41 protein-coding genes (1 of these 41 cut by a window edge) are annotated in these 57671 nt (G+C 71.8%); 18 read left to right on the top strand and 23 right to left on the bottom strand.

Going from position 1 to position 57671, the window contains the following annotated elements:
• Positions 1-156 precede the first annotated feature (156 nt).
• Positions 157-2670 carry a valine--tRNA ligase gene (valS, locus tag ACFVYA_RS10915; RefSeq protein WP_387044480.1) on the top strand — a complete coding sequence of 838 codons (2514 nt, stop codon included), beginning with the start codon at positions 157-159 and terminating at the stop codon, positions 2668-2670.
• A 16-nt stretch (positions 2671-2686) separates the two neighbouring features.
• Here the strand turns inward: valS and dapF are convergent, their stop codons facing one another.
• Both dapF and miaA read right to left on the bottom strand, forming a co-directional pair.
• Positions 2687-3514 (bottom strand): diaminopimelate epimerase, encoded by an 828-nt coding sequence (dapF, locus tag ACFVYA_RS10920; protein ID WP_387044482.1) that lies wholly within the window; start codon positions 3512-3514, stop codon positions 2687-2689.
• Between the two features lie 10 nt (positions 3515-3524).
• Entirely contained in the window at positions 3525-4436 is a 912-nt protein-coding gene (miaA, locus tag ACFVYA_RS10925; protein ID WP_387044484.1) for a tRNA (adenosine(37)-N6)-dimethylallyltransferase MiaA, read from the bottom strand.
• A gap of 218 nt (positions 4437-4654) precedes the next feature.
• On the opposite strand from miaA, the gene ACFVYA_RS10930 reads away from it, so the two are divergent.
• Positions 4655-5968 carry a DUF349 domain-containing protein gene (locus tag ACFVYA_RS10930; RefSeq protein ID WP_285989659.1) on the top strand — a complete coding sequence of 438 codons (1314 nt, stop codon included), beginning with the start codon at positions 4655-4657 and terminating at the stop codon, positions 5966-5968.
• 998 nt (positions 5969-6966) lie between these two features.
• On the top strand, positions 6967-7413 hold the full coding sequence (locus ACFVYA_RS10935) for a hypothetical protein (RefSeq protein WP_285989658.1): 447 nt from the start codon (positions 6967-6969) through the stop codon (positions 7411-7413).
• 19 nt (positions 7414-7432) lie between these two features.
• Here the strand turns inward: ACFVYA_RS10935 and ACFVYA_RS10940 are convergent, their stop codons facing one another.
• Positions 7433-7906, bottom strand: coding sequence for a hypothetical protein (locus ACFVYA_RS10940; RefSeq protein WP_387044487.1), 474 nt, complete (start codon positions 7904-7906; stop codon positions 7433-7435).
• Positions 7903-9396: a tRNA (N6-isopentenyl adenosine(37)-C2)-methylthiotransferase MiaB gene (miaB, locus tag ACFVYA_RS10945; protein WP_387044489.1), complete on the bottom strand. Its 1494-nt coding sequence runs from the start codon at positions 9394-9396 to the stop codon at positions 7903-7905. The genes ACFVYA_RS10940 and miaB overlap by 4 nt, the downstream gene beginning before the upstream one ends.
• Positions 9397-9551: 155 nt before the next feature.
• On the opposite strand from miaB, the gene ACFVYA_RS10950 reads away from it, so the two are divergent.
• From ACFVYA_RS10950 to fxsT, 3 genes are read left to right on the top strand one after another with little or no spacing between them, the layout of a single operon-like run.
• Positions 9552-11033, top strand: coding sequence for a hypothetical protein (locus ACFVYA_RS10950; protein WP_387044491.1), 1482 nt, complete (start codon positions 9552-9554; stop codon positions 11031-11033).
• Positions 11030-12046, top strand: coding sequence for an AAA family ATPase (locus ACFVYA_RS10955; protein ID WP_387044493.1), 1017 nt, complete (start codon positions 11030-11032; stop codon positions 12044-12046). Before ACFVYA_RS10950 ends, ACFVYA_RS10955 begins: the two co-directional genes overlap by 4 nt.
• 4 nt (positions 12047-12050) lie before the next feature.
• Positions 12051-16241 carry an FxSxx-COOH system tetratricopeptide repeat protein gene (fxsT, locus tag ACFVYA_RS10960; protein WP_387044495.1) on the top strand — a complete coding sequence of 1397 codons (4191 nt, stop codon included), beginning with the start codon at positions 12051-12053 and terminating at the stop codon, positions 16239-16241.
• Here fxsT and ACFVYA_RS10965 read toward each other — a convergent pair.
• From ACFVYA_RS10965 to ACFVYA_RS10975, 3 genes are all read right to left on the bottom strand, one after another.
• Positions 16238-18025, bottom strand: a complete 1788-nt coding sequence (locus ACFVYA_RS10965; RefSeq protein ID WP_387044497.1) for an aKG-HExxH-type peptide beta-hydroxylase — start codon at positions 18023-18025, stop codon at positions 16238-16240. The two genes, fxsT and ACFVYA_RS10965, sit on opposite strands and share 4 nt — an antisense overlap.
• Positions 18026-18051: 26 nt before the next feature.
• Positions 18052-18228 carry a hypothetical protein gene (locus ACFVYA_RS10970; protein ID WP_285989651.1) on the bottom strand — a complete coding sequence of 59 codons (177 nt, stop codon included), beginning with the start codon at positions 18226-18228 and terminating at the stop codon, positions 18052-18054.
• Positions 18229-18751: 523 nt separating this feature from the next.
• A complete protein-coding gene (locus ACFVYA_RS10975) occupies positions 18752-19861 on the bottom strand; it encodes an FAD-dependent oxidoreductase (protein ID WP_387044499.1) in 1110 nt (369 codons plus the stop codon).
• Between the two features lie 68 nt (positions 19862-19929).
• Between ACFVYA_RS10975 and ACFVYA_RS10980 the strand changes: the two genes are divergently transcribed.
• Entirely contained in the window at positions 19930-20607 is a 678-nt protein-coding gene (locus ACFVYA_RS10980) for a TetR/AcrR family transcriptional regulator (RefSeq protein ID WP_387044501.1), read from the top strand.
• Here the strand turns inward: ACFVYA_RS10980 and ACFVYA_RS10985 are convergent, their stop codons facing one another.
• Positions 20608-21717: an FAD-dependent oxidoreductase gene (locus ACFVYA_RS10985; RefSeq protein ID WP_387044503.1), complete on the bottom strand. Its 1110-nt coding sequence runs from the start codon at positions 21715-21717 to the stop codon at positions 20608-20610.
• Between the two features lie 83 nt (positions 21718-21800).
• On the opposite strand from ACFVYA_RS10985, the gene ACFVYA_RS10990 reads away from it, so the two are divergent.
• Complete coding sequence (locus ACFVYA_RS10990) at positions 21801-22466, top strand: TetR/AcrR family transcriptional regulator (protein ID WP_387044505.1); 666 nt, start codon at positions 21801-21803, stop codon at positions 22464-22466.
• On the opposite strand, the gene ACFVYA_RS10995 is transcribed toward ACFVYA_RS10990, so the two are convergent.
• From ACFVYA_RS10995 to ACFVYA_RS11005, 3 genes are all read right to left on the bottom strand, one after another.
• A complete protein-coding gene (locus ACFVYA_RS10995; protein WP_387044507.1) occupies positions 22463-24214 on the bottom strand; it encodes a cellulase family glycosylhydrolase in 1752 nt (583 codons plus the stop codon). The genes ACFVYA_RS10990 and ACFVYA_RS10995 overlap by 4 nt on opposite strands.
• A gap of 78 nt (positions 24215-24292) precedes the next feature.
• Positions 24293-25729, bottom strand: a complete 1437-nt coding sequence (locus ACFVYA_RS11000) for an RICIN domain-containing protein (protein ID WP_387044509.1) — start codon at positions 25727-25729, stop codon at positions 24293-24295.
• A 21-nt stretch (positions 25730-25750) separates the two neighbouring features.
• Entirely contained in the window at positions 25751-27130 is a 1380-nt protein-coding gene (locus ACFVYA_RS11005; protein WP_387044511.1) for a glycoside hydrolase family 43 protein, read from the bottom strand.
• Between the two features lie 269 nt (positions 27131-27399).
• On the opposite strand from ACFVYA_RS11005, the gene ACFVYA_RS11010 reads away from it, so the two are divergent.
• Positions 27400-31449 carry a family 43 glycosylhydrolase gene (locus tag ACFVYA_RS11010; protein ID WP_387044513.1) on the top strand — a complete coding sequence of 1350 codons (4050 nt, stop codon included), beginning with the start codon at positions 27400-27402 and terminating at the stop codon, positions 31447-31449.
• 177 nt (positions 31450-31626) lie between these two features.
• A complete protein-coding gene (locus ACFVYA_RS11015; RefSeq protein ID WP_387044515.1) occupies positions 31627-32346 on the top strand; it encodes a serine/threonine protein kinase in 720 nt (239 codons plus the stop codon).
• Here the strand turns inward: ACFVYA_RS11015 and ACFVYA_RS11020 are convergent.
• The 7 genes from ACFVYA_RS11020 to ACFVYA_RS11050 form a co-directional block, all read right to left on the bottom strand.
• On the bottom strand, positions 32331-33656 hold the full coding sequence (locus ACFVYA_RS11020; protein WP_387044517.1) for a jacalin-like lectin: 1326 nt from the start codon (positions 33654-33656) through the stop codon (positions 32331-32333). The genes ACFVYA_RS11015 and ACFVYA_RS11020 overlap by 16 nt on opposite strands.
• Positions 33653-35500 (bottom strand): phosphatase PAP2 family protein, encoded by a 1848-nt coding sequence (locus ACFVYA_RS11025; RefSeq protein ID WP_387044518.1) that lies wholly within the window; start codon positions 35498-35500, stop codon positions 33653-33655. The genes ACFVYA_RS11020 and ACFVYA_RS11025 overlap by 4 nt, the downstream gene beginning before the upstream one ends.
• Positions 35501-35656: 156 nt before the next feature.
• Complete coding sequence (locus tag ACFVYA_RS11030; RefSeq protein ID WP_387044520.1) at positions 35657-39826, bottom strand: glycoside hydrolase family 38 C-terminal domain-containing protein; 4170 nt, start codon at positions 39824-39826, stop codon at positions 35657-35659.
• A gap of 7 nt (positions 39827-39833) precedes the next feature.
• Positions 39834-41144, bottom strand: coding sequence for an ABC transporter substrate-binding protein (locus ACFVYA_RS11035; RefSeq protein WP_387044522.1), 1311 nt, complete (start codon positions 41142-41144; stop codon positions 39834-39836).
• Positions 41145-41175: 31 nt separating this feature from the next.
• The gene (locus ACFVYA_RS11040; protein WP_387044524.1) at positions 41176-42024 is read right to left on the bottom strand and encodes a carbohydrate ABC transporter permease; all 849 of its coding nucleotides are present in this window, start codon (positions 42022-42024) and stop codon (positions 41176-41178) included.
• Positions 42025-42051: 27 nt separating this feature from the next.
• Positions 42052-43008: a carbohydrate ABC transporter permease gene (locus ACFVYA_RS11045; protein WP_387044525.1), complete on the bottom strand. Its 957-nt coding sequence runs from the start codon at positions 43006-43008 to the stop codon at positions 42052-42054.
• A gap of 166 nt (positions 43009-43174) precedes the next feature.
• A complete protein-coding gene (locus tag ACFVYA_RS11050) occupies positions 43175-44275 on the bottom strand; it encodes an ROK family protein (RefSeq protein WP_387044526.1) in 1101 nt (366 codons plus the stop codon).
• Between the two features lie 218 nt (positions 44276-44493).
• On the opposite strand from ACFVYA_RS11050, the gene ACFVYA_RS11055 reads away from it, so the two are divergent.
• Positions 44494-46458 (top strand): hypothetical protein, encoded by a 1965-nt coding sequence (locus ACFVYA_RS11055; protein WP_387044527.1) that lies wholly within the window; start codon positions 44494-44496, stop codon positions 46456-46458.
• Here the strand turns inward: ACFVYA_RS11055 and ACFVYA_RS11060 are convergent.
• A complete protein-coding gene (locus tag ACFVYA_RS11060) occupies positions 46437-46985 on the bottom strand; it encodes a CGNR zinc finger domain-containing protein (RefSeq protein ID WP_387044528.1) in 549 nt (182 codons plus the stop codon). The two genes, ACFVYA_RS11055 and ACFVYA_RS11060, sit on opposite strands and share 22 nt — an antisense overlap.
• A gap of 47 nt (positions 46986-47032) precedes the next feature.
• On the opposite strand from ACFVYA_RS11060, the gene ACFVYA_RS11065 reads away from it, so the two are divergent.
• Positions 47033-47941: a 2-dehydropantoate 2-reductase gene (locus ACFVYA_RS11065; RefSeq protein WP_387044529.1), complete on the top strand. Its 909-nt coding sequence runs from the start codon at positions 47033-47035 to the stop codon at positions 47939-47941.
• A 38-nt stretch (positions 47942-47979) separates the two neighbouring features.
• On the top strand, positions 47980-48906 hold the full coding sequence (locus ACFVYA_RS11070; protein ID WP_387044530.1) for a TAXI family TRAP transporter solute-binding subunit: 927 nt from the start codon (positions 47980-47982) through the stop codon (positions 48904-48906).
• On the opposite strand, the gene ACFVYA_RS11075 is transcribed toward ACFVYA_RS11070, so the two are convergent.
• Together ACFVYA_RS11075 and ACFVYA_RS11080 are read right to left on the bottom strand one after the other, a co-directional pair.
• Entirely contained in the window at positions 48903-50300 is a 1398-nt protein-coding gene (locus tag ACFVYA_RS11075; protein ID WP_387044531.1) for a sensor histidine kinase, read from the bottom strand. The two genes, ACFVYA_RS11070 and ACFVYA_RS11075, sit on opposite strands and share 4 nt — an antisense overlap.
• Positions 50301-50304: 4 nt before the next feature.
• Positions 50305-50976, bottom strand: coding sequence for a response regulator transcription factor (locus tag ACFVYA_RS11080; RefSeq protein ID WP_285993735.1), 672 nt, complete (start codon positions 50974-50976; stop codon positions 50305-50307).
• A 279-nt stretch (positions 50977-51255) separates the two neighbouring features.
• Here ACFVYA_RS11080 and ACFVYA_RS11085 point away from each other — a divergent pair, with 279 nt between their 5' ends.
• The 5 genes from ACFVYA_RS11085 (at position 51256) to ACFVYA_RS11105 (ending at position 55371) form a co-directional block, all read left to right on the top strand.
• The gene (locus ACFVYA_RS11085; RefSeq protein WP_285993734.1) at positions 51256-51984 is read left to right on the top strand and encodes an amino acid ABC transporter ATP-binding protein; all 729 of its coding nucleotides are present in this window, start codon (positions 51256-51258) and stop codon (positions 51982-51984) included.
• A 55-nt stretch (positions 51985-52039) separates the two neighbouring features.
• On the top strand, positions 52040-52966 hold the full coding sequence (locus ACFVYA_RS11090) for a glutamate ABC transporter substrate-binding protein (RefSeq protein WP_285989628.1): 927 nt from the start codon (positions 52040-52042) through the stop codon (positions 52964-52966).
• A gap of 86 nt (positions 52967-53052) precedes the next feature.
• Positions 53053-53700, top strand: coding sequence for an amino acid ABC transporter permease (locus tag ACFVYA_RS11095; protein WP_387044532.1), 648 nt, complete (start codon positions 53053-53055; stop codon positions 53698-53700).
• A complete protein-coding gene (locus tag ACFVYA_RS11100) occupies positions 53697-54557 on the top strand; it encodes an amino acid ABC transporter permease (RefSeq protein WP_387044533.1) in 861 nt (286 codons plus the stop codon). The genes ACFVYA_RS11095 and ACFVYA_RS11100 overlap by 4 nt, the downstream gene beginning before the upstream one ends.
• Before the next feature lie 76 nt (positions 54558-54633).
• Complete coding sequence (locus ACFVYA_RS11105) at positions 54634-55371, top strand: SDR family NAD(P)-dependent oxidoreductase (RefSeq protein WP_387044534.1); 738 nt, start codon at positions 54634-54636, stop codon at positions 55369-55371.
• Here ACFVYA_RS11105 and ACFVYA_RS11110 read toward each other — a convergent pair.
• Both ACFVYA_RS11110 and ACFVYA_RS11115 read right to left on the bottom strand, forming a co-directional pair.
• Positions 55368-55985, bottom strand: a complete 618-nt coding sequence (locus tag ACFVYA_RS11110; RefSeq protein ID WP_387044535.1) for a hypothetical protein — start codon at positions 55983-55985, stop codon at positions 55368-55370. The genes ACFVYA_RS11105 and ACFVYA_RS11110 overlap by 4 nt on opposite strands.
• 6 nt (positions 55986-55991) lie before the next feature.
• On the bottom strand, positions 55992-57671 hold the end of the coding sequence (locus ACFVYA_RS11115) for an ALF repeat-containing protein (protein WP_387044536.1). Its footprint extends 1989 nt past the window's final position; the window shows 1680 of its 3669 coding nt (coding positions 1990-3669); its start codon lies off the right edge, out of view — the gene reads right to left on this strand; its stop codon occupies positions 55992-55994.

Here is a 57671-nt window from a genome sequence, read left to right on the forward strand (position 1 = left end):
GTGTGGGGCTTTGGTGGGGGGGTGCGGGGGGTATTGTGGGGCGCGGCGGGGGGGGCGGGGCCCGCCGCGCTGTGGGTGGTCTGCTCACCGCTGCGGCACATGCGCGACCTGCCGACCGAAGCGAAAACCGGTTCCGGGGCCGCCTAGAGTTGCTTCATGAGTACTCCATACGAACGCCCTAGAGTCCCGGACAAGGTCGGTGTCGACGGTCTGGAGGCCAAGTGGGTACCCGTATGGGAGTCCACCGGCGCCTACCGCTTCGACCGCACGAAGAACCGGGACGAGATCTACTCGATCGACACTCCCCCGCCGACGGTCAGCGGGGCGCTGCACATCGGGCACGTCTTCTCCTTCACCCAGACCGACGTGCTGGCGCGGTTCAAGCGGATGCGCGGGTTCGAGGTGTTCTACCCGATGGGCTGGGACGACAACGGCTTGCCGACCGAACGCCGGGTGCAGAACCACTTCGGCGTCCGCTGCGAGCCGTCGCTGCCCTACGACCCGGATTTCCGCCCGCCGGCGAAGCCGGGCAAGGACGTCGTCGCGGTGTCGCGCCGGAACTTCGTCGAGCTGTGCGAAGAGCTGACCGAGACCGACGAGAAGGTCTTCGAGCAGCTGTGGCGGCAGCTGGGGCTCTCGGTCGACTGGACGATGACCTACCAGACGATCGGGCACGAGTCCCGGCTGATCTCGCAGCGCGCGTTCCTGCGCAACCTCGAGCGCGGCGAGGCCTACCAGGCCGAAGCGCCGACCCTGTGGGACGTGTCGTTCCGGACCGCCGTCGCCCAGGCCGAGCTGGAGGACCGCGAACGCCGGGGCGCCTTCCACGACCTCGCGTTCACCGGGCCGGACGGCGCGGACGTCGTGATCGCGACGACCCGGCCGGAGCTGCTGCCCGCCTGCGTCGCACTGGTGGCGCACCCCGATGACGAACGGTTCAAGCCGCTCTTCGGGAAAACCGTGCGGACGCCGGTGTTCGGCGTCGAGGTGCCGGTCGTGGCGCACCACCTCGCGGACCCGGAGAAGGGCCGCGGCATCGCGATGGTGTGCACCTTCGGCGACACGACCGACGTCACGTGGTGGCGCGAGCTGCGGCTGGCGACGCGGGTGGTGCTGGGCCGCGACGGCCGCTTCCTGCCCGATGCGCCTTCCGGGGTGCCGGCGGCGGCGTACGCGCCGCTCGTCGGCAAGACCGTCCACACGGGACGCGAGATCATGGTGCGCCTGCTGCGCGAAACCGGTGCCCTGCACGGGGAACCGCGGCCGATCACGCACGCGGTGAAGTTCTACGAAAAGGGCGACAAGCCCCTGGAAATCGTCGCCAGCCGGCAGTGGTACCTGCGCAACGGCGGGACCGACGCCGCCTTCCGGGAGAAGATGCTCGCCCGCGGCGAAGAGCTGAACTGGGTGCCGAAGCACATGCGCGTCCGGTACTCGTCGTGGGTGGAGAACCTGGCCGGCGACTGGCTGATCAGCCGCCAGCGGTTCTTCGGCGTGCCGATCCCGCTGTGGTACCGGCTCGACGCCCATGGCGAACCCGACTACGCCGGGCGCCTGCTGCCGGACACCCTGCCGGTCGACCCGAGCAGCGACGTCCCGCCGGGGTTCACCGAGGAGCAGCGCGGGGTGCCGGGCGGATTCGCCGCCGACCCCGACGTGATGGACACCTGGGCGACGTCGTCGCTGACGCCCCAGATCGTCGGCCGGTGGAGCCTCGACGACGACCTGTTCGCGCGGGTGTTCCCGATGGACCTGCGGCCGCAGGCGCACGAGATCATCCGCACCTGGTTGTTCTCGACCGCGGTGCGCGCGGAGCTGGAGCACGGCGTGCTGCCGTGGCGGGCGGCGTCGATCGCGGGCTGGGTGCTCGACCCCGACCGCAAGAAGATGTCGAAGTCCATCGGCAACGTGATCACCCCGGTGGACCTGCTGGAGCGCTTCGGCTCGGACGCGGTCCGCTACTGGGCGGCGAGCGCGCGCCCGGGCGTCGACACGGCGGTGGACGAAGGCCAGATGAAGGTCGGGCGGCGGCTGGCGACGAAGCTGCTCAACGCGAGCCGGTTCGTGCTGGGCCTCGGCGTGCCGATGCCCGGCGCGGTCGCCACCGAACCGCTCGACCGGGCGCTGCTGGCGTCGCTGGCCGTCGTCACCGAGCAGGCAACGGCGGCGTTGGAAGCACTGGACTACGCCCGGGCGCTGCAGGTGACCGAGACGTTCTTCTGGACGTTCTGCGACGACTACGTCGAGCTGGTGAAGGGCCGCGCGTACGGGGACCGCGGTCCCGACGCGGCCCAGTCCGCGCAGGCCGCGCTCGTGACGGCACTCTCGGCCCTGCTTCGGCTGTTCGCGCCGTTCCTGCCGTTCGCGACCGAGGAGGTCTGGTCGTGGTGGCGGGCGGGGTCGGTGCACCGGGCCGGGTGGCCTTCGGTGGCGGAGTCCGACGGTGACCCGGAGCTGCTTTCGCTGGCCGGCGCGGTGATCGCGGCGGTCCGCCGCGCGAAGACCGACGCGAAGGTGTCGATGCGGTCCGCCGTCGGGACGCTCACCGTGACCGGACCGGCCGAGGTGCTGGCGCGGTTCGCGGCCATCGAGCCGGACATCCGCACCGCCGGCGCGATCGCGTCATCGGAGACGCGCGAAGGCGGCTTCGCGGTCGAAGCGAAGATCTGACACCGGTGGGTCGCCGTCAGGAACCGGCGGCGGCCCACCAGGCTTCGTCGAGTTCGCCGCGCGCCACGATTTCGGCGGGCCCGGTCAGCGTCGACGCGCCGCGGGACACCGTCACCTCGACGCGGCCACCCGGCACGTCCACAGTGGACGCGCCGGTGTCCGTGCCCGCCAGGTGGAACGCGGCCGCCACCGCGGCGACCGTGCCCGTGCCGCACGCCCGCGTCTCGCCGACGCCGCGCTCGTGCACGCGCATCCGCAGCGCGCCGTCGCCGAGGCAGTTGATGAACTCGAGGTTCACGCCGTCCGGGAACACGTCGTGGTCGAAGTCGGGCTGGTCGCGCAGGTCGAGAGCCGCCACGTCGTCGTCGAGCAGCGACACCAGGTGCGGGTTGCCGACGTTCACCGCGACGCCGGAGAACGGGCGGCCCGCCACCACCGTGACCGACGTCCCGGTGATCGTCGCCGGTCCCATGTGGACGGTCACCGAGCGGTCCGGGTGGACCACCACCGGGCGGTCGCCCGCGCGGGTGCCGACGACGAACTCGCCCTCGGCGGCCAGGCCCGACTCGACCAGGTAGCGGGCGAACACGCGCACGCCGTTGCCGCACATCTCCGCGATCGACCCGTCGGCGTTGCGGTAGTCCATGAACCACTCGCCCGCGGACGGCTCGCCGAGCTCGGCGGCGCGGACGACGCGCAGCACACCGTCGGCGCCGAGACCGCGGTGGCGGTCGCACAGCGCGGCGACCCGAGCTTCGGTCAGCTCGAGGCGGCCCGCCGGGTCGGGGAGCAGCACGAAGTCGTTCTGCGTGCCGTGCCCCTTGAGGAACTCGATTCCGCCCATGGGGTCAAGATTACCGGCCCAGGGTATCCAGGACGCGCGCGGCCAGCCCGGGATCGGCGCCGTCGAACCAGTGGATCCGCTGGTCGCGCCGGAACCAGGACCGTTGCTTGCGGACGAAGCGCCGGGTCGCCTGCGCCGTCGCCGCGGCGGCCGCCTCGAAGTCGCCTCCGCCGTCCAGTTCGGCGAGCACCTGTTGGTAGCCGAGCGCCCGCGACGCCGTCTTCCCCTCGCGCAGGCCCCGCTTCTCGAGCTCGCGCACTTCGTCGACCAGCCCGGCCTCGAACATCCACCCGACACGCTCGTTCACCCGCTCGTCGAGCTCCTCGGGCGCCCGGTCGACACCGACGACGACCGTGCCGTAGCGGGCGGGCCCCGGCTTCGGCAGGTTCGCCGAGAACGGTTCGCCGGTGATCTCGATGACCTCGAGGGCGCGCACGATCCGGCGCGTGTTGGTCGGCAGGATCTTGGCGGCGGCCACCGGATCGCGCTCACCCAGCCGGGTGTACAACGCGGGGGTGCCGAGCTGCTCGGCTTCCGCGTCGAGCCGGGCCCGGACGGCCGGGTCGGTGCCCGGGAAACGCAGGTCGTCGAGCACGGCCTGGACGTAGAGGCCGGACCCGCCGGCCAGCACCGGGACCCGGCCGCCGGCCAGCAGCCGTTCGATCTCGGCCCGCGCGTGCCGCTGGTAGGCCGCGACGGACGCCGTCTCGGTCACGTCCAGGACGTCGAGCAGGTGGTGGGGGACGCCGCGGCGCTCGGCCTCGGTGGCCTTGGCGGTGCCGATGTCCATGCCCCGGTAGAGCTGCATCGCGTCGGCGTTGACGACCTCGCCGCCGAGGGCGCGGGCCAGGTCCACGGCCAGCGCGGTCTTGCCGGTGGCCGTCGGCCCGACCACCGCGACCGGTACGGCGGGGCTGTTCACGGCGGCTGACGATACCTGCGGGCCGACACGGAGCGTCCACCGGAAGTAGGATCACGAGCTTCGAGTGGCCCATCCAGTACCACGGTGCGCGCTGAGCTGCTTGAATGCCGCGTGGGGCCGTAGCATCCGAGCACGGCCCGTGACGACCGCATTACCCGGCCCCGCCCGAACGGCGGGGCGCCCGCGCGAGCGGGCGTACAGGCGATAAGGAGCCTGCGATGGCCCAGGAGAACACTTCCACCGGTACCCCGGCCCCGCACCCGGTGCCGCACGCGCTGCACGCCGGGCACGCCGCCCCGCCCGTGCCGCCCGCCGAACCCACCCCGTCGACCTGGGGCCGGATCGACGACGAGGGCACCGTCTACGTCGTCACCGCCGAGGGCGAGCGCGCCGTCGGCGTCTGGCAGGCAGGCAGCCCCGACGAGGGCCTGGTGCACTACGCGCGCCGCTTCGACGACGTGCGCACCGAGGTCGAGCTGCTGGAGACCCGGCTGATCTCCGGGGCAGGCGACCCGAAGCACGCGCTGTCGAGCGCCACCCAGATCCGGGACGGGCTGCCCGAGGCCGCCCTCGTCGGCGACCTGGCCGCGCTCGCCGCCCGGCTGGAGTACGTCATCGGGCACGCCGAGAAGGCGCTGGCCAGCGCGAAGGCGGAGCGCGAGGAAGCCCGCGCCGCGGCGATCGCCCGCAAGCAGGAACTGGCCGAGGAGGCCGAGAAGATCGCGGCCGAATCCACCCAGTGGAAGGCGGCGGGCGACCGGCTGCGCACGATCCTGGACGAGTGGAAGACGGTCAAGGGCGTCGACCGCAAGACCGACGACGAGCTGTGGAAGCGGTTCTCGAAGGCCCGCGAGGCGTTCAACCGCCGCCGCGGTTCGCACTTCGCCGAGCTGGACAAGCAGCGCGCGTCGGCCAAGCAGCGCAAGGAAGAGCTGATCGCGGAAGCCGAGGCCATCAGCGAGTCCGAGGACTGGGGCGAGACGGCGGGTCGCTACAAGGACCTGATGACCGAGTGGAAGGCGGCCGGCCGGGCGCCGAAGGACAGCGACGAGGCGCTGTGGCAGCGCTTCCGCGCGGCGCAGGACAAGTTCTTCGCCCGCCGCTCGGCGGTGTTCACCGAGCGCGACGCGGAGTTCACCCAGAACGCGGCGCGCAAGGAAGAGCTCCTGATCGAGGCCGAGAAGATCGACGCGGCGGCCAACCTGGAGGCGGCCAAGAGCGCGTTGCGGCGCATCCAGGAACAGTGGGACGAGATCGGCAAGGTCCCCCGCGAGCGCATCCGCGAGCTGGACGGCCGGTTGAAGGCGGTCCAGGATGCGGTCAAATCGGCGGAGGACTCCCGCTGGCGGAAGACGGACCCGGAGGCCCAGGCCCGAGCGGCCCAGTTCCGCGAGCGAGTGGAGCAGTACGAGACCCAGGCGGCGAAGGCCCGGGCGGCCGGCGACGAGCGGCGCGCCAAGAAGGCGGACGAGCAGGCAGCCCAGTGGCGCGAGTGGCTGCAGGCCGCGGAGGCGGCTGTCGCGGACCGGTGAGGTTGGTGGGCGGCTGAGGCTGGTTTCGCTGAGGTTCGCGGAGGTTCTCGGACCGGCGAAGTTAGCCAGCCGTTGGGTCCGCGGGCCGCTGAGGTCCGTGGACCAGCGAGGTTCGCCCGCCGCGGAGGCGGCGGTCGTGAGGCGCTGAGGTTCGCGGTCAGCTGAGGTCGGTTTTCGCGGAGGCCCTTCTTGCCAGCTGTTGTGGCTGGTGAGGAGGGCCTTTGTGGTTTGCTCACAGGGTCGTCGTGATGTGGAGAAGGCGGCCGCTCGGGTGCGTTTCCGGGCGGTTCTGACGGTGGCCACCGATACGCTGGAAGCGGGGGCAGCCCCCAGGGAGGGCGGGCCGTGCCGTCGGGTCGGGCCAGCCGGGCTGGACCAAGCCGGGTCGGGCCAGCCGGGCTGGACCAAGCCGGGTCGGGCCAGGCCGGACCGGACCGGACCAAGCTAGGCCGCGCCGGACCAGGGCAAGCCGGACCAGGCCGGGCCAATCCAAGCCGGGCCAGCCGAGCCAGAGCAGGCCCGGCCGGGGCGGCCGAGCCAGACCAAGCCAAGCCGTGCTGACCGAGTCAAGCCAGGCCAGGCCAAGCCGGGTCGAGCCGCCCCCGGTCAGGCCACGCCAAGCCGGACCAAACCAGGCCAGACCGTGCCGAGCCAGGCCGGGCCGCACCGGGTCCGGTCGAGCCGGGCCAGAGCGCGCCGAGCCGAGCCGGGCCGCACCGGGCCAAGCCGCGCCAAGCCCGGCCGCGCCAAGCCGCCCCGAACCAAGCCGGGCCAAGCCGGGCCAAGCCGGGCCAAGCCGGGCCAAGCCGGGCCAAGCCGGGCCAAGCCGGGCCAAGCCGGGCCAAGCCGGGCCAAGCCACGCAAGCCCAGCCAAGCCCGGCCGCCGAGACCTCCGGATGCCACCCTCGCGCAAGCGGACCCACCCGAAGGGGTTCGGTCACCGCCCCGACCGGGGGTTCCCGCGCGCTTTCCGGCCCTCCCGGTGCTGCACTTCGATCATGACCAGGACATCCCACAGCACCCGCCGGATCCTCGCCGCGCTGGTGATCAGCGTCGCCGTCGGCGGGCTTGCCCCCGCGCTCGCCGCCCCTGCCGGGGCCGCTTCGCTCTCCTCCGGTGTCGAAGCCGGCAAGGGGAAGGTGAAGGTCGATGGGAAGCTCGGCAAGGACCACGTCAAGGTCAACGAGAAGGTCGACCTCAAGGGCAACCTGCAGGTGCTCGACGCGGCCCGCTCCGAACAGACCGTCGAAACCGTCATCGTGCAGCAGCTGCAGGCCGGCGCTTGGGTGAACCTCGCCGACACCACCTGCCGACCCAATGGTGGCTTCTCCTTCAGCCTCAGCTTCAGCCTGAGCGCCACCGTCTCGCTGCGGCTCTACCACCCCGAGACAGCCCTCTACGCCGCCGCTTACTCGGCGAGCACCCTCACCCTGCGCGTCGGCTGATCCCGGTCCCCGCCGGTTCTCAAGATCGCGAGAACGCCGTGCGCATCCACTGGACCGCGAGGCAGATCATCGCGATCCAGGCGATCACCATGCCGAGACCCGGGCCGCCGCCCGCGGAGCCAGGGGCGTGGGACGACTGCTGGGACCAGATCGCCAGCAGCCCGTCCACCGAGGCGAACCAGCCGCCCGCCGCGCAGACCCAGGCCAGCCACCAGCGCCGCGTCACCAGGGCCAGTGCCGAGGCCAGGATGCCCACACCCGTCGACGTCGCCGCGAACAGCTGGGGGATGCCGCCGCCCTCGCCGGCCAGGACCTGCCAGCCCGCGTGGTCGCCCACCCACGGCAGGATCAGGCAGATCAGCAGCATGAACGTGAACACCGCGATGGTGAACCCGCGGCGGCCCAGCTCCACCGTGCGGGACGCGCGCTCGCCCGCTTCGTCGATCTCGGCCGCCAGCTCGGCCAGCTCGCCGTTGCCACGGGACTCGGTCACAGCGCACACCCACTCACCGGTTCGGGCTGGGCGGCCGGGGCACCGAAGCCCGGCAGGCCCAGCGTGACGCCGCTCGTCTTCGGCCGCAGCCCGGCCTCGGCGTTGTCGCCGGCGCGCGTCCGGCGGTGGGACAGCAGGTCGCCGTCGGCCACCAGGTGGTGCGGGGCGGCGTAGGTGACGACCGTCTCGACGACGTCGCCGGGGCGGACCGCGCGGTCGACGTGGGCGCCGGCCGGCGTGAAGTGCACCAGGCGCCCGTCGCGGGCGCGGCCGCTCATCCGGTGCGTCTCGGCGTCCTTGCGGCCCTCGCCCGCGGCGACGAGCAGCTCGACGCGGCGGCCGACGATCTTCTTGTTCTCGTCCCAGGAAATCGCGTTCTGCAGCTCGACCAGGCGGTCGTAGCGCTCCTGCACGACCTCCTTCGGCAGCTGGCCGTCCATCGTCGCGGCCGGCGTGCCCGGGCGCTTCGAGTACTGGAAGGTGAACGCGCTGGAGAAGCGGGCCTGCGCCACGACGTCCAGGGTCGCCTGGAAGTCCTCCTCGGTCTCGCCCGGGAAGCCGACGATGATGTCGGTGGTGATCGCCGCGTCCGGCATGGCCGCGCGGACCTCGTCGAGGATGTTCAGGAAGCGCGCCGAGCGGTAGGACCGCTTCATCTCGCGCAGCACCCGGTCGGACCCGGACTGCAGCGGCATGTGCAGCTGGTGGCAGACGTTCGGGGTCGCGGCCATGGCGTCGATGACGTCGGAGGTGAAGGCGGCCGGGTGCGGCGAGGTGAACCGGACGCGCTCGAGGCCGTCGACGGTGCCGCACGCGCGCAGCAGCTTGCCGAACGCCAGCCGGTCGCCGAATTCGACGCCGTAGGAGTTGACGTTCTGGCCGAGCAGGGTCACCTCGAGCACGCCCTCGGCGACGAGCGCCTCGACCTCGGCGAGGATCTCGCCGGGCCGCCGGTCGCGTTCCTTGCCGCGCAGGGCGGGCACGATGCAGAAGGTGCAGGTGTTGTTGCAGCCGACCGAAACGGACACCCAGCTCGCGTAGGAAGATTCGCGGCGCGCGGGCAGCGTCGAGGGGAACGTCTCGAGGGATTCGAGGATCTCGACCTGGGCCTCGGCGTTGTGCCGGGCCCGCTCGAGCAGCGTGGGCAGCGCTCCGATGTTGTGGGTGCCGAACACGACGTCGACCCAGGGCGCCCGCTTGACGATCTCCCCGCGGTCCTTCTGCGCGAGACACCCGCCGACGGCGATCTGCAGGCCGGGGTTCGCGACCTTGTCGGGGCGCAGGTGCCCGAGGGTGCCGTACAGCTTGTTGTCCGCGTTCTCCCGGACGGCGCAGGTGTTGAACACGATCAGGTCCGGCTTGGCCCCGGCGGTGGCCGGAACGTAGCCGGCGTCCTCGAGCTGCCCGGCGAGCCGCTCGGAGTCGTGCACGTTCATCTGGCAGCCGAAGGTGCGGATCTGGTACGCCCTGGGTGCCTGGTTCTCGGTCATCGTGGTTCAGGGTAACCCTCGCTCGGCCAGGCAAAGCCGCCGCCTGTTCCGGCCCGTCGATAGGCCGTCCGGTTGAGATAGCACTTCAACGGTTGTCCGCCCGGCCCGGACTGGGATATCCCCCATTGAGGTCCGCCGAGGCGAGGGGAGGCGCGGTGACGTCGTGGGTCGGCTCGGAATACTATTCGTCCCTCGGTTTCCTGGTCGACTGCCTCGAGCAGGTGCCGTCCCTGCGTGACCCCGGGGCCCGGCGGCTCTGCCTGGAACTGCTGACCGACCAGCTGGGCGTCACGCTGGTCGTCGAGGACCTCGCGACGCCGAGGACGCACCTGATCGGCATCGTGCAGGCGTGCCGCCGGCAACACCCGCGCGGGCTGTCGGCCCTGGTCGAGGTGCTCGAGCAGATGGAACCGAACTCCCTGCCGGTGCAGCGCGCGCGAGCGGCCGTCGACGACATGATCACCATCGACGTCGTCGCCGAGCCCGACCGCCGCGAGCTGCTGACCCTGCTGGGCGGCAGCACCGGTGACCGGCTGGCCGAGTTCGTCCGCGCCGCCGCCGGTCCCGCGGTCGAGCCGGTGCCGCCGCAGCACCGGCCGTCCGACGCGATCGCCACCCTCGAGCGGATGAACGCGCGCCCGGACGGGCTGCCGCCGCTGCTTGTGTTCGTCGAATACCTGGCCGACTACTTCGGCGATCACCGCAGCGAGCAGTTGCGCCGGTGGAACGACCGGCAGGCCGCACGGACCGGGCTGACCGCCCCGCTGGCGGCGCTGCGCCGGGGCCCGACCACCGAACCGGCCCCACCCCGCGACGTCGAGGCCTGCCTGGTGATCCGGCTCGAGCCCGACCTGCTCGAGCCCGGGAGCTACACCGCCGTGCACTGGCGGCAGTGCGACCCGGACGGCTGGCGGCCCCGCCGGGGCGAGGAGTTCACCGGCGACCTCGACGCCGTCCGCGGGCACGTCGCCGACCTCGTCGCCGAGGCCGAGGCCGGCTGGGCCACCGGCGCCTCGACCATCCGGATCGAGTTCCTGCTGCCGTACGCCCTGCTCAACCTGCCGGTGGACCAGTGGGACCTCGAGGCGGGCAGCGCGCTCCCCCGGCCGGTCGGGCTGCACTACCAGGTCGTCGTCCGCAGCCTCGACCGCGCGCGGGCGCCACGCTGGCACCGGGAGTGGCGACGGCGCTGGGAACTGCTCAAGCAGGTCCTGCACGGGGTCACGAAGCCGGAGGACCACTGGCTCTGGAGCGAGGGCGGCAAACCGAAGCAGCTGACCGCGCTCGACGCGACGCTGGCCGTGCGCAAGGAAGTCGTGTCACTGGTGCTGCGGTCGGTGCCCGAAGGCCCCGAGCCCGGCGAGGTGATGGTCGGGGTCCGCACCGGCGTCCCGGTGATGATCTGGCAACGCACCGAGTCCGCGCGCCCGGCGTTCGAGGCCGAGGTCAAGGCGATGCGGGACGGGCTGGCGGAGCTGGCCGAGGGCCTGCGGGTGCTGCGCAGCCGGGCGAAACAGGGGTCGCGCCCGGACTCGCACGTGGGCAGCCGGGTCTCGCTGCTGTGGGACGACCCGGACCGGCCCGTCGAGCCGCAGGATCCGCCCGCGGACCCCAACGAGGAGGTGGCCGCCCGATGAGCGGTGCCGAGAACCCGGCGTGGTGGGTGTACCACGGTCACGGCTTGCCGCCCGCGGGCGAACCGCCCGCGTGGCCCGAGCCGCCCGCGTGGCGCACGTTCGACGGCGGGCCGGCACTGGCGCCACCCGCCGCGGACGACGCCGAGTTCGTCCGCCGGCTCGGAGCACCGTCGGCGGCGTCGGCGGCCGAGGCCGCGCCGGACGAGATCATGCGGGTGAACGCGGCCCTGCACCTGCGCCGGCCGTTGCTGGTCACCGGCAAGCCCGGCACCGGGAAGTCCACGCTGGCCTACAAGATCGCGCGGGAGCTGGGACTCGGGCCGGTGTTGCGCTGGCCGATCAGCAGCCGCACGGTCTCGCAGGACGGGCTCTGGGAGTACGACGCGATCGGGCGGGTGCAGGCCGCGGCCACCCAGGCGGGGCCCGACATCGGCGGTTTCCTGCGGCTCGGGCCGCTGGGCACCGCGCTGCTGCCCTACGACCGGCCGCGTGTGCTCCTGATCGACGAACTGGATAAATCGGACATCGATCTGCCGAACGACCTGCTCTCCGTCTTCGAGGACGGCGATTACGAAATCCAGCCGCTGACCCGGATCGCGGCCACCCAGCCGGAGGTCACCGTCTTCACGCACGACCGGGGCGGCCGGGCCGTGGTGCGCGAGGGGCACGTCCGGTGCCGGGCGTTCCCGGTGGTGATCGTGACCAGCAACGGCGAGCGCGAGTTCCCGCCCGCCTTCCTCAGGCGCTGCCTCCGCCTGCGGATGCCGCCGCCGAACCTGGACCAGCTCGTCGGCATGGTCGCCGCCCACTTCCGCGACCGGCCCGTCCCGCTGCGCGCACAGGACCTGATCCGCGAATTCCTCGGCACCAGCGAACGGTCCGGCGGGCTGGCGAACGACCAGCTGCTGAACGCGCTGCACCTGGCCACGTCCGGGGCCTACGAACGGGATCCTTCCTGGGAACTGTTGCGCGACGCCCTCTGGGAGCGATTGAGCACGGGGGGATCGGACTGAACGGATGACCGACGTGGTCGCACGCTTGCGCACCGAGGACCTCAACGCCGGCGAAATCGCCGACGCGTTGTGGCTGGCCGGCCTGGCTGCCGCCGCCGCGCGAGCACGCCCGCCCGCGCCACCGGTCCCCGAGCCACCGCGCACGCCACCGGCACCGAAGCCACCCCCACCCGGGCCGCCGGACCCGCCGCCGCCCGCTCCGGCCACGGACACCGGCGAAGAACCGCCACCGCCGGTGGTACCGAAACCGCCGCCGGTGCCGCGCGGGCGCCCGGTCCGGCCGGCACTCCGGTTCGTCGCGGTACCCGGCGTGCGCGAGCGGCCCAGCTGTCCCGAGCTGCCACCGGGCCTCGAAAAGGCGTTGCGCCCGTTCGACAAGTACGTGCGCTCGATGCGCGACAAAGAGCTCGACGAGGAAAGCACCGCGGTCGCGGCGGCCGAATCGGGACTGTGGGTCCCGGTGCAGCGGCCGCGTCGCGAGCACCCGTTCGAGATCGTCCTCGTCGTGGACGGCAGCGCCTCGATGCGGATCTGGGGCCGGACCGCGACGGCCGTCCGGCTGATGCTGGAACGGCAGGGCGTGTTCCGCGACGTCCGCGTGGTCCGGGTGGACACCGACCGGGAGAACGGGCTGCGGCTGGAAACCGCGCCGGGCGCGGTTCACCCGCCCGGCGTGCTGACCGACCCGACCGGACGGCGCGTGGTGCTCGTGCTCACCGACGGCGTCGGCCGCGCGTGGCGGAGCGGCGCGATGTTCGAACTGCTCACGGCCTGGGCGCGGACGTGCCGGGTGGCGGTGGCCCACCTGCTGCCCACCGAGCGCTGGGACTGGACCGGGATCCGGGTCGAGCCTCGCACCCTGCCGCGGGTGGCTCCCGGAATCGCCGGCCCCGTCCCGGTGCTGGCCCTCGAGCACCGTTACCTCGGCCGGTGGGCCGCGCTGATCGGCGGTGCGGCCGGCATCCGGCTGCCGGTGCTGCTGCCACCGTCCGAAGAGGACACCGGGGAGCCTGCGGCGGAGGACGTCGTCCCCGCCGAGGAGCGGGTCCGGCGGTTCCAGGCGACCGCGACTCCGAACGCGATGCGCCTGGCCGTCCTGCTCGCGGCGGTTCCGTTGACACTGCACATGATCGAGGCGGTGCGAGGGACTTTCATGCCGGCCGCGCCCCGCTGGCACCTGGCCGAGGTGCAGCTGGGCCGGTTGCTGCGCAGTGTGCCGGCGCCGCGCGGCAAGCCGTCCCGCCCGGTCGTGGAGTGGGACTTCCGGCCCGGCCTGCGCCGGGTGCTGCTGGCGATGTCCACCCGCGACGAGACGGCGGAGGCGTTGCGGCTCACCGAGGACGTCCTCGGCCCGGAAGTGCCGGCGCTGGCGGAACTCCGCCGGCTACTGAAATCACCCGAACGAGTCAACTTTCCGGGCGAAGTCCCTCCCGGCAGCGTGCGGTTCTTCAGCGCATTGCGGGATGCTTTGAGCGCATTGTCAGGTCCTTACACGCGATTGGCAGATCGGTTGGCCATGGCCATGGACGAGGATGGGAAGACCGGCGGCGGCACCGGAGCCGCCGCAACCGCCGCCCCCGGGGTGACCCAGGCCGCGGGTGAACCGATAAAGTCCGCCGCGTCAACGCTGCCACCATCCCGGGGGATACCTTCAGTGACCACGACTAGTCCGGAGCTGGGCACTGAAGTCCGGCGCTCCACGGGACAGCCCGCCGTGTGGGGCGGAGTCCCGCTGCGCAACGTCAACTTCATCGGCCGCCGGGAATTGCTGAAGTCCCTGCACGAAGAGCTTTCCCGGTCGACGACGACCGCGGTGCTCCCCGGCGCTCTGCACGGGATGGGCGGGATCGGCAAGTCACAGATCGCGGTCGAATTCGTCTACCGGCACGCCGAGGACTACGACCTGATCTGGTGGATCCCGTCGGAGAACCCCTCGGAGATCCAGGCGTCGCTGGTGAAACTGGCCAAGCGGCTCGAGCTGCCGGTCGAGCAGTCCGTCGACACGGCCGTGCCCGCGGTGCTGGAGGCGCTGCGCACCGGCCACCAGTTCCGGCGCTGGCTGCTGGTGTTCGACAACGCCGACCGGCCGGAGCAGGTGCGGGACTTCTGGCCGCGGGGCGGTGAAGGGCACATCCTGGTGACCTCGAGGAACCCGCAGTGGTCCGAAGTCGCGCAGGCGGTCGAGGTCGAGGTCTTCCGGCGTGAGGAAAGCCGCGAACTGTTGCAGCGGCGCAACGTCGACCTCGTCGACACCGAGGCCGACCGGCTGGCCGACGTGCTGGGCGATCTCCCGCTCGCGGTCGAGCAGGCGGCGGCGTGGCGGGCCGAGACCGGCATGGCGACCGACGAGTACCTGCGGCTGTTCGACGAGAAGCGGACCGAATTGCTGGAATCCCGCCCGCCGGCCGATTACGAGGTCGCGGTCGAAGCCGCGTGGAACGTGTCGCTGGACCGGCTGCGGGTGGAGAACCCGGGCGCGCTGGAACTGCTGGAAGTCTGCGCTTTCTTTTCCCCGGAGCCGATTTCGCGGGCGCTGTTCAGCGGGGTGCGCAACATCCCGGTGTCCGAGGCGCTCGAACGCACCCTGGCCGACCCGATCCGGCTGGGTCGCGCGATCCGGGAAATCACGCGGTACAGCCTGGCCAAGATCGACCACCGCAGCGACACGCTGCAGCTGCACCGGCTGGTTCAGGTGGTGCTGCGGAACAAGCTCAGCCCGGACGACCAGGTCCGGGTCCGGCACACCGCGCACCTGCTGCTGGCCAACCGCGACCCGAAGAAACCCGACTCGGTCGAGTACTGGCCGCGCTACGCCGAGCTGCTGCCGCACATCCGGGCCGTCGACGCGGTCAACTGCACCGACGAATGGGTGCGGCGGATGGCGATCAACGCGGTGATCTACCTGTTCGCGTTCGGCGACCCGGCCGGCGCGCTGGAGATGGCCCGCGACTTCGCCCGGTTCTGGGGTGAGAAGCTGGGCGAAGACCACCAGGACACCCTGGTCGTCTCGCGCTGGTGGGGCCGGACGCTGCGGGCGCTCGGGCGCTTCGAGGAGGGGCGGGAAGTCGCGCAGCGGACGCTCGACCGGATGCGCGCGACCCTGGGCGAAACCCACGAGGAAACCCTGCTCACCATGCACGGGGTCGCCTCGGGGCTGCGCGCGGCCGGCGAGTTCGCCCAGGCCAAGGAGATGAACGAGTTCGCCTACCGCAGTGCGGTGGCGAGGTTCGGCGAGGACGACCCGGACACCCTGGCCGCGGCCAACAACTACGCGCTGAGCCTGCGGCTGGTCGGCGACTTCACCGCGGCCCGCGACCTGGACGAACGGACCTGGAAACGCAAGCGGATCGTGCTGGGTGAGGATCATCGGCACACCCTGCTGACCCTGGACAACTGGTCGGTGGACCTGCGGGAGACCGGTGACTACCTGGGCGCCCGGCGCGAGCAGGACGACACGGTGCGCCGGATGCGGGAACAGCTCGGGGACCGCCACCCGATGACCCTCGCGGCGATCAAGAACCTGGCGGTCGCCTGGCGCAAAGCGGGTCAGCACGACGACAAGCAGGCGCTGACCTTGGCCTTGGAGGCCACCGACGGGTTCGTCTCGCGCTACGGCGAGGCGCATCCGGACGCGATGTCGGCGGCGCTGGAGCTGTCGATCGATCATCGCCAGGACGGCAACCTCAAGGAGGCGCGCCGGCTCGGTGAACACGTCAAGGACCTCTACGAGGCGACCTGGGGTGCCCGGCACCCGTTCAGCATGGTCGCCGCCACCAACCTCGCGGTGACGCTGCGCCAGCTCAACGCGGTGGCGGAGGCCCGGGCGCTCAACGAACAGGCTCTCGCGGGCATGCGGGAGACACTGGGCGAGGACCACCCGTTCACGCTGGTCTGCGCGACGAACTACGCCAGCGACCTGGCGGCCTCCGGTGAGCACGAGAAGGCGTACGCCCTCGACCAGGAGACGCTCGAACGGTCCGTTCGCGTGCTGGGCGAGGATCACCCGTCCTCGCTGGCCCTCGTCGTCAACCAGGCGCTGGACCTGCGCGAGCTGAACCGGGGCGACGAAGCCGACTCGTTGCAGCTCAACGTCGTCCAGCGGCTGAGCCGGGTGCTCGGTCCGCGGCACCCCGCGACGAAGGACGCCCAGCTCAACCACCGCGCGAACTGCGACATCGACACGATGCAGATCTAGCTTTCCCTGGCGAGCCATCGGGCCAGCCGCACCGGGTCGGTCACCGTCCCGGTGCGGAGCCGGATTTCGCGGTGCACGGCGAACACCAGCTCCGGAAGGCCGAGCAGCGTCGCGTCACCGGCGGTCAACGCGAGTCCGGCCCACGCGCCGAGGGCCTCCGGCCGGATCAACACCTCCTGCCGGTAAAGCGCGGCCGCGGCGCCGAGGTCGCCGTCGACCAAGGCGAGATCGGCCTCGGTGGTGCCCGGGATCTCGGCCGTCGCGAGCTCCGGTTCGCAGCGGTAGAGATCGAACAGCTCGGGCTCGGTGAGCCAGATGCGGGCCAGCGGCAGCCGCGGCCGGGGCGACGCGCCGGGGGTCGGCGTCAGCAACGGAGCGGGCGGGGTGGTCACGGGTTTGCGGCGGTGGCGCAGCCAGGCCTCGGCGAGCTCACCGGTGACCGCGGCGGGCGGGGTCAGGTGCCGCAGCCGCCAGGAGAGCCGGTGGTCGAGGTTGGCGCGGCGCGCGGCGGCGAGGACGTCGGCGGGCACCGGGTCCCCGGCCCACGTGCGGAGCCGGTCCCCGGCCGCGATCAGGAACCGCCGGCCCAGCGCGGACGGCGTGACCTCGGCGAGCAGGGTCGCCACCGCGTGCGCGGTCTGTTCGCGGCGGTAGGCGAACTCGAACTGGGCGGCACGGGCCGCGAGACCGGTCTCCGCGCCGAGGTGTTCGCGGTAGAACGCCGTCACGCCGAGGAAGGAGAAAACACCGTGCAGCAGCCCGGTCGGCGGCCGCGGATCGTCCCGCCACGGCGCGTAGAGGCGGGGCGTTTCGTTGTCCCCCAACGGATCGAGGAGATCCACCAGCGTGAGCAGGATGCCCAGCTTGCTGTGCTGGAACTCGTGGACCAGCGTCGCGGCGAACGTCGTCGCGTCCGGGGGCCGGGACAGCACCACTGACCCGAACGCGTCGTTGTGCGAGGCGCTCGAAGGCGTGTGCGGGTCCGCCGGATCCCGCGGCACCAGCGTGGTCAGGCCGGCGGCGAGCTCCGCGGCGGTCGTGCTGTGGTGGCGCGCCAGCAAGTCCCACGTCGCGCTCAGCGCCTCGGCCCAGCGGGCGGTCTCGGCGGCCGGAAGCCGGCGCGGTGCGAGGGGAGCGCCGAACTCGCGGGACGGGTCGAGGTCGTCGAGCCACAGCCGGAAGTTCCCCGCGTGCAAGGTGCGAAGCGCTTGCCAGCCGGCGCCGTCCGCAGCGCGGTCGGCGGGCAGCCGGACGCTGCCCGCCGGTCCGCGGACGAGCACGTGCCCGTGTTGGCCGTGCACGTGGGCGAAATCCCATTCCCGGCGCCCCTGGACGTCGGCCCGGCCGAGCGTCGGCAGCATCACGGCGCCGCGCCAGACCGGCACGCGGGACCGGAAGTGCAGCCCGGCGCGGATCGCCGCCGCGGTGGCCAGCAGGTGCAGGCCGCCCAGATCGGCCCACAGCGGCGGGTCGCCGGGGTCGTCACTCCCCAACCGGCGCAGCAGGTTCGCGGCCCACAGGCCCGTCTGCGGATGGTCGAGGACGACGTCCGCGGCGGCGGCGTCCCGCTGCTGCGCCGCGGCGAGCAGCGTCCACGCCTCGGCCGGTGGCGGCAGCGGCGCGGAAGCGACGCTCTCGGCCGTCGCCCGGTCGAGCACGGCACGCAGGAGGATGAGATGCCGGCTTCGGTTGGCCAGCTTGAGCTGTTCGACGACGGCCGGGTCGCTCCGGCCTTCCGCCAGCGCGTCCAAGCTCGCCAGCGACACCCGATGGGTGTCCAGCATCAGGCCGCGGGTCCCCTATCCGCCGGTCACGGCACCCGCGGTGCCTGGTTGTCGAGCACACCCGTGCGACTGCACGCGGTGCGCCCCGCGACCAGCCGGATCGACCGCAGCAGCACCGGATCGGCGCTGCTGCGCAATTCGGCCAGGGAAAGCCGGCTCAGGTCGACCATGCTTGTCGTCACTTCGCCCCGCGCTCGCCGCATTACGGTCCTCCCTCGCACCACGCCCCGCGATCGGGTGAGTACTCATCATGCAACACGACGACCGGTTTGTGAGCGTCCGCATGGCGGATCAAGGCCCGCGATACGCCGATTCAGCGGCGGCCGAGCCCGGGTTCACGCATACCGATGACCGGGGCCATGGCGGATCGTGGCGCACGGGAAGATCGGCAACGCCGGGATTCCGCCGGCGTCCGGGCGGCCGCGGCGGTGCGCTCGAACACTTCTCGGGCGTGATTCGCCGCAGCTGCGCTGACCTGGACCAGGTGCGCTCACCCTCGGCCCGTCGAGAAGGACTCCGCCGCGCGAGGGGCACCGCATCACCGAGCGCGGCGGCGCCGAGTTCGTGCCCTCCTTCACTGAGGCAGTAGAGGCGCCGGGCAGCGTCACGCTCGGGGTCGGCCAGAGGCCAGGCGCGGCCGGGAAATCGCCAGCAGCGATCGGACCGGCCAAAGGCGGCCCCTGCCACCGGGCGGCAGGGTGACCGTCGGCGAAATGCGTCGCCTCCTTACCTCGGCTGGAAGAACTCGAGCAGCCTGCGGCTCGCGTCCGGGGACATCAGCAGCTCCTGCATGTCCGCCGACATCCGGGCGGCCGCTCCCGTGCGCTCGAACATCTCCTTCTCGTACTCCGCCACCGCCGTCCCGAAATCGTCCGGGTGCGCCACCAGCGCCAGGCCGAGGAGGGCGCCGTCCAGGAGGGCCATGTTCGCTCCCTCTCCCACCGGGGGCATCAGGTGCGCCGCGTCGCCGATCAGCGTCGCCGTTGGTGATGAGGGCCAGGTCAGGCCGACCGGGAGGGCGGTGAGCGATCGGGGCACGAACGTGTCGTCGGACGCGGCGATCAGGGCCGTGATCCGGGGGTCCCAGCCGGCCAGGAGCTCGATCAGCCGGGCGCGGGCCGCGGGCGGGTTGTCGAACGGGATGCCGCTCGTGGCGAACCAGTCTTCGCCCGTGTTGTAGAAGCTGATGCCGATGCGGACGCAGCCGTCGCCGTTGCGCTGTGCGGACAGGGACTTGCCGTCGCCGAACACCCAGTAGTTGCCGCGCCCGACCATGGCCGCCAGGTCGGGGTGGGTGCGGTCGATGTCGGAGATCGCGAGCTCGACCGCGTTCTGGCCGAGGTGCTCCGGGCGGGCGTCGGTGAGCAGGGCCCGGACCCGGGAGTTCGCGCCGTCGGCTCCGACCAGCAGGTCGTAGCGCGCGCTGGTGCCGTCGGCGAAGTACAGGACGCCCTCTTCGGCGCGGTCGAACGCGCGACCCCAGCGGACCGTTCGCTCCGGGAGCGCGTCGAGCAGCAGGTTGCGCAGGTCGGTGCGGTCGATCTCGGGGCGCGCCATCGGGGCGTCGTCGGGCGTGTCCTCCTGGAGCAGCAGGGTGCCGTCCGGTTCCAGGAGACGCATGTCCTGCCCCTCCCGGCGAGCGATCGCCAGGAACTCCTCGAGCAGGCCGGCCTCGCGCAGCGCCCGCTGCCCGGAATGGATGTCGAGCATGCCGCCCTGGCGGCGGGCGCCGCGCGAAGCGTCGCGTTCGTACACGACGGCCTCGATGCCGTGCACGTGCAGGACCCGGGCGAGCGCCAGGCCGCCCATGCCGGCTCCCACGATGGCGATGGTCATGATTCCCCCTTTGATACGCCGTACGTCTCGATACAGTGTATCGCGGCAGCCGATGTATTGTCACGCCCATGTTGGTGTGGGAACGACCGGAGCCGGCGAACCGGCCGGCGCCGGCCCCGCTGAGCCGGGACCTGATCGTCCGGACAGCGGTCGAGCTGGCCGACGAAGCCGGCCTGGACGCGGTGTCGCTGCGCAAGATCGCCGCCGCGCTGGACGTCGGGCCGATGCGGCTGTACGGCTACATCGACACGAAGGACGAGCTGCTCGACCTGATGGTCGACGCCGTCCACGCCGAGATCCGGCCGGCCGGGGACGGGTGGCGCGCAGTGCTGACGTCGGTGGCCGAGGCCACCCGGCAGGCCGCGTACCGGCACGAGTGGTTCGCCGACCTGATCGGCGGCCGGCCACAGCTCGGCCCGAACGCGCTGGCCAGGGGCGAGGCGGTGCTGGCCGCGCTGGACAGCGTCGACGTGGATGTGGTCATGCCGGTGGCCGCCGCCGTCGACGCGTACGTGATCGGCGCGGTCCGCCGGGAAATCGCCGAACGGCGGGCCGAACGCGCCAGCGGGATGGACCAGCGGCAGTGGCAGCGCACCCACGGGCCCTACCTGGTGCGGATGTTCGCCACCGGCCGGTTCCCCGCGCTGGAGACGGTCGTCCGCGACGCCGCCCACCTCGACGCCGACGAAACCTTCCGCATCGGCCTGAACTTCCTGCTCGACGGCATCGGAGCGGGCATCGGCTAGCTACTGCGCGGCGCCGGTGAGCAGGGCGACCATGCTGTGCGGGGCGTCGTCGCCGAACATGATCGCGTAGACGTCCTCGTCTTCCGCTTCCGCGGCCGCGCGCGCGAACATGGCCTGCTCGTACTCGCCGAGCGCGGTCTCCACGTCGCCGGGGTGAGCGGCGAGGGCCCGCCCGAGTTCGGCACCGTCCTGCATGGCCAGGTTGGCGCCCTCGCCGTTCGGTGGCATGAGGTGGGCCGCGTCGCCGAGCAAGGTCACCCCGGGTACCCGGGCCCAGCGGTGCCCGGCCGGCAGGGTGGCGAGGCGGCGCAGCACCGGCGGGGTGTCGCTTTCGGTGATCAGGGCGGTCAGCTCGGGGGCCCAGCCGGCGAACTCCTCGGCGACCCGCGCCGTCACGGTCGCGGCGTCGGCCCCGGCGAGCCACTCCTCGGGCTTGAACAGCTGCGCATACGTGTGCAAGGTCCCGCCGCTTTCCCGGTGCGCGACGAACCCCTTGCCGGGCGCCAACGCGTAGAGCGCACCCGCGCCGACGGCCTTCGCGGCGGCGGGATGCCGGGCGTCGCCGTCGAAGAGGAACGTCTCGACGACCGATACGCCGACGTACTCCGGGGTCGCCGCGGAGACCAGCGGACGGACTTTCGACCACGCGCCGTCCGCGCCCACCAGCAGGCTCGTCACGATGCTCGTGCCGTCGGCCAGGCGCACCTCGTGGCCACCGTCGCCGAGGGCCCGCACCCCGGTGACCTTGTGTCCCCAGTGGACGGTGCCGGGTGGCAGCGAGTCGAGCAGCAGCTGCCGCAGCTCCCCGCGCTGCACTTCGGGACGTTCGCCGGTGCCGTCGTCGGGCTGGTCGAGCAGCACGGTGCCGTGGCGGTCGACCACACGCGTGGATTCCCGGCCCGGCAGGACGAGCTTCCGGAACCCCTCGGTCAGGCCGGCCGCCTCGAGCGCCGGCCGGCCGTTCCAGGGGTGGATGTCGAGCATGCCGCCCTGGCGGCGGGCGGCCGGTGAGGCTTCGGCCTCGTAGACCTCGACCGGGATGCCGTGCAGGTGCAGGACGCGGGCCAGGACGAGCCCGCCGAGGCCGGCTCCGATGATCGTGACAGTCATGGCTTCCTCCGATTGGATCGTCGTTCCAATCGTCACGCTAGCACGAGTTTGGATCGACGTTCCAACCGTGCGATGATCGGCACATGGCGAACCGAGCCCAGCGGCGCACGGACGGGCTGTCCAAGGAAGTGATCGTGCGGGCGGCGGCCGCGATCCTCGACGAGGGCGGCGAGGCCGCGCTGACGTTCCGCGCGCTCACCGCCCGCCTGTCGACCGGCTACGGCGCGATCTACCACCACGTCGCCAACAAGAGCGACCTCCTCGCGGCGGCCACCGACGCCGTCATCGCCCGCGTCATGGGCGACGCGGTCGTCGAGGGGGAGCCGCGGGAGGCGCTGCGCACGGTGTCGCTGGGCCTGTTCGACGCGATCGACGCCCACCCCTGGGTCGGCGCCCAGCTGTCCCGGGAGCCGTGGCGACCGGCGCTCCTGGAGGTCTACGAGCGCATCGGCGGCCTGCTCGTGGCGCTCGAAGTGCCCGAGCGGGCGTTGTTCGACGCCGCGGGCGCGCTCGTCAACTACGTGCTCGGCGTCGCCGGGCAGAACGCCGCCAACGCCCGGCTCCTCACCGCCGACGAGGGCGACCGCGCGGACTTCCTGGGCGCGGTCGCCGCCCGGTGGGCGGCGCTCGACCCGGACGAGTACCCGTTCGTGCACCAGGCGGCCGGCCAGCTGCGGGAGCACGACGACCGCGAGCAGTTCCTCGCGGGCGTCGACATCTTCCTGGCCGGGATCGCCACCCTGCGCTAGCGGACCGCCGTGGGCGCCCAGGCCGCGAGTTCCGCCCGGACCGCCGCCAGCTGGGCCGCGGTCGGCGCCGCCGCCGGTTCCGCGATCAGCGCGTAGTGCAGGCCCGGCGTGGCCGGCAGGCGCAGGCGGTCACCCACCCGGGTGGGTGACGCCAGGTCCGTGACCACCGTCGGGGTCAGCCCGGCCGGAACGTGCAGCTCGGTCGGCGCACCCGCGTCCGTCCCCTGCCACACCAGGACGCCGTACCGGCCCGCGCCGGTCAGCGCCGCGGTCGCCGGCATCGTCGACGGGATCCGGTTCCACGTCAGCGTCTGGCTTCCGTCGCGCGAGCGGTCCTCGTACGTGAACGCCAGCGTGTGCCCGGCGACCGCCGCCGGGTACAGGCGGTCGAGCAGGCGCGCGTCCTGGCGGAGCTGGACCGTGCCGTCGTCCGCCGTGCGGGCCGACGAGAAGTCCTCGCCGTTCCAGGCGTCGCCGTCCGTCTTGACCTTGTCCGGGTTGTCGTTCATCAGCTCGTGGTGGCGGCCGCTGTAGACGTCCCACTGCCACTGCGTCGCCGACAGCACCGGGCCCGACTGCGCCGGCCGGCCCCACCAGTTCGCGCCCGACACCCGCGAATCCAGGGCCTGGTACATCGCCTTGTCGACCGTCGGGGTCTTGTCCGAGGTGTAGCCGGTCATCGGGTGGCCGAACTCGGTGACGATCGCCGTCGTGCCCAGCGCGGCCGCGCGGTCCCGGACCGTGCCGAAGCTCCCGCTGTACTGGCCGTCACCCGCCTTGCCCGGCATGAACACGCCGGACTGGGCGAGCTGGTCGTAGAAGTGCGTGTTGAACACGTACCGCGGTCCCATGACGCCGGTGTCCTGGAAGCCGCCGGGGTGGAGCTGGAAGGAGATGTTGGCGTTCCAGAACATGTTCGGCTCGACGAACTCGGGCTTGTCCTGCCAGCCGGCGGCATCCATCGCGTCGCGGAACCGCTTGAAGAACGGCCACAACACGTTCTGTTCCCACGCCTTGCTGTCCTGGCCCTGGTCGTACCGCCCGGCGAAGGGCTCGTTGTACGGGTCCATGCCCGCGACGCCCGCGAACTGCGCGGCGCTCAGGTTCGCCCGCAGGTAGGACATCGTCTGGACGGCCTGGCCGACGAACTCGTCCTGGACGCCGCGGGCGTTGTGCCAGAAGTCCTTCGTGGCGTCCTGGACCGCGCCGTTCTGGGTGATGTTCTGGCCCCAGTGGGCGCAGATGCCGCAGCTTTCCGCGGGGTAGCCGCCGAGGTCGACGACCCACTTCGGCGCGCCGTCGCCGGTGTACCAGCTGCCGCGGTTGAACAGGTAGCGGGAGAACAGGTCCTGGTGGAAGTCGGGCAGGACGGTGAACCCCTCGTCCAGGAACGCCTTCATCTGGTCGGTCAGCGCGGCCAGGTACTGCGTGTTCACCGGCCCGCGCACCGGCTGCGTCCCGGCCCACGCGATCGGGATCCGCACGGCGTTCGCGCCGGTGAGCGCCCGCATCGCCTGGGCCGACCGGCGCGCGTCGGCCGCGTTGGCGAACGGCAGGAAACCGTTTTCCGCGAGCTTCACCTCGCCCGAGACGTTGAAGCCGCGCAGGACCACTTCGCGGCCGTACTCGTCGACGAAGGCCGAGCCGCGCACGGTCAGCCGGTGCTGCGGAACGTCTTCGGCGACAGCGGAAGCGACGACACCGGAGGTCATCGCCACGGCGGTGAGCAAAGCCACGAGCAGGCGCATGATGGCGGCCCCAAACATGAAGGAGTTTCGCAAAAGCTAGCGACCCGATCCTGGCCCGTCAAGGGCCGAACGGAGCTGTCAGGCCGCCCGCCGGAGCCACTGCTGGTTCGCCACGCCGGTACACGGGTACTGCTTGAGGGCGGCGCTGTCGGCCGTCGACGCGGAGACGACGTCCAGGCACTTTCCGCTGTGGCGGGCCACGATCCTGACGTAGCCGTTGTCGGCGGCCTGGAGCTGCCACTGCTGGTTCGTGCCGCCGTTGCACGCCCACTGGACCGCCGCGGCACCGTCCGCGGTGGAGCCGTCCGAGACGTCGAGGCACTTCCCGCTGTGCCGGGCGATCAGGGTGACGTACCCGTTGCCGAGGTCGAGTTCGCTCCACTGCTGGTTCCAGCCGCCGTTGCACGAGTACTGCTTCACCGGCGTGCCGTCGTCGCGCGACGAACCCGAGATGTCCGCACACTTGCCGCTGTGGCGGGCGACCAGCGATTCGTACGCGCTTCCGGTGCCGACGCCGGCGACCACGCCGGTCGACGCGTCGACGCTCACCTTCGGGTACCAGCTCATCGACATCGTGGTGGCACTGGGGAAACCCAGCGGCAGCCACACGTACCGCGACTCGTTGACCGGACGGTTCCAGGCACCCGCCCAGCGATCACCCAGGTACAGGTAGGAGGTCGCCTGCGCACCCTGGACGGGCAGGACGTACGCGGTCTGGCTGCCGAAACCGGTGGAGTCCCCGACGTTCGCCAACGCGCTCCACGTCCCCGTGACGCTGGTGGCCGTCGCGTACTTCTGCTGGTTCGGCTGCCAGCCCGTGGCGCCCGAGGTGAGGAGGAAGTAGACGCCGTTGCGCTTGAACATCGCCGGCGCCTCGCGGTACGAGCCGGGCCACAGCGTCCGCACCAGCGCGGCGACACCGGTGTAGTCGGCGGTGAGCCGGTAGACGTTCATGTCGGCGTTCTCGCGGGCCGCGGAGGCCATGTACGCGGTTCCGTCGTCGTCCTTGAACAGCGTGATGTCCCGCGACATGTGGGCACCGAGCGGGCGGAAGCTGCCGCGGTAGGTGTAGCCGCCGTCGACCGTGGACGAGGTGGCCACGGCCGCGCGCGCTTCGGCGTAGTCGTCGCCGTTCTCCTTGTGCATCCACATCACGTACTGCCCGGTCGAGCTGTTGTAGATCACCTTCGGCCGCTCGATCTTCGCCCGGCCCAGCTCGGCCGCCGACGACTGCGTCAGCACGTCGCCCCGGAACTCCCAGGTCTTCAGGTCGGTCGAGCGATAGACCGAGACGGCGCGGAAGGTGTCGTCGGCGTTGCGGTTCTCGCCGAACCAGTAGTAGTACGCGCCCACCTTGAGCATCCCGCCGCCGTGGGCGTGCACCAGTGCGCCGGAGGTGTCGGTGAACTGGCTCCCGTTGGTCACCGTCACCGCCGCGGCCTGCGCACCGGGCGCGCCGAACAGCAAGGTGACGAGCACGAGCAAGGACAAAACCGCGCTACGTCGTCGTAGCATGACGGCTCCTTCGCAAGCGTGTCAGTAGCCGACGCGGAACGTCGCGTCCTGCTTGTCCACAGTGGAGGATGAACTGCTCAGCGGGTCGATCCGCAGCACGTACGAGTAGTGCCGGAGATAGCGGTCGGGGAAGTTGTGCGAGCGGAAGGACGACCAGCTCGCGTCGGCGAGTCCCGCCGTCTGGTGGAAAGTCGCGTCCGCCTTGAACGTCGCCGAGCCGTCGTCAGCCGCCAGGCGCAGCTCGTAGTTGCTGTGCCGCAGGTACCGGCCTGGGTAGTTGATGGACTCGAACGACACACCGGTGGCGTCCGCCAGGCCGGGCACCAGCTTCCACAGCTGATCCTGGTACGGGTCGAACGGATAGGCGTCGATGCGTCCGACGGAGTCCGCGTGCCGGACGTACCGGTCCGGGAAGTTGTAGGACTTGAGCCGCCGCCAAGCCGGGGCGCCCCACTGCGCGACGAGGGCGGACCGCTCCGCGGCCGTGATCGGCGTGATCCCGGGGTGCTTGGAGTTCAGCGGCTGCGTGTAGGCGCGGTCGTTCAGCAACGTCCAGTTCCCGGCGGCCACGTCGGTGGTCTCCCAGCAGAAGAACCGGCCGTTGGGGCTCCACGTGTCACCCCAGAGGTACCAGCGGTTGCCCGACAGCGCGGGCACGATCTGCGGCGCCTCCACCCCCCGCCCGGGTGAGATCCCGGTCTTGTAGGTGGTGAAGCTGCCGGGAGCCAGGGCCCCGGAGCGCTGGCCGACCAGGGTGCTGTTGGTGTTGTTCTTGACGTACAGGTAGTTGACGCCGCCGATGGTGGCCATCGTCCCGTCGATCGTCGCGTGGCCGGGGTCGAAGAACACCTGTGGCGCACTGACCGTCGCGAAATCGGTGGTGTAGTTGACCATGATGACGTCGTGGCCGCCGTAGGCCGCCGAGTAGATGATCGCGTACTGGTTGCGCGAAGGGTCCCAGAACGCCTCGGGTGCCCAGCTGTGCGTGGCCATCGAGTGCAGCTTGATCCGGCGGTAGCCGGTGAACCCGCGCAGGTCCGCCGAATCCCAGACGTGGACGTACTGGTTCTGCAGCGACCAGTCGGTGCCCTTGAGGTCGGTCGCCAGCACGACGAACCGGCCGTCCTGCTTGCGCAGCACGAACGGGTCGCGCAGCCCGCCGGTGCCGGCCGTCGGCGTCACCACGGGGTTGTTCTGGTTGAGCGGCATCCAGTCGAGGCCGTCCGCGCTGACCGCCAAGTGCAGCCCGTAGTCGGCGCCCGTCATCGACGGCGACTCGGTGAAGTACGCCATGACGTACCCGCCGGAGGCGGCCTGGGCGCGGGCCGCTGCCCTGCTGCCGAGCACGCCGGCGACCGCGGCTGCCGCCGTGCCCGCCATCAGTCCACGTCGACTGATCATCGTCCACCCATCTCGTCGTCGAGTACCGGGCAACAAACAGGATTGTTAGCGCTAACAAGCGGTCGTAGTGTAGGTGACGCGCGCCACAGGGTGTCAAGGGGCCGATCGTCGGGACGCGGGACACCACCAGGCAAAACAGCCAATTGACCCCGCGGGGATCGGCAGCTATGTTAGCGCTCACTCCGCGCTCGGCGACCGTTCCCAGGTCCCGGAATCAGCCGCATCACCCTTTTCCCGCGCCGTCGGCGCCCACCTCCTGGAGAACCGGTATGCCCGTTCGACTCTCGGCGACGACGTCGTCGCCGAAGTTCTTCCGGCGGTCCCGCCCGCTGACCGCGGTCCTCGCCACGCTGGCCGTGGCCGCGGCTTCCACCACCGTCTGGGCCACTTCCGGCCATGCGGCAACGCTGGACGACGGCCTGGTCGTGCGCTACGACCTCACCGGCGGCTCCGGCACGACCGTGCCCGACGCTTCCGGCCACGGCCGCAACGCCAGCGTCAGCGGCGACACGACGTGGCAGGGCGACGAAGGCCTGCGCCTGGGCGGCACCAACGGGCATGTCCGGCTGCCGGACAACCTCATGCGAGGTCTCACGGACATCACGGTTTCGGTTCAGGTCAACATCGCCGCCGACCAGGGCACGCCGTATTTCCTGTGGGGCCTCGGCAACACGACCGGCGGCGCCGGGAACGGCTACCTGTTCACCACGGGCGACGGGTTCCGCGCCTCCATCGCCTCCGGCAACTGGTCCACCGAACAGACCACCGACGCGGGCCGCAACCTGGCGCGCGGCAGCTGGCGCACGATCACCTACACCCTCGGCGGCGGGACCGCGGTCCTGTACGAGGACGGGATCGAAGCCGCCCGCAAGACCGGTGTCACGATCACGCCCGGCTCGATCGGCGGCGGCACCACGACCGCCGACTACCTGGGCCGGTCGGTCTACGACGGCGACAAGTACCTCAAGGGCAGCGTCCGCGACTTCCGCGTCTACGACCGCGCGGTGACCGCCGACGAAGCCCGCGCCCTCGGCGAGCGCACCGCCGCCGGGCGCGCGACGGCCGACGCGGCCGCCCTCGACCTCGGCGACACCTCCGCCGTCACCGACAACCTCACCCTGCCCAGGACGGGCGCCGGCGGCTCGGCCATCACCTGGTCGTCGGGCAACCCGGCGGTGGTGTCGGCGACGGGGGTAGTGACGCGGCCCGCCCCCGGCGCCGGCAACGCGAAGGTGACCCTGACGGCGGCTGTCTCCTACGCCGGCCAGAGCGTGAGCCGCTCCTTCACCGTCACGGTGCTGCAGGACATCACCGACCGGCAGAAGGTCGACAACGCGCTCGGGGACATCGTCCTCCCCGACCAGGACGCGATCCGCGGCAACATCACCCTGCCGGTCAAGGGCGCCCGCGACGTCACGCTGACCTGGTGCAGCCAGGACCCCCGCGTCGTCACCGCCACCGGCGAGGTGACCCGGCCCGCGGCCGGGGCCCGGCCGGCCAAGGCGCGGCTCACTGTCCGCGCGACGAAGGGTCACGCGACCGCGGAACGGTCCTTCACCGTGACTGTCCTGCCGCTGCCGAAGAAGGAAGCGCTCGAGGGTTACATGTTCGCCTACTTCACCGGTGAGGCGACCCAGGACACCGAGCAGATCCACTTCGCGGCCAGCCGCGGGAACGACCCGCTGCACTGGGACGAGCTCAACGGCGGCCGGCCCGTCCTGCGCTCGAACTACGGCGAGACCGGCGTGCGCGACCCGTTCATCGTCCGCAGCCCGGAGGGCGACCGGTTCTACATCGTCGCCACCGACCTGCAGATCAACGACGGCCGCGGCTGGGACCAGGCACAGCGCCACGGCAGCCAGTACCTGGAGATCTGGGAGTCGACCGACCTGGTGACCTGGTCGAACCAGCGCCACGTCCGGGTCTCCGACGACACGGCCGGCATGACGTGGGCGCCGGAGGCGACCTACGACCCCTCGATCGGCGCCTACGTCGTCTACTGGGCCACCAGCCCCTACGCCCCCACGGACGCCGGCCACACCGGCCCGACGTACCCGCGGATGATGTACGCGACCACCCGCGACTTCCGGACGTTCAGCAAGCCCCAGGTGTGGAACGACCCCGGTGCCGGGGTCATCGACTCCACCGTCATCAAGGACGGCGACTACTACTACCGCCTGACCACCGACGGCAAGGTCATCGGCTCCTGCGAGCGCGACATCGTGCTCGAACGGTCGAAGAACCTGCGCGCGGTGGACCTGCCGACGACCAAGCCGCGCAACTGGCAGCTCGTGGACGACTGCATCCGCACGAAGCTCGGCACCGACTGGGTGGAAGGCCCGACGGCGTTCAAGTCCAACGACGGCAGCAAGTTCTACGCCTTCATGGACGAGACGCCCCGACGCGGTTACGTCCCGTTCGTCACCGATTCGCTGGCGAAGCCGAACTGGACGATCCCGGCCGAGTACCAGCTCCCGAAGAGCCCGCGCCACGGCACGGTGCTGCCGGTGACGAAGGCCGAGCTCGCCCGGCTGCGGCAGGGGCCGCCGCCGGTGACGGCCGACAAGAAGGGGGTCGTCGCCGACTACGACCTCACGGCGGCGGGCCGCGGCGACACCGTCACCGACGTCTCCGGGAACGGGCGGAACGCCACGATGCACGGCGGCGTCACGCGCTCGGCGGACGGGCTTTCCTTCGCGGGCAAGGACGGCTACGTCGCCCTGCCGAACAACCTGATGAGCGGCCTGAGCGGGATCACGGTGTCGGCGCAGGTGTGGGTCGACCCCGCTCAGCAGACGCCGTACTTCCTCTGGAACCTCGGCAACAGCACCGACAACACCGGCGACGGCTACCTCTTCGCGACCGGGGACACCTACCGGGCCGCGATCGCGCCCGGCAACTGGTCGACCGAACAGAACACCGACAGCAAGCGGGCGCTGACCCGCGGCGCCTGGCACACCCTGACGTACACGCTGGCGAACGGGACGGCGCGGCTCTACGACAACGGCGTCGAAGTGGCGCATGTGGACGGTGTCACGGCGAAACCCGGCGATCTCGGCGCGGGCCTCACGACGTCGAACTACCTCGGCCGGTCGGCCTACGGTGCCGACAAGTACTTCCAGGGCAAGATGCGCCGGTTCACCGTGTGGGACCGCGGTTTGACGGCCAAGGAGGTGCTCGGCGCGCCGGGCAACGAGACGGCCGTCGGGTCGGTGACCCTCGACTCGCTCAAGGTGCCCGCGATCATCGACAGCGCGAAGGGCACGATCGTCCTGCCGGTGAAGCCGGGCACGGACGTGCGGCGCCTCGCGCCGGTGCTGCAGGTGGCCGACGGCACGCAGGTGTTCCCCCACAACGGTTCGCGGCAGGACTTCACCGGCCCGGTGGGCTATTCGGTCGTCGGCGCCGGCTGGCAGAGGCGGACGTGGACGGTCAGCGCGGTGGTGATGAACAGCCCGGTGCTGCCCGGCTTCAACGCGGACCCGAACATCGTCCGCTTCGGCGACACCTACTACATCTACGCCACCACCGACGGCTACCCCGGCTGGTCGGGCACGACGTTCGACGCGTGGTCGAGCAAGGACCTCCTCACCTGGACGCGGCACCCGAAGATCCTCGACCTCGGCCCGGACGTGTCCTGGGCGGACAGCCGCGCGTGGGCGCCGACCATCACGCAGAAGAACGGGAAGTACTACTTCTACTTCTGCGCGGACGCCAAGATCGGCGTCGCGGTGTCGGACTCCCCCACCGGCCCGTTCACCGACGCGCTGGGCAAGCCGCTGATCGCGGCGAACCCGGCCGGCGGCCAGGCGATCGACCCGGCGGTGTTCACCGACGACGACGGGCAGACCTACCTGTACTGGGGCAACGGCAACGCCTACGTCGTGCCGCTGAACGCCGACCTGGTCTCCTACGACCCGGCGAAGATCACCCGCCTGACCGGCCTCGACGGCTTCCGCGAGGGGCTGTTCATGACCAAGCGCGCGGGCACGTACCACCTGACGTGGTCCATCGACGACACGGGCAGCGAGAACTACCGCGTCGGCTACGCGACGGCGACGAGCCCGCTGGGCGCCGGGCTGGTGAACCGGGGCGTGATCCTGGAGAAGGACCCCTCGCTCGGCATCCTCGGCACCGGACACCACAGCATCGTCCAGGGGCCGGGAACGGACGACTGGTACATCGCCTACCACCGTTTCGCGATCCCGGGCGGCGACGGCACCCACCGCGAAGTGACCATCGACCGGCTGCGGTTCGCCGCGGACGGCACGATCGCCAAGGTGGTGCCGACGCTCGGGAGCGTCCGGCCGGTCAGGTAGGCGTCCGGACGGCAAGGGTCCCAAGGTGGCCTTCGGTGTGTGGAACACACCGAAGGCCACCTTGGTGCGCCGGGGGCCGGGCCCACCCGGCCGGGGGAAATCGTGTCGATCAAGCGAACCGGATGCGCTTTCCGGCCGTATCCCCCAGTAGGACGGTGGACGACGGAGGGACGGCACGTGGCGCGCGAAGGGACACTGATCGGTGATCGGTACCGCCTGCTCGGCCCGGCCGGGCCGGGCACGGTGGTCTGGCACGCCCAGGACGAACGGCTGGACCGGATCGTCGCCGTCAAACCGTTGTTCGACGAGCCGCCCGCGGCGCCCGCCATCCCCGCGCCGCGGGCGGCCATCTGTGACGTCGTCGACGAGGACAGCACCACCTACCTGGTGCTCGAATACCCGGGGGCGCGGACGCTGACCGAGCTGCTCGACGAGCACGGCACGCTGGCCCCCGGTCTCGTCGCGCGGTTCGGCGCCCAGCTGGCCGCGGTGCTGGCGGCCGCGCACGACGAAGGCGTCCTGCACGCCGCCGTCGACCCGGACCACATCGTCATCTCCGCCGACGGACACGCCGGGATCGTGGCCGGGGCGACCGGCTCGCGCGCCTACCACGCCCCCGAGGTGCTCGACGGGGGCTTCCCCGACTTCCCGGCGGAGGTGTACTCCCTCGGCGCGACCCTCTACGCCGCGCTGCAGGGACGACCCGGCGCCGAGCACACGCCGGCGCACCACCCGGTCGCCGAGGCCGTGCTCCGGCTGTTGCACCCCAACCCGGCGGCCCGGCCCACGATGGCGGAGGCCGAAGAACTGTTCAACAGCTCCTTGCCCCGCCGTCCGGTCTCGCGGCCGGATGGCGGGGCAAGGCGAGCTGCCGCGGGCGACTACCGCTGCGTGTAGACGAAGCCGACCTTGTCGACCTCGTCGCCGGTGCGGCCGTGGAAGCCGGCGATCTGCCAGCCGTCCGGGGCCGTGCGGGTGACGCAGTCGCCGGTCGCCGAGCCGCCGGCGAGGACGTGGCCGAGGTTGGTGGTGAACCGGGCCGAGAAGATCCGGGTCGTGTTGCTGTACTTGCCCTGGCACAGGGTCGCCGTCGTGACGTACTCGCCGGTGCCGAGCGTGAGCGACGCCGCCGTGCCGCCCGTGCCGCCGTGGGTCAGGGTGGTGCCGTTCTCCAGGGTCACCCCGAGCTGGTCGACGCGGGAGCCGCTGCGCAGCGAGAGCGTCCGCACCCGGGCGCCCGCGGGCACCGCGGCGACGTCGGTGAAGTAGTCGCCGTGCGGGCCGCCGTACTGGTCCGACAGACGCAGCGCCGGGTTGCGCGTCCAGTCGAACCGCACGGTGATCGGGTCGTGGTCGGACAGCATCTTGCCGTCACCGTCGAGGAACTTCGCGTGCTCGTTGTTGTAGAAGGTCGCGTTGAGCGAAACGAGCTTGCTGCTGCGGTAGAGGACCTTGTCGACGACCTCGCAGTCGTTGGTGACCACCGGTTCGCACACCAGCGCCGGGCTGCCGGGCGCGGGGGCGACCCCGCCGCGCACGAGCTTCACCCACGCGTCGGTGAGACCGTTGTCCGAGGCGAACCCCGCGATCGTGTCGGCCGCGCGGGTGTAGCGCGTGTTGGTGTCGCCCATGACGACCACCGCGTTGCCCGCCGAGTGGGAGCGGATGAACGCGGTCAGCTGCGCCAGGTTCGACGCGCGCGACGCCTCGTCGCCGTCGTTCGTCCCGGCGTTGGTGTGCGCGTTGTAGAAGTCGACGTACACGCCCTCGGCCAGCCGCACCCGCATGAAGGTGAAGCCCTTCGGGGTCAGGCAGTCGCCGGAGTCGACCTGGCAGGACGTCCAGCGGACGCGTTCGAAGTCGTCGCCGTCGTACGGCAGCGTGGACAGCGTGTTCAGGCCGCTGCCGAAGCCGGCGCCGCCGCTGGTGGGCGTGCGGTACGGGTGGTTGTCCGCGGCGTAGAGCTTGGCGTGGTAGTTGAAGTCCTCCTCGACGTGCACGACGTCGTAGGGAGCGATCCGCTGCCCGATCGCCGTCGTCGCGGGGTCACGCGGCGTCGGCGCGCTCGAGATGCTCTCGGGCAGGCCGGCGACGTTGTAGCTCAGGACCGAGAAGCTGCCGCCGCCGTCGGCGGCGTGCGCGGCCGCCGGACTGACCACTGTGGACACCGCGGCGGCGAGCGCCAGCACGGCCAGGCGTTTCTTCACGAGAACTCCCGCAGGATTCGGACGGACAAACCGGTGGACGTGTAACGCGGAACCACCCGGTACCCCGGGCGGTCGACTCGGATGGCGGAGAACCGGCCGCGCAGCCGCCGGGCGCACAGCACGTCGACCTCGTGCGCCGGGCAGGAGCCGGTCACCCGGAGCTCCAGGGCGCCGCGCTCCAGCGTGGCCTCGCCGCGCACGAGCAGCGCCGCTCCGGCGGCGACGGACAGCGTGCCGCCCGTCTGGTGGTAGCCGCCGGCCCGGAGACCGGACGCGCGCAGCACGCCACCGGCGAGTTCGACGTCGCCGGTGCCCAGCGCGCCCGGCGTCGCCGCGACCAGCGTGCCCGCTTCGACGCGGGTGCCGCCGCGGAAGGTGTTGGCCCCGGCGAGGGTCAGCGTCCCGGTACCCGCCTTGACGAGCCCGCCCGCGCCGCCGATGTCGTTGCGCCAGCTGTCGTCGGCGGCGAACCCGCCGCGGGTGGCGTCCATCGTGACGCGGACGGCGGTGTCGAACGCGCCGTAGCCGTCGGCCGCGGCGAAGAGGTTCAGCCGTCCCCAAAGCTCGGGGCCGTCGAGCAGCGGGTGCCCGGCCGGGAACGCCGTGGTGCGCAGGACTTCCCGCCGCTGCGCCGCGTCGAGGTACGGCAGCCGCGTCTCGAGGAGAACCTCGGCGCCCTTCGGCACCCGCATCGCCACGCGCGTGTCGCGGTCCGGCAGCCCGTAGGTCGCCCGGCGCGCGACCATCGCGGCGTTGGCCCGGCGGTCGCCGTATTCGTCGGCGCCGGTGTGCGCCCGGGCGAACAGCGTGTCCGCCGTCGTGCCGGTCTTCGCGGTGAAGTACTTCAGCGCCTGCTCGCGCGCCGCCGTCTTGAGCGCCGCGTTCTCCGGGTCGGCCAGCGTCGCCGCGGTGAGCGCGGTGGCCAGGGTCCGGCCGCCGATCACGTCCACCGGCGAGTGCATCCCGGCGACGATCCGCGTGTCGGCCAGGTCGTAGGCCCGCGCCACCAGCTCCTGGAACCGCTCCGGGACCGCGTAGGCCAGGGCGAGGCAAGCCAGGTGGAACGCGTTGGTGTGGCCGCTGGGGAACCCGCCGTCGTCGGCCGGGTTCGTGCTGCGCTGCCGCAGCAGCTGCGGTGCGACGACCACGTCGGACCGGTAGACCGGGAACCCGAGCGCGTCGGTCCGGCCGGTGTCCTCGACCCGGCTGTCCGCGGTCAGCCGCCACGGCCGCGGGTACTGGTAGGCGGCCTTGCTCGGGTTGCCCGAAGCGAAGTTCCCGCGGACGGTGTCGACGAGCGTGGCCACCAGGCCGAGCTCCGAGTCGTGCGAACCGGCACCGAGCGCCGAGCCCGCCGGGGCGTTCGCCGGGACGGCGTCGTCGATCTTGGCCGGCGGCGTGCCGTCGGGCGCGGAGGTGATGCCCGTGACGGCCTTGGCGCCGCTGCGGTAGAGGTCGGCCAGGGGGCCGAGGCCGCCGATGGCGGCGTAGGACTGGTGCTGGCGGTCGTAGACGAAGGCGCGCTTGGCTTCGGCGTCGGTCCGGTGGCGGGTGACGGCGACGCAGTGCCGGACGTTCGCGCGCAGCACCGCCGCGTCGAGCACGACACCACTGTCCCAAGTGGATCCGGTACGCCAGATCCGCTGCATCCCGCTCAGGATCCGGACCGCGGCGTTGGTCTCCGGGGTGTGGTTCGCCGGGACGTTCGTGCGGTAGCTGTCGACGAAGGCCGTCGTCTCCTCCGCCCACGCGGGCACGCCCAGCACGGCGGGCACGGCGGCGACGGCGGGCACGAGCGCGGACCAGCGCAGGAAGGTCCGCCGGTCCAAGGGCGCGAGGCTCAACTGGTTCTCCTGGGAAGGCCCGCGTGGCCGGAAAAGCGCGCGGGGAATCGATGCGGGAATGATCAGCGCCGGGCGGCCCCCCGGTCAAGGAGCGTCCGGAGTAATTCGCCGGGCAGTAACCTAATCTTTTTCGGGGGTATCACGAATTCGACGAATTCACTCGATCCGGACTTCGACGGCGGGGCTGTACACGAGCCGCCCGTGGGCGGTCACGCGGACGAGCACCCACCAGTGAGCCCCGCGCCGGGCCGTGTGCCCCGCGCGAACGGTGATCGCCGTGGTGATGCTCGCGCCAGCCTCGAGCCGGAACGGCTGCGCCCGTGGGCCGATCGCCAGCTCACCCGCCCAGGTGCCGAACGGGCTGATCGCCGCGACCCCGCCCCGGATTTCGCTCTGGGCCAGGTTCGTCAGCGTCACCGGCAGCTCGGCCCGCCCGCCCGGTCCGACGATGATCGGGCCGGGTGGGAGTTCGACGTCGACCAGGTCGTCGCGCGGCGGCGGCGCCCCGATCAGGATTTCGGCCGTGTCTTCGAGGATTTGCCCGTGGTCGTCGGTGATCCGGGCGGCGAGCAGGTACCGGCCGGGCGTGTCCGGACCCCGCACCTCGACCGTGGTTTTCGCGTGCTCGCCCGGCTCGAGGTCGTAGCCCAGGTCCGGAACCGGCTCGGTCCGCCAGCCCGGGGGCAGCCCCAGTTCGGCACGGCCGCGAGCCGGACGGCCGCTGCAGCTCACCGTGACGTCCAACCGGGCTCGCCCGTCGTCGAGCGTCAGCCGGGTCGGCGTCACGTGCACGCTCACCGGCAGGTTGCCGATCGGTGCCGGGCCTTCGTTGTGCAGCCAGTACCGGGTGTGGATCGGCTGTACCGGTTCCGTGGCGATTTCCCGGCCGGTTCCCATCCGGGCGGCGGGTTCCAGCCGGAGGGTCGCCACGTCCGCGGCCGCCAGTTCGACGCGCGCGCGTCCGTTGTCGACGTCGACCGGTTCGCCCCGCTCCTCGAGGAGGTCGGTGCGCCAGGCCGCACGAATCCCGCCGTGCAGCGCGATCGACGCCGTGGCCGCGGACCCGGTCGATTCGTACACCCGCAGAGTGATCGCGTCCGCGGGAGGGATCACCGCCCCCGAGGCCAGGGGGTTGCCCGCGGGTTTCGCCGCGGTCAGCACGACTTCGGCGGGCTCGACCGAGATCAGGCTCAGCGTGGGCGGCAGCGCGCCTTCGGTGGCGGATACCTGACGGGCCTGGAGCGGGTGCGCGGCTTCCTGGGCACCGCGCGGGAAACCGGCGGCCCGCCAGTCCCCTTCCCCGGCGACGATCGCGAAATCGAACGTGTGGGTCCAGTGCTGCCACGCGAAGCTGGAACCGTCCGGCGCGGTCCGGCGTTCACCGTCGATCCACACGCCGCTGGGCCAGCCGCTGCACGAGCGCATCAACGACAGGTGCAGCGTGCCGCCCGGATCGACCACGAACCCGGGCGTGCCGTGGTTGACGACCGCGACGGAGTAGCTGTCGGCGGGTTCGGCGGTGCCGGCCAGCCCGTCGGGAACCCGCACGTCGAGGGCGGCATCGGCACGCAGTTCGGCGATGGCCGCCTTGACGTCGCCGATGATCACCACCGGCAGGTCCCGCGGTCCCCGGAGATCGGCGTCGGGTACCCAGGCTTCGCGCCGGGTCCGGGTCGCCGGCACGAACACCCGGCCGTGGCGTTCCAGGGTCTCCCGGTACCCGGGCTCGGCGGAGGCGAGGACCTCGGCGGCGAACGGGTTGTCCGCGCCGGGGACGATCCGGACGTCGGGCAGGTTCGAGTCGGCGTCCAGAGCGCCGTAGCGCGGGCCGCCGGGGCGGGTGCAGGTCGCCGTGACGCCCTTCGCGGCCAGCGCCGCCACCAGTGCCCGGACCTCGAGCCCGGACGTGAGGGGCTCGACCACTTCGGCGACACCGATGGCGTGCGTGCTCCGGGTGCCGTCGTCGCGGGTGAGCGTGATGCGGGCGGTCGCCGACAGCCCGGCCCAGGTGTGGGCCGGGGTGTCCAGCGTCCAGAGGTGCTCGGCCGCGTCGACGTCGGGGAAGCCGAACGAGCGGCCGATCGCACCGAAGCCGACCTCGGCCACCGGCAGGGCGCCCGGGACGGCAAAATCGAAGCGGGCCCGCAGCAGCCGGTCCTGCCCGAGCGAGCCGTCGACCTCGGTGCGAACGTCCACTCGGGACACCCCGTGCCACAGCGTCGTGCGCTGGGTGATCCGCAGGTCGTCCAGAGCCGTGGTCGCGACGAGCCGCTCCCCCAGCGGGCTGGTCTCGACGACGACGTCCGCCGCACCGGGACCGTGGCCGGGCCCCTTCGGCAGCAGGTGCCAGGGGCCCTCGCCCCACACCGGGTGCTCGGCGTGCTCGTCCTGCACCACCAGCCCGGCGGCGAGCCCGCCCTCCCGCAGCAGCTCCCGGCCGCTGCGCCGGTCGTGGACGCGCTCGAGCGCACCCCCGCGCGAGGGGTCGGCTTCGACGGCGAAGACGTCGTTCTCGATCGACGGCGGACCCGGCCGGACCGTCCAGCCGGGCGGCACGGTGGCCGCGTCGAGGATCCGGTAGACCCGGTAGCCGAGCGCGGGCACCGCGGTCGCGAGGAACGTCAGTGTGATTTCGGCGAGCGAGCCGTCGGGGTGCCGCACGACCGCGTCGGTGACGGCGGGGACCGGACGGCCGTCCGGATCGACGACCCGCGCGCCCGCACCCCCGGGATCCCGGTGCACGGTCACCGTCGTGATCGCGTCCCGGGTCCAGGACAGCGTGTTGAGCACGAAGACGGCCTCGCCGTCCCCGGTCGTGTCGGCGTGGCCGGCCAGCTCGGCGATCGCGCCGTCCAGGACCTCGCCGCCGCGTTCGGCCGCTTCGCGCCAGCCGGTGAGGAGGTCGAGGTAGACCTGGTCGGACTCGGTGCCGGTGATCGCGTCGTGGTGGGCGCCGTAGACCAGCTGCCGCCAGGCCTTGTCGAGGGCTTCGTGCGGGTAGCGCGCCCCGAGCAGGGCGGCGAGGGTGGCCGCCCGCTCACCGTCGAGCACCGCCACCTCCGCCGCGCGCTGGGCCTGCTTGGTGTCGATGTAGGAGACGTCCTTGCCGGTGTAGACCGGGTTCATGTCCCGGGTCTGCACGCTGATCGGCGTGCCCCGCGCCGCCGCGTCCGCGCGGACCGCGGCGAAGAAGTCCCGGGGCAGGCCGACGACGAACCGCGGCCAGATGTACCGGGCGTTCCAGGTGCGGTGGATCTCGGTGCAGAACCGCGACGGGATGTTGTGGTCGTGCCCGACCGGCAGCAGCACGTTGCGCGTGGCGGCCACCTGCCGCAGCGTGCTGAACTGCCGGTAGGCCTCCTCCATCGCGTCTTCGAGGGTGTCCTGGCGCTCGATGCCCCACCCGGCGACGTAGTGGTCCGCCATGTAGGCGGTCAGCAGCCCCCGTCCGCTCGGCGAGATCCACTCGAACTCCGACGGGAACTGCATCCGGCCGATGTCGCCGGTGTGCCGCTTCGCCCCGACGTGGTGCCAGGGCCCGCGCGCCCAGGCGCTGGACTCCAGCCCGGCGTCGGCCATCAGCCCGGGGTAGGCCGGGTCGTGGCCGAACACGTCGAGCATCCACGCCGAGCGCGGGTCGCCGCCGAGGACGTCACGCTGGTAGCCGACGCCGTAGACGGCGTTGCGGATGGTCGACTCCGGGTGGGTCAGGTTCGTGTTGGCCTCGTTGTAGTTGCCGCCCACCAGCTCGATCCGGCCGTCACGGAGGAACCGCCGCAGGTCGTGGCGGTCGCCGGGGAAGGCGTCCCAGTGCGGTTTGAGGTAGTCGACCTCGGCCAGCACGAACCGGTAGTCCTCGTCGTCGCGGGCGGCTTCGAGGTGCGCGCGGACGAGGTCGAACGCCGACCGCTGGAAGGTCATCCGCTTTTCCTGCGCCAGCGGCAGGTCGAGCCAGGTGTCGGTGAAGCCGGCCTGGGTGTTCCACCACACCGGGTCGTAGTGGAAGTGCGACACCATCCACATCGTCCAGCCGGTCTCGGCGACGACGAGGTCCGCCTCCGCCGTGACCCGCTGCCCGGCCGACTCCGCGACCACGGTGACTCGGTGTTCGGAGCCTTCCGGGGCCTGGAAGACCACGCCGACCTCGACGGTGACGCCGTCCGGGTGGACGTCGGCGGTGACCGGGTCCGGTGTGGACACCCGCTTGCCCTCGACCCGGACCCGCACCGGAGCCCGGGGCCCGGTGAGGGTCACCCGGACCACCTGGCGGGCCGCGGCGGCGGAGCCGGCGAACAGATCGGTGCCCCGCACCGCGGTGATGCGCACGCTTCCCCTACTTCGCGTTGGCGAGGGCGTTCTTGGCGTCACTGAAGAACTGCGTCACGCCGGCCGCGATCGACATCTTGCCGAACGCGATCTGCTTGGCCGCCGAGTCGAGCGCGGTCTTGACGTCGCCGTAGCCCGGCGGCGCGGTCGGGGCGGTGGGCAGGCCGTCCTTGGCGACCTGCGCGGCCACGTACTCGCCGAACTCCATGTCCGCCTTTTCGGGAGCCGTGGCGGTCGGCGTGAGGAGGTTCTTCGCCTTGTCCGACGGCGGCAGCCCGCGCTGCAGCTTCATCGTCTTGATCGCGTCGTCGTCGTTGAGGAAGAAGTTGATCAGCTTCGCCGCGCCCTCCGGGTTCTTGCTCTTCACCGGGATGCACAGCAGCACGCCACCGGACAGCGCCTGGCCCGTCTTGCCGTTCTCGCGGGGCACGACGACCAGCTTGAGCTCGTGCTGCGTCAGCGGCTGCATCTGGGCGAGGCCCCAGCCGGTGGTCATCGCGATCTGCCCGGTGATCAGCGGGTGGTTGCCGGTCGCCGCGTCGGTGTTGCTCAGCAGCGTCGGCGGGCAGATCGCACCGGCCTTGCGCAGGCCGTCCCAGAAGGTGAACCATTCGGTCAGATCCTCGGGGCCGAACCCGAGGGTCTGGTCGGGGGTGTAGAGGTCCTTGCCGCGCTGGCGCAGCCACGGCTGAAGCGCACCCGAGTCGTCCTTCGACGCGTCCAGCGCACCGTACTTGTCCGGGCCCCACGCCTTGGAGATCTCCCCGGCGATGGTGCCGAAGTCCTGCCACGTCCAGTCGCTGGTCGGGGCGGTGATCTTGAGCTGGTCGAACACCGTCTTGTCGTAGAGCACCGGGGCGTTGCCGGAGCCGGAGGGGACGCCGTAGGTCTTGCCCTTCACCGCGCCCGCCCCGCGCACCGGCGCGTACAGGGTGTCCAGCCCGATCGTGCCGGGGATGTACGTGCCCAGGTCGGTGAGGACGCTGCGCCCGGCGTAGGTGCTGACGTAGGCGGTGTCCATCTGGAAGAGGTCGGGCGGGTTGCCGCCGGCGAACTCGGTGTTCAGCTTGTCGAAGTACCCGTCGTAGCCGGAGTACTGGGTGGTGACGGCGATCCCGGTCTTGTCGGTGAAGATCTTCACCGCCTTCTGGTAGGCGTCGTTGCGGGCGTTGCCGCCCCACCAGCGGAAGGTCAGGGCGTTGTTCCCGGCGCCGGAGCCGGTGCTGGGCGGCGCGAAACCGCAGCCGGCGAGCGCGGCCGAGGCCACCCCCGCCCCGGCGATCCCGAGGAACCCCCTCCTGGACAGGTGCTGTGCCATGGCGGTCTCACTTTCTTTCTGCGGTTGGGGTTCAGCCTTTGATGCCGGTGTTGGCCACGCCGTCCACCAGGCGTTTCTGGCAGATCAGGAACACGGCGACGGTCGGCACGAGGGTGACCACCGACATCGCGAGCATCCCGCCGTAGCTGGAACCGCTCGCCCGGTCGATGAAGGAGTTGAGGCCCAGCGGGACCGTGTACCGGGATTTGTCGGACAGGTAGACCAGCTGGCGCAGGAAGTCGTTGAACGTCCAGATGAACGTCAGGACCCCGGTGGTCAGCAGGGCCGGGCGCAGGAGCGGGAGGATCACCGAGAAGAAGACGCGGGCGTGCCCGGCGCCGTCGATGGCCGCCGCTTCGTCCAGTTCGCGGGGAATGCCCCGGATGAACTGCACCATGAGGAAGATGAAGAACGCGTCGCACGCGAGCAGCTGCGGGACCACCAGCGGCAGGAACGTGTTGATCCAGTTCAGCTTGTAGAAGATCGTGTACTGCGGGATCATCGTGGCCTGGAACGGCAGCATCAGCGTCCCGAGCATCAGCCCGAACCAGATCTTGCGGAACGCGAAGTCGAGCCGGGCGAACGCGTAGGCGGCGAGCGAGCAGGACGCGATGTTGCCGATCACCACGCAGAGCGCGATGGTCGCGGAGTTCGTGAGGTAGACGGTGAACGACGTGCCCGTCGCCGTCCAGCCACCGAGGTAGTTGTCGAAGGTGAAGTGCCACGGGATGGGGTCGAGCGTGCTGAAGATCTGGTTCTCCGGCTTGAACGACGCCCCGACCAGCCACACCAGCGGGTAGATCATCACGACGACCGCGGCGAGCAGCACCCCGTGCGCCCGCCAGTGGATCTTCGCCGGCGCCTTGACGTTGACGGCCATTTCGGTCCTTTCTGCCCGGTCGGCGATTCAGTCCGCGTACGTGACCCAGCGCCGTGAAGACGCGAAGTAGAGCGCGGTGAAGAGGCCGATCACCACGAACAGGACCCACGCCATCGCCGAGGCGTAGCCCATCTGCAGGCTCGAGAACCCCTTGCGGTAGAGGTAAAGCGTGTAGAGCATGGTCGAATCGATCGGGCCGCCCAGCCCGCCGCTGACGACGTAGGCCGGGGTGAAGGTCTGGAACGCGTTGATCGTCTCCAGGACCAGGTTGAAGAAGATCACCGGCGAGAGCATCGGCACGGTGATCCGGAAGAACATCCGGATCCGGCCGGCGCCGTCCAGCTCCGCGGCTTCGTACAGCTCCTTCGGGATCTGCTTGAGCCCGGCGAGGAAGATCAGCATCGGGGTGCCGAACTGCCAGCCCGACAGCAGGACCAGGGTCCACAGGGCGAACCGCGGGTCCCCGATCCAGTCCGCGCCGCGGATGCCGAAGATCCCGAGGATCTGGTTCAGCAGGCCCTGCTGCGAAAAGATCTGGCGCCACATCACCGACACCGCGACGCTCGCGCCGAGCAGCGACGGCAGGTAGAAGACCGAGCGGTAGAACCCCAGCGCGCGCAGGCCCCGGTTCAGCACCGCGGCGACGAGGAGCGCGGCCGCGAGCTTCAGCGGCACCGAAGCGACGACGTAGGTGAGCGTCACCTTGACCGAGTGCAGGAACTTCTCGTCCTGCCACATCGCCAGGTAGTTGTCGAAGCCCACCCACTGCGGCGAGCTCAGCAGGTCGAACTTCGTCAGCGACAGGTACAGCGAGTACGCCATCGGCAGCAGGACGAACCCGAAGATCCCGAGGAACCACGGCGACAGGAACAGGTACGCCGCCAGGTTGTCCTTGTGCCGCTTCCGGCGGCGCCGGACGGGCGCGGGTTTCGCCGCCGGTGGGCTCCCGGCTTCGACAGGGTGCGTTGCGGCTTCGGCTGACATCGGCTGCTCCCGGGACTCCAGCGTGGACCGGCAGCGCTCCTGAACCGGGCGGCTGCCGTGGCACTTCTTCCGACGCACGCGGTTCCAGTGGTTCCGTCCCAGGGAGCTGGAAGCGCTTTCTCGGCACTCTAGGCAGCGGGCTCCGCCGCTGTCAACGGCGGGCCGCTCACCCCTCCTCGAGCACCGCGCGGATACCCTTCTCCCTGGCCAGGTGCGCGGCCCCGAGCACGGTCGCGCGGGCGCCCAGCTCGCTCACCACGACCTCGGCCGGCCAGCTCAGCCGGTCGATGGCGGCCACGACACCCGGCCGGAGCAGCTTGTTCCGCCCCACCCCGCCGCCGAGGACGACCAGACCGGGATCGACGACCGCGCAGATCGACGCGGCCAGGTTCCCGACGGCTTCGGCGTGTTCCGCGACGATCCCGAGCGCGACGGCGTCCCCCTTCTCGGCCAGCGCGAACAGCGCGGCGGCCGTCTTCGGCGCCGGGTCCGGGCGGCGTTCCCGGGCACGGCGCAGCAGCTCCCGCGAACCGAGCCGCGCTTCCAGCGCGTCCCGCACCGGCGGCCGGTCGTCCGCCCACGGGTAGGCCAGCCGGGCGACCTCCCCCGCCGCGCCGCTGGCCCCGCGCACGAGCCGCCTCCCGAGCACCACACCCGCTCCGATCGCCACGCCGACCTGCAGGAACACGAAGCTGTCGTGGTCCTTGCCCGCCCCTTCGGCCAGTTCGGCGATGGCCGCGCAGTTGACGTTGTTCTCGGTGTGCACGGCCGCGCCGCCGGGCAGCCCGAGCGCGGCCACGGCGCCGGAGATCCGCGCCATGGTCGCCGGATCGCCGCGGCCGGGCGGGGAGACCACTTCGGACACGGCGACCACCACGGCACGAAGCGGACCACGCCCGCTTCCGGGGCGGAGCACCTCTTTCACCATGTCCGCCGCCGAGGCGGGCCTCGACGTCTGGTCCTCGTCGAGGAGCTCCCCGCCAAGGGTGGTCGCCCGCAGCGCGACCTGCGTCGATCCGCGGTCCACCGCCAGCACGTACCCGGCCCGGGGGCCCAGCCGGTAGACCACCGCGGTCCGCCCGGTGGCGCCGGACGAGCTGCCGCTGCGCTCGGCGAGGCCCGCGGATTCGAGCTCCGCCATCACCAGGGAAACCGTCGGTTTCGACAGCCCGCACGCCACTGCGAGCTGTGGCCGGGTGGCCTGGCCGGCGGCCGCCAGCGCGGCGAAGACCTCGCCGGCCCGGTCACCGATGCCCGATTTCGCCATCTGCACCCTGCTTCCGCCGAAGTGAAACTGTCGAACGCCCGCCGTCCGCGCTCCGTGCCGTTGACAACGTACGGGTTCGTTTGTTTACTACTTAACCAAGTGCGGGTCCCAGCCGCATCATCGTTTTTCCGGCCCACCGAGGGCAAGGTTCGGGAAAGCGCTTTCCCGACCACGTCGACCGGTCCGGCGCCCAGGACGGCAGGGAGGCTGCGAAGCGGATGGATCCGATCCTGCTGCCGAGCCAGCACGCGAGCTCGCACGACCTGCCCGACGATCCCGCCCACCTCGACGCCGTCCTGGCCACCGCGGCCGACGACGCGCTGGCCGCGCAGCAGCCGGACGGCAACTTCGAAGACCCCGCGGCCGACGACGACGTCGGGGACATGGGCCTCGGCGTGATCTCCTTGCTCTGCCTCGCCCGGCAGCGCGGGATGCCCGGCGATCCGGCGGTCACCGACGCGGTGCGCCGGGGCCTGGACTTCTTCCTCGCGCACCGGGTTTTCCGACGCGACAACCCCGGCGAGCCGTTCCTGCGCGTCCGCCACAGCGGCCTGCCGTACGCGCGGTACATGCCCGGAGACGGCGAACACCCCTTCGGTGACTGGCCGAGCACGGTGTGGGCGATGCTGCACGCGGTCAACGTCCTGGAGCTCGGCGAGGGCCTGCTCACCGGCGACCAGTACGCCGAGGTGACCGAGCTGGCGCTCGGGTACTGGCGGTGGCTGACCGAAGCGAGCATGTTCAACCCCCAGCAGACGGGCAACCAGGCCCTCGGCGCGATCGTCGCGGGCCTGATGCTCGGCCGCCACCTCGGCAGTGTTTCCCGCGACCGCGAAGGCAAACGCGTCACGACGGCGGCCATGCGGCTCTACACCGACGTGATCCGGCCGTCGCGCGTGACCGACCGCGGCTTCGCGCTGCCGGCGGAGCACGGCGCCGGCCACGACCAGAACTACCTGCCGATCTCGCTGTCCTTCCTGGCCCAGGCCCACCGCGTCACGGCCGACCGGCTGTTCCTCGACGACGCCGCGGAGATCGCCCGTCACCTCGACTGCCGCCTTTCGGCGCGCGGCTTCGACTACGGCGGTCCGCGCTACAGCGAGCAGCACTGCGGCGCCGAAGGCTTGCTCGGCCTCCGCTACTTCGGCGCGCACCTGGCCACCGACCTCGGCCGCTACCTGGGCGACCGGCGCGTCGCCTACTACCCGGCGGCGCGGACCGGCGCGCCGAGCGGGCACTTCGCGTTCACGACGGTGTGGCTGTACCAGGACGACAGCAAGTGGCACCGGACGCCTGCCTTTCCGGTCACGACGTCGTATTCGCTGCGCCACCGCGCCGCGTCCGTGTCCTTGACGGGCAGCCACACGCCGTACCTGATCGACGCGGGACGCGCTGCGGTGATCGAGCCGGTGCTGGCGGGCCAGCACGGCATCGGCCCGGTCCTGGATCGCACGCTGCTCACCCGCCCGCTCGGCCCGCTCCGGGTCCGCGACGCCCGGGACGGCGACGTCGTCGCCCGGCTGGTCACCAAAGCGGTGGTCACCCGGGAGCAGGTGATGCTCCGCGTCCAGCAGCTGTTCGTGGCGGAGGAGCAGCGGATGACGCTGTTCGCGGTGGTCCCGGCGGCCGGGTGCGAGTTCCTCGCCGGGCTGCCGTACGTCGAGGAAACACCGGACGGCCAACGCAAGATCGTCACGGTGGCCGAGCCGGGCGGAGCGCCGTTCGACCTGGGCACGCCGGGCGCGGTGCTGCCCACGGACGGCACGCTCCACGCGGGCAGCATGGCGATCACGTCGGGGGCGTCGCTGCGGGTGGTCAACCCCCCGGCCGGCCGGACGAGCTTCAACAGCCCGGAGACGATCGGGCTGACCCAGGAGCAGCTGGCGTTCTCCCTGGCCGACGATCCGCGCGGCTACGGAAACCCGGACGCGGGCTGGCACCGGGTGACGGACACCAACCACGTCCTGGCGGGCCCGCTGCCATCGTCTCCACCGGGCTCGTCGCTCTTCGCGGTCCGGTACGGCCCTCAGGGCGATGTCCCGTTCACGGTCGGGGTACGCGAAACGACTGACGGATTGCTCGTCGAGACGCCGGAGTTCTCGATTGTCGTCGGTGATGCCGCGGGCGACGCGGCCGGCGACCCGATCCTCCGTCTGAGCCGCTACCGGCCGGCGGCCCGGTAGCGCTGCATCTTGTCGCGGCTGCCGCACGCACTCATCGAGCACCACCGGCGCGCGCCCGCGCGTGACGTGTCGAGGAACAGCAGCGAGCACTCGGGGTTGGCGCACTCGCGCACCCGCGCGGCGTCGGCCCCGCCGAGGACCGCGACCGCGTCCACGGCGATCAGGCCCAGCAGGGACGGCACGTTCGCCGAGACCCGCTGGGCCCGCAGGCCCGCCGGGGTGACGTGCAGGGCGGTGACCGGCGGTGGTTGCGCCGCCCACCGGTTCACCGTGGCCAGGTCCTCTTCGGACAGCCGGCCCAGCATCAAGCGGTGGACGGCTTCCCGCAGCTCGCGGGCCGCCGCCAGGTCGGCCGGTGTGCAGGCCGGATCGGCCGGGGTCAGGCCCGCTTCGGTGAACCAGCGGCCCAGTGCTGCGGGGTCGGTCAGGCGCTCGAAGCCGCCGTCTTGCCACCGCATGCCGACCGTGGCCGTGAAGTCCACCGAGGGCCGGCCGCCGTGGAAGCGGAACCCCTGTTTGTCTCCCACGGCGTGGAGGCTACCCCGTTACCGGTTCAAGGGGTAACGTGTGACCGGTGAAATTCGCGATCATCGGTGCGGGCGGCCTGGGCGGGTTCTTCGGGGCCCGGCTCGCCGCCGCCGGACACGACGTCTCCTTTCTGGCCCGCGGCGAGCACCTCACGGCGTTGCGCGAGCGCGGCCTCACCGTGCTCGGCCCGGACGGGGAGACCACGACAGTGCGGGTGCACGCCACCGGCGACCCGGCGGAGCTCGGCACCGCCGACGCCGTCCTGGCGGCGGTGAAGACCTGGCAGCTCGACGACGCCGTGGCCGCGCTGGCGCCGGGCGCGGACACCGCCGTGATCACCGTGCAGAACGGGGTCGACGCCCCCGCGCAGGTCGCCCGGACGCTGGGCAAGGACGCGGTCCTCCCTGGCGTGGCGAAGGTGATCGCCGCGCTCGCCGGCCCGGGCACGATCCGGCACGTCGGCGGCGCGGGCTCGCTCGACGTCGCGGAGTGGGACAACCGGCCGAGCGAGCGGGTCGAGCGGATCCGCGCCGCGTTCGCCACCGCCGGGATCGCCACCACTCCCCCCACCGACATCTGGGCCGATCTGTGGGCGAAGTTCCTGTTCATCGCCCCGGTCGGCGGGCTGGGCGCGGTCACCGGCGCGACGTTCGGCGAACTGCGCGAGCACCCCGAAACCCGGCGGACGCTGCGGGCCGCCATGGCGGAGGTCGAACGCCTGGCCCGCGCTTCGGGCGTCGACCTGCCCGCCGGCGTCGTCGACGGCACGCTGGCGTTCGTCGACCGGCAGCCCGCCGAGGGCACGACGTCGCTGCAGCGCGACATCGCGGCCGGCCGTCCGTCCGAATTGGACGCTTGGACCGGTTCCGTGGTGCGGCTCGGCCGGGAATCGGGTCTTCCGACGCCCGTCAACGACGTCCTCTACGCGGTGCTGCGGCTGCGCGAAGGCCGGTGAGGCTGCCCGCCGGCCCCGGAGTCTGGCACGATCAGGCCGTGACCAGCAGCAGGCGGACGCGCGGACTCGCGATCGCGGCCGTCCTCCTGCTGGTGCTGACCGCCTGCACCACCGAGTTCGGCGAGCTCAAGCTGCGGATCGCCGCGGGCAACCCCGGCGGCGTCTACTACAAGCTCGCCCAGCCCCTCGCCTCCGCCTGGCAGGCCGACCTGGGCATCGACCGGCCGGAGGTGCTGCAGACCCAGGGCTCGCCCGACAACGTCCTGAAGGTGCTCGCCGGCCAGGCCGACGTCGCGTTCGTGGCGGCCGATGTCGCCGCGGACCGCTACCAGGCCCATCCCGATTTCGCCGCGCTCGCCCGGATCCACGACGACTACCTGCACATCGTCGTCCGGGCCGACTCCGACATCCGGTCGGTGTCCCAGCTGAGCGGCCACCGGATCGCGATCGGCTCACCGCAGTCCGGCGTCGAGTTCATCGCCAAGTGGCTGCTCGTCGCGGTCGGGCTGCAGGACTCGGTCGGCACGACCCCCCGCGGCCTCGACGATTCCGTCGCCGCGCTGCTGAACCACGAAGTGGACGCGTTCTTCTGGTCCGGCGGGCTGCCCACGCCGAAACTGGCGGAACCGGACAACCGGAGCCGGCTGCGCCTGCTCGACCTCGCCGATGTGCTGCCGAAGGTGCAGGCCCTCAATCAGGTCTACAGCACCGCGACGATCCCGGCGAGCACGTACAGCCAGCCCCTGCCGGTGACGACGCTGGTGGTCCCGAATTTCCTGGTGGTCCCGAAGTCCATGCCCGACAACGTGGCGGAGGCCCTGGTCACCGGCCTGTTCGCCGCCCGCCGCCAGCTCGCGAGCGCCAACCCGGCGGCCCTGTCGATCGACGTCCACCCGGGCATCGAGACCCAGCCGATCCCGCTCCACCCTGGCGCGCTGCGCTACTACCGGGCCCAGAAGACCTAGGCGACCGGGAACACCATCGAGATCCGCAGCCCGCCGCCCTCGGGCAGATCGAGCTCCAGCTCCCCGTCCGAATGCGCGACGATCTCACTGACGATCGCCAGCCCCAGCCCCGACCCCGGCACGTTCTGGTGCGCCGGGCTGCGCCAGAACCGGTCCAGCGCCCGGTCGAGCTCGTCCGGCCGCAGCCCCGGCCCGTGGTCGCGGACCGACAACCGGACCCGGTCGCCCTCCCGGGACACCGCGATGCGGATCTCCGTGCCCGCCGCGGTGAACTTCAGCGCGTTGTCCAGCAGGGCGTCCAGGATCGTCTCGGCGCCGCGGGGTGGCATGCGGACCCGGGCACCCTCACCGGACGTCTCCACCGCCAGCCGGACGTCGCGGGCCTCGCCGACCACCGACCAGTCCGCGACTCGCTCCGCCACGGCCTCGTCCAGCACCACCGGGTCCAGCTCGCCGCCGGACGCCTCGGCGCGGGCCATCGTCAGCAGCCCGTCCAGGATCTGGTGCAGCCGGCCCGCGTCGACCCTCGCGGCCTCCAGGTCCGCGGCCGCCGGCTCGTCGTCCACGTGGCCTTCGAGGTTGCCGAGGCGGATCTTCAACGCCGTCAGCGGGTTGCGCAGCTGGTGGGACGCGTCGGCGACGAACGCGCGCTGCGCCGCCAGCGCGCCGGACACGCTCTCGGCCATCCGGTCGAACGACCGGCCGAGCTGCCGCAGCTCCGGCGGCCCGCCGCTCTCCCCCACCGGCTCGGCCTCCCGGCCGCTGACCACCGACGCCACGAGCGCGCCCGTCGCGTCGTCGAGCCGGTGCACCGGCCGCAGGATCCACCGGACCACCGGGATCGCCACGGCCAGCGCGAGCGTGAAGGCGAGGATCCCGCCCGCGGCCAGCAGCAGCCACCACCACAGCACGTCCGCACGCTCGGCTCCGGTGTCGGACACGGTGAGCACCGCGCCGTGCACCTCGCCGTCGGCGAGCACCGGCTCGGCGAGCACCAGCGGCGTCGAATCCCACGGCATCAGCACGCCGGTGGGCTGGGACCGGCGGCCGGCGAGCGCTTCGCTGATCGGCCCGCTGATCCGGGCGGCCTTCAGGTCGATCCGCGCGGCGGACGGCCCGAGCGACGAGGCGAACAGCTTGCCGTCCTGGTTCACGACCGCCACCTGCACGCCGTAGACCTCGTTGTAGCGGACCAGGTCGGGGTTGATCAGCGACGGCTTGTTGTCCAGCAGCGGCCGCTGCGCCAGCGACGCGAACCGCGCCGTGTCGGTCAGCCGGTCGAGGAACAGGTCCTGCTGCGCGCCGGCCGCGATGCTCCTGGCCAGCGGAATGCCCAGGCCGAACACCAGCAACGCCACCAGCGTCAGCACGATGCCCTGCAGCCGGACGCGCATGCCCTCAGCTCCGGGCGACCTGGCCGCCGAGCCGGTACCCGACCCCGCGGACCGTCTCGATGAGCGCCGGGCGGCCCAGCTTCGTCCGCAGCGTCGCGACGTGGACGTCCAGCGAACGGCTCTCCGCGGGACCGCGGTGGCCCCACACCTCGGTGAGCACGTGCTCACGCGAGCAGACCGCGCCGCGCGCGCCCGCCACCAGCGCCAGCACCTGGAACTCCTTGCGGGACAGCGCGACCGCCTTGCCGTCGACCAGCACCTCGTGCCGGGAGACGTCGACGGTGACGTCCCCGACCCGGATGACCACCGGCTCGGCCGTGTGCTCCCCGCGGCGGCGGCGCACGGCTTCGACCCGGGCGAGCAGCTCCTCGACGTCGTAGGGCTTGACCAGGTAGTCGTCGGCGCCCGCGCGCAGGCCCTGGATCCGGTCGTCGACCTCGCCGCGCGCCGAGACGACGATGATCGCGACGTCGCTGACCGCGCGGATCTGGCGGCACAGCGTCACGCCGTCGATGTCCGGCAGGCCGAGGTCGAGCAGGATGACGTCGACCTCGTGCACCCGGTCGAGCACGCCGGCGCCGGTGGCCAGCCGGGCGATCGCCAGGCCGCGGCGGGTCAGCGCCGGGATGAGCGCACCCGCGACCCGGTCGTCGTCCTCCACCAGCAGCACCCGCACCCGTCCGCCTCCCATGGTGACCTGCTCCACCGGCCGGTAGGGCGAACTCTAGGACGTCCGGGCGGGACCCGCACCGGCCACCCGGACGGTCACTCCCCGTGACCACGAGGTGGACACCCGTCAAAAGGGACATCGATACTCAGTTGAAACCCTAAGTATTGGTCAAGCGGACTTGCCAGCCGGGGAAGCAACGGTAGGTTCTCGCCATCGCGTGGTGACCCATGCCCGATTTGCACGAACGACCCGGGAGGCCAGATGACCGCGGAGGTGGCGGCGCCGATGATCAAGGCGTCCGCCGTGAACAAGTACTTCGGCGACCTGCACGTGCTCAGGGAAATCACGCTCGAGGTGCCTCGCGGCCAGGTCGTCGTGGTGCTCGGCCCGTCGGGCTCGGGCAAGTCGACCCTGTGCCGGGCGATCAACCGGCTGGAGCCGATCAACTCGGGCGAGATCGCCGTCGACGGCGTCCCCCTGCCCGCCGAGGGCAAGGCGCTGGCCGCGCTGCGGGCCGACGTCGGCATGGTGTTCCAGTCGTTCAACCTGTTCGCGCACAAGACCATCGTCGAGAACGTCATGCTCGCGCCGACGAAGGTCCGCAAGACCCCGCAGGCCGAGGCGCGCAAGACGGCGATGGAGCTGCTCGAGCGCGTCGGCATCGCCAACCAGGCCGACAAGTACCCGGCGCAGCTTTCGGGTGGCCAGCAGCAGCGCGTCGCCATCGCGCGGGCGCTGGCGATGCGGCCCAAGGTCATGCTGTTCGACGAGCCGACCTCGGCGCTGGACCCGGAGATGGTCCAGGAGGTCCTCGACGTGATGACGGGTCTGGCCAAGGACGGCATGACGATGCTCGTCGTCACCCACGAGATGGGCTTCGCCCGGAGGGCAGCCGATCGGGTGATCTTCATGGCCGACGGCGAGATCGTCGAGGACACGACGCCGGAATCGTTCTTCACCGCGCCGAAGAGCGAGCGCGCGAAGGACTTCCTCGGCAAGATCTTGACCCACTGAACACGTTCCGCGGCGCCGTTCGCGTCTCGGGTGACGACACACAGGAGAGATTCAGATGAGGATCCGCACCCTCGCGGTGGGACTGCTCGCCGGTGGCCTGGCGCTGACCACGCTGACCGCCTGCGGCAAGGAAGGCACGCCGACCACGCCGGGCTCGGGCGAGCAGAGCGGCACGAACGCCGCGGCGCTGCCGACGTACCCGGTGGCAACCGGCGTCGACCTGGCCGGCTCCCCGGTGTTCGCCAAGATGAAGGCGGCGGGCGCGCTGACCGTCGGCGCCAAGGACGACCAGCCCGGCCTCGGCCAGAAGGACCCGACGACCGGCAAGTTCGGCGGCTTCGACATCGAGATCGCGAAGCTCGTCTCGGCCGGCCTCGGCTTCGACCCGGAGAAGATCACCTTCCGCACGGTCGACTCCGGTGCCCGTGAGCAGACGATCGCGAACGGCGACGTGAACTACTACGTCGGCACCTACTCGATCACCGACAAGCGCAAGGCGCTGGTCTCCTTCGCCGGCCCGTACTTCGTCGCCGGCCAGGACCTGCTCGTCCGCAAGGACGACAGCTCGATCACCGGCAAGGACACCCTCAAGGGCAAGAAGGTCTGCTCGGTCACCGGCTCGACCCCGATCCAGAAGGTCCGCTCGGAGAACCTGACCGAGCCGGCCAACATCGTCGAGTTCCAGAAGTACTCGCAGTGCGTCGAGAAGCTGCTGTCGAAGGACGTCGACGCGGTCACGACCGACGACGCGATCCTCAAGGGCTTCGCGTCCCAGGACCCGGACAACCTGAAGGTCATCGGCCAGACGTTCTCCACGGAGAAGTACGGCATCGGCCTGAACAAGGACGACAAGGTCCTGCGCGACAAGGTCAACGACATCCTGCAGAAGGCGCTGGACGACGGCACCTGGCAGAAGATCTACGACGCGACCCTCGGCAAGTCGGGCTCGGCCGCCAAGAAGCCGACCCTCGAGAAGTACTGACGCTCGCGTGACGGCCGGTGGATCGGGTTTCCCGGTCCACCGGCCTTCTCCATCCACCACCTGACCACGGACGCGGGGAAGGCTCCATGGACGTCCTGCTCAACAACCTGGACCTGTTCGGTCCGTTCTTCCTCACCACGATCGAACTGTTCCTGCTCTCGGCCGTCGGCGCCCTGGTCTGGGGCACGATCCTCGCCATGTTGCGGGTGAGCCCGGTCCCCGTCTTCCGCGCCGTCGGCACGGCGTACGTGACGATCGCCCGGAACACGCCGCTCACCCTGGTGTTCGCGTTCTTCGTGTTCGCGTACCCGCTGCTCGACATCGTCAAGCTGGACTACTTCCCGGCCGCCGTGACCGCCCTGACCGTGTACACCTCGGCGTTCATCTGCGAGGTCGTGCGCTCGGGCATCAACACCGTGCCGGTCGGCCAGGCCGAAGCGGGCCGCGCGCTGGGGCTGACCTTCGGCCAGATCCTCGGCCAGATCGTGCTCCCGCAGGCGCTGCGTTCGGTCGTCCCGCCGCTGATCAGCACCCTGATCGCGTTGCTGAAGAACACCACCATCGCCGCCGGCTTCTCGGTCGCGGAGGCCGGGGCGATCCGCTCGTACCTGTCCGAACGCGGCGAGAACCAGCTGGTCGGCCTGCTGTGGGTGGCGCTCGGGTTCATCGTCCTGGTCGCCGTGCTGTCGTTCGTCCAACGCAACCTGGAGAAGCGCTGGAGCGTGGCCCGATGACCAACGTCCTGTTCGACGTCCCGGGCCCGAAGGCCCGGCTGCGCTACCGCACGTATGCGGTGGTCGGCACTCTCGCGGTGCTCGCGTTCCTCGGCTACATCGGGTGGCGCTTCTACGACAGCGGCCAGTTCACCGCCCGCAAGTGGGAGTGGCTGCAGTACGCGCAGGTGCAGCGCGACCTCGGCAACGCGGTGCTTTCGACGCTGCAGGCCTTCGCCGCCGCGGCCGTGCTGGCGCTGATCTTCGGCGCGATCTTCGCGGCCGGCCGGCTGTCGGACCACGCCTGGATCCGCCGGATCTCCGGGTTCGTCGTCGAGTTCTTCCGCGCCATCCCCGCGCTGATCCTGATGTTCCTGTTCTACTTCGGCCTGCCGACCGTCGGCGTGCCGACGAGCCCGTTCCTCGGCGTGGTCCTCGGCCTGACGCTGTACAACGGCTCGGTGCTCGCCGAGGTCTTCCGCGCCGGCATCCAGTCGCTGCCGAAGGGCCAGAGCGAAGCGGCGTACGCGCTGGGCATGCGCAAGACCCAGGTGATGTTCCTGGTCCTGCTGCCGCAGGCGATCCGGGCGATGCTGCCGACCATCATCAGCCAGCTCGTCGTGCTGCTGAAGGACACCGCGCTCGGCTTCATCATCACCTACCAGGAGCTGCTGTACTACGCCCGCTACATCGGTTCGCAGGGCACGTTCGGGCGGCCGATCGTGCCGTCGACGATCGTGGCGACCGCCATCTACGTCGTGATGTGCCTGCTGCTGACGGCGCTGGCGACGTACCTCGAGCGGCGCAACCGCCGCAACAAGAAGGTCGTGGCGGCCCCGCCCACCGCGGCCGACGACCTCGTGGCCGCTTCGGCCTGAGTCACCCGTTCGAGGCCCCCCGGGACACGTCCCGGGGGCCTTGTCGTGTCCCGGGGTGTCCCCTAGCGTCGGCGTCATGGGTGTCGCACTGGTGACCGGCAGTTCCCGCGGCCTGGGCCGGGTGATCGCCAGGAGACTCGCCCGCGACGGGTTCGCCGTCGCGGTCAACGGCCGGCACGACAACGCCGACCTCAAGACCGCCGCGGAGAGCATCCTCGCCGAAGGCGGCCGCGCGGCCGCCTTCGCCGCGGACGTGACCGACCGGCGCCAGGCCGGCGACCTGGTCGACGCCGTCACGGCGTTGCTGGGCCCGATCGGGGTGCTGGTGCTCAACGCGACCGGCCCGCAGCCGGATGCCCCGCTGGCGCGGGTCGGCTGGCCGGACCACCTGGCCCAGCTGGACTTCTTCGTCCGGTCGCCGGTGCTGCTCGGCCACGCCGTCCTGCCGGGCATGCGCGCCCGCGGCCACGGCCGCATCGTGCACGTCGACTCGGAGGTGGCCGACCGTCCGCCGCCCGGCCGCTCGGCGTACGCGACGGCCAAGAGCGCCCAGATCGGCCTGGTCCGCGCGTGGGCACGCGAACTGGCCCCGGACGGCATCACGGTCAACACGGTGGCGCCCGGGTTCATCCCGGTGGAGCGGCACGCGGAGGTCCCGGAGGCCGAGCGGGAGGAGTACCGGGCGTCGGTCCCGGCGGGACGGCTGGGCACCCCCGAGGAAGTGGCCGCGGCGGTGAGTTTCTTCGCCTCGGAGGACGCGAGCTTCATCACCGGCCAGCGCCTGCTGGTCGACGGCGGCCGCTCGCTCGGTTAGTCCGGTACCAGGGCGAGGATCCCATCCGTGTCACGGGCGAGGAAGTCGCCGAACGGGACCAAGTTCCGCAGCTCCGGGTGCCGGTGAGCGACCTCGGGCCGCAACACCATCAGTTCCGGGGTGATCGTCACCGGAGTCGGGCCGCCGGTCACGATGTCGTCGAGGTCGGTTTCCTGCGACGGCCCCCACCGGTCGACGACCAGGCCGACCGCGGCCGACCCGGTCGCCCGGAACTCGGCCAGCAAGGGGCGGATCACCGTGTCCTGTCCCTTCCGGTAGACCGGACCGCCGAAGCCGTCGAGCCCGTAGTCCTCGACGACCACGCCGTCACCGGCCTGTCTCAGCGTGCAGATGACGTCGGCGTCCTCGTCGTCGGTCATCCAGTACTGGAAGGTGAACCCCTTTTCGCCGAGACCGGCCATGGCGGCGAGCAGGCCGTCGCGGTCCATTTCGACCTGCTCGCCGATGGTCTCCCACGCACCGCTGATCGCGGTGATCCGGCCGGTGCGGGGATGGCTCAGCACCATCCCCGCCGCCGCCAGCGAGTCCACCCGCCGGCGCACCTGTTCCGGTGTCCAGTCCCGCCGGTACAGCCGGACGAATCCGTATGACATTCCTGCCTACTTCGGGAACATGAGGACATTGCCGTCGCCGAGCCACTTCTTGGCGAGGTCGAGCGCCTCCTGGGGAGTGCCTTCTTCAAAGTACGCGAGGGCCCGCACACCGGACTGGTCCGCACCCCACTTGAGGATCTTCATCTGACTGCCCAGCTTTTGCTGGTTGAAGTTCTTGCCGTAACCGCCGACCGCGATGTACTCACCCTCCGGCCCGAACACATCCACGCCGGTCCTCCCGACGCCCGGCATCACGATCTGGTAGTCCTGGCCGTCGTTGGTCAGCTCTTTGGTGCGCCGGCCGCCGACGATGTCCGCGACCTTCGCCTCCCGCTCGTTGCCGAGCTTGTTGCCGGGGTTCTCGGCGAGGTTCTTGATGTCGTCGGCCATGCCCTCCATGCCGTGCATGGCCATGGCCAGGCCGCCGATCATCTCGGCGACACCGGCGTAGACCGCCGGACCCGAGGTGAACACGCACGCGATGGCCCCGACGAGCGCGCCGCCGATGCCGCCGGGCACCGCACCGACGCCGGCGAAGACCGCACCGCCACCGGCTCCGATCGCCGCACCCGCGCCGACCTCCTCGGCGCACGCCGCGATCGCGCCGCCGGCGACCGAAGCGCCACCGAGCGCGGTGCCGACGCCCGCCGCGGTCTCGGCCAGGTGCTGGATCAGCGCGAGCAGCTCACCCGCGTGGTCGCGCACGTAGTCGAGGGTGGCGCCGGCCATCGTGTCGATCATCGACAGCAGCTGGTTGGCGGCGTCCAGGAGGCCCTGCAGCTCCGGGTGGTCCTGGATGGTCTGCGCCACCGCGTCCCGGACCTGCTGGACGGTGCCGCGCATGTCCATGACCTGCTGCTTGGCGTTCTCTTCGGCCTGCTTGACGCTGACGGCGTTGTACGCGTCGGCGGCCGCCTTGCTGGCTTCGAGCACGTCCTTGCCCGCCGCGTCGGCGTCGGCCTGCGCCCGGGCCGCCGCCGAGCGGGCCTCCGCGGCGTACTCGTTGGCCAGGGCGGCCGACTGCGCCGCCTGCGCCGCCGATCGCTGGGCGGCCTGCGCCGCCGCCTGCGCGTTCGACGCCGCCCACCGGGCGGTCTCGGCCGACTGGGCCGCCTGGGCGGCGGACCGCTCGGCTTGGTCGGCGGCGGCGTTGGCGTCCTGGGCGTGCCGCTGTGCCTCCGCCGCGGAGTCCTTCGCGGCCTGGGCCGCCGCGGCGGCGTCGGCAGCCGAGCCGGCGGCGTTGGCCGCGTACTCGGCGGCCAGTGCGGCCTGCTGGTGGGCGAGGGCGGCGGCTTCCTTCGCGTTGGCGACGTAGCCGTTGACCTGCGCGACGTGCTGCGCGGTGTCGGCATCCCGCCAGGCCGCGCTGTACTGCCCGGACTGGAGGAACTCGCGGACGTAGCTCCACGGCCCGGACAGCGCGGCGTTGGCCGCGGCCTTCACCTCCGGGCCGCCCTGGTCCAGGATCTTCTGGACGGCGATCCGGTCGTCGTTCTTGGCCGCGGTGAACTGCCCGGACTTCAGGAACGCGGCGACGTCGGCCGGGGTGCCGGAGAGGGCGCGGTTGGCCGCGTCCCGGGTGGCCGGCCCGCCGACCGAGGAGATGCGCTGGGCTTCCAGCCGGTCGTTGGTGACCTTGCCCTGGTAGTCGCGGGTCGTCAGGAACTGCTTGACCTGGTCGTGGCC

Source organism: Amycolatopsis sp. NPDC058278 (assembly GCF_042881395.1).
GTDB lineage: Bacteria > Actinomycetota > Actinomycetes > Mycobacteriales > Pseudonocardiaceae > Amycolatopsis.

Coding starts and splice junctions, on each gene's coding strand:
- valS (WP_387044480.1), top strand. CDS start 157: ATGAGTACTCCATACGAACGCCCTAGAGTCCCGGACAAGGTCGGTGTC.
- dapF (WP_387044482.1), bottom strand. CDS start 3,514: ATGGGCGGAATCGAGTTCCTCAAGGGGCACGGCACGCAGAACGACTTC.
- ACFVYA_RS10930 (WP_285989659.1), top strand. CDS start 4,655: ATGGCCCAGGAGAACACTTCCACCGGTACCCCGGCCCCGCACCCGGTG.
- ACFVYA_RS10935 (WP_285989658.1), top strand. CDS start 6,967: ATGACCAGGACATCCCACAGCACCCGCCGGATCCTCGCCGCGCTGGTG.
- miaB (WP_387044489.1), bottom strand. CDS start 9,396: ATGACCGAGAACCAGGCACCCAGGGCGTACCAGATCCGCACCTTCGGC.
- ACFVYA_RS10955 (WP_387044493.1), top strand. CDS start 11,030: ATGAGCGGTGCCGAGAACCCGGCGTGGTGGGTGTACCACGGTCACGGC.
- fxsT (WP_387044495.1), top strand. CDS start 12,051: ATGACCGACGTGGTCGCACGCTTGCGCACCGAGGACCTCAACGCCGGC.
- ACFVYA_RS10965 (WP_387044497.1), bottom strand. CDS start 18,025: ATGCTGGACACCCATCGGGTGTCGCTGGCGAGCTTGGACGCGCTGGCG.
- ACFVYA_RS10970 (WP_285989651.1), bottom strand. CDS start 18,228: ATGCGGCGAGCGCGGGGCGAAGTGACGACAAGCATGGTCGACCTGAGC.
- ACFVYA_RS10975 (WP_387044499.1), bottom strand. CDS start 19,861: ATGACCATCGCCATCGTGGGAGCCGGCATGGGCGGCCTGGCGCTCGCC.
- ACFVYA_RS10980 (WP_387044501.1), top strand. CDS start 19,930: ATGTTGGTGTGGGAACGACCGGAGCCGGCGAACCGGCCGGCGCCGGCC.
- ACFVYA_RS10985 (WP_387044503.1), bottom strand. CDS start 21,717: ATGACTGTCACGATCATCGGAGCCGGCCTCGGCGGGCTCGTCCTGGCC.
- ACFVYA_RS10990 (WP_387044505.1), top strand. CDS start 21,801: ATGGCGAACCGAGCCCAGCGGCGCACGGACGGGCTGTCCAAGGAAGTG.
- ACFVYA_RS10995 (WP_387044507.1), bottom strand. CDS start 24,214: ATGCGCCTGCTCGTGGCTTTGCTCACCGCCGTGGCGATGACCTCCGGT.
- ACFVYA_RS11000 (WP_387044509.1), bottom strand. CDS start 25,729: ATGCTACGACGACGTAGCGCGGTTTTGTCCTTGCTCGTGCTCGTCACC.
- ACFVYA_RS11005 (WP_387044511.1), bottom strand. CDS start 27,130: ATGATCAGTCGACGTGGACTGATGGCGGGCACGGCGGCAGCCGCGGTC.
- ACFVYA_RS11010 (WP_387044513.1), top strand. CDS start 27,400: ATGCCCGTTCGACTCTCGGCGACGACGTCGTCGCCGAAGTTCTTCCGG.
- ACFVYA_RS11035 (WP_387044522.1), bottom strand. CDS start 41,144: ATGGCACAGCACCTGTCCAGGAGGGGGTTCCTCGGGATCGCCGGGGCG.
- ACFVYA_RS11040 (WP_387044524.1), bottom strand. CDS start 42,024: ATGGCCGTCAACGTCAAGGCGCCGGCGAAGATCCACTGGCGGGCGCAC.
- ACFVYA_RS11045 (WP_387044525.1), bottom strand. CDS start 43,008: ATGTCAGCCGAAGCCGCAACGCACCCTGTCGAAGCCGGGAGCCCACCG.
- ACFVYA_RS11050 (WP_387044526.1), bottom strand. CDS start 44,275: ATGGCGAAATCGGGCATCGGTGACCGGGCCGGCGAGGTCTTCGCCGCG.
- ACFVYA_RS11055 (WP_387044527.1), top strand. CDS start 44,494: ATGGATCCGATCCTGCTGCCGAGCCAGCACGCGAGCTCGCACGACCTG.
- ACFVYA_RS11075 (WP_387044531.1), bottom strand. CDS start 50,300: ATGCGCGTCCGGCTGCAGGGCATCGTGCTGACGCTGGTGGCGTTGCTG.
- ACFVYA_RS11085 (WP_285993734.1), top strand. CDS start 51,256: ATGATCAAGGCGTCCGCCGTGAACAAGTACTTCGGCGACCTGCACGTG.
- ACFVYA_RS11090 (WP_285989628.1), top strand. CDS start 52,040: ATGAGGATCCGCACCCTCGCGGTGGGACTGCTCGCCGGTGGCCTGGCG.
- ACFVYA_RS11095 (WP_387044532.1), top strand. CDS start 53,053: ATGGACGTCCTGCTCAACAACCTGGACCTGTTCGGTCCGTTCTTCCTC.
- ACFVYA_RS11100 (WP_387044533.1), top strand. CDS start 53,697: ATGACCAACGTCCTGTTCGACGTCCCGGGCCCGAAGGCCCGGCTGCGC.
- ACFVYA_RS11105 (WP_387044534.1), top strand. CDS start 54,634: ATGGGTGTCGCACTGGTGACCGGCAGTTCCCGCGGCCTGGGCCGGGTG.
- ACFVYA_RS11110 (WP_387044535.1), bottom strand. CDS start 55,985: ATGTCATACGGATTCGTCCGGCTGTACCGGCGGGACTGGACACCGGAA.